Genomic DNA, 57,215 nt, shown 5'->3' with positions numbered 1-57,215 from the left:
CGGGGCGCGGTCGCTCTCGGCGCGGGACTCGTCGCGTCGACGGCCGGTGCCGCCCCGGCGTTCGCGGCACCGCTCACCGTGGATCGCATCAAGGTGCTCGCGGGGACGCAGGGCCCGTCGCAGTACGGAGTCGGGGTGACCGATCTCGGCATCCCCGCGCGAACACCGGACGGGCGGATGCTGTTCGTCTTCGGCGACACCTGGGCCGACCATGTCGGCGGCGCGAACTGGCGCTCGCCGGTGGCGCTCTACTCATCGACGACCGACCTCGTCTCGGGCGTCACGTTCAACGGCTGCGGCGGTGCCGGCGCGAACACGCAGGGCACCGCGCCGCAGCTCTGGTACTACCCGCACGACGCGTACTTCACGACCGTCATTCCGTCCGACGTCATCACGATCGGATCGCGGATGTACCTGCACGCGATCGTCAACGGCCCGCACTTCGGAGCCGTGCGGTGGACCGAGCTCTGGAAGTCCGACGACAACGGCGCGACCTGGCAGCACACCGGACTGCAGTTCCCCGCCGACATGGCCGGCGGCAAGTTCCAGTGCATCACGTGGGGCCTCGGCAGCGACGGATACGTGTACATCTACGGCACGGGCTTCCAGCGCGACAAGGGCATCGTGCTCTACCGGGTGCCGTCGAACAACATGACGACGTTCTCGGCCTACCAGCCGTGGGGTTTCGCGAACGGCTCCTGGGGATGGGGCAAGCCGGTCACCGAGGTCCTGCCCGGGACATTCGGCGAGATGTGCCTGCGTCCGCTCGGCGGCAAGTGGATCCTCACCTGGTTCAACGCCGGCGCCTACCGGATCGACGCGATGGTGCTGAACACGCCGACCGACAACCTCTACACGGCGCCGAAGACGACGCTGCTGCACGGCACCGAGTGGGGGACGGAGGATGCTTCTCACGTCGCCCAGCTCTACGGGGGATACATCATCCCTGGGTCGACGCTCTCGGACCTCCATCTCAGCGTGAGTCAGTGGCATACCGGGAACAACAGCGTCTATCACTCCGAGCAGTTCCGAGTGCGAGGGCTGGTCTGATCCGGGGAGCGGCCGTCGGAGGACTCCTATTCAGCAGAATGAAAAGTGAGATTCCTACGGTGGGAGCAGGGAAACTCCCTGCTCCGCGCCTGGCGCGCGGTGTCCTGCCACGAAGGAACCACTCCTCATGACGAACACCTCCGCCCCCTCTCCGGTCGCGTCGCTGGGACTTCTCGTCCTCCGCGTCGTCGTCGGCGCGATCTTCGCCGCGCATGGCGCACAGAAGATCTTCGAGTTCACGCTCCCGGGCACGATCGAGAGCTTCACCGCGATGGGTGTGCCGCTGCCGGCCATCGCCGCGCCCCTCGTCGCCTTCGTCGAGTTCGGCGGCGGCATTCTCCTGGCTCTGGGCTTCTTCACCCGCGTGGTCGGCATCATGCTGGCCATCGACATGGTCGTCGCCCTCGTGCTCGTCCACCTGTCCGCCGGCCTCTGGGTCGGCAACGGCGGCTATGAGTTCGTCGCCGTGCTCGGCGTCGCCGCTCTCGCTCTCGCGCTCATCGGAGCCGGCCGCTTCTCGCTCGACAGGGCGCTGCTCCGGGGCCGCGTTCCCGCCTGGTTGAGCTGAGGCGAGGTCAGGGTGCGTCGAGCGAGGACAGCTCTCGACGCACCCATGCCTCGACGCTTCGCGCGACCGCCGCGGGCATGAGCGTGTCGGTGTCGATGATCTCAGCCCGCCACCGCGGATCGCCGACTTCCACATCGGCCCAGCGCGACCACTGCATCGACGGGTCGCCGTCAGTGCGGATGACCTCGGGCGCATGCTGCGGGTCCAGCGTGTGCGCGCGGAACCACTCACCGAACCGGTTGTGATGAAAGATCGCGTCCGGATGCTCGCCGCGGCGCAGCAAACGCTCGCTGCGCACCTCCGGAGAACAGTGCAGGAGACACACCGCAATGCCGTCCAGCTGGTCAGCGGATGGCGCGGCGAGCAACTCGCCCATCGGGACCTGGCCGCAGAGCAGCAGGTGCGCGCCGTCCTCCTGCCCCGCGAGAGCCTGACGAACCCAGTGTTCGATCGCCCCATGCCGCCATGCGGTGTCCGCACCCTCCGGCACGCCGATCGAATCGAACTCGACGCACCGCAGATCCGTCCCCCAGCCGACCTCTTGAAGGTGCGTCAGGACCGTGGACTTGCCCGCTCCGCTCGCACCCGTAAGGGAGAACAGCATCCCCGGCGCCCTCAGTCCTGCGGGGCGCGCGGCGGCGTGGCGCCGATGTCGGGAACCGGAGCGGTTCCTAGGTGCACCTCCAGGTCATCGGCGGTCGGCGTCTTCGGGCGGCGCGCGGTGGGACGGTCGAGGTAGAACAGCGCGGTCGAGGCGATGTCGTCGCGCAACGGCAGGTAGCGCCAGCCGCTGCGCCAGCCGAGGGCCTGGATGTCGACCTTCGGCATGCCGGTCCGGAAGTGGATCGGATCGAGCAGGTGCCAGCGGTACATGCCGAAACGCTGCTGGCTCACGTAGAGCCCGTCGGGCCGGATGACCTGCGGCATCCCGAGATACGGAGTGGAGAACTCGGTGTAGCCCTGGCCGGGGATATCGAAGTTCCAGGCGCCGCCGAAGTAGTCCTCGGTGCCGGTGCCGCAGATGGTCGGATACTCGGTGTCGTCGTCGAGGTAGAACTTGATCTCGCCCTCGCCCCACCAGCCGTTGGAGTTCACGCCCCAGGCGATGTAGGTGCCGACGTACTGCCCCTGCCCCTCGATGCCTTCCAGGATGACGTGCGGGGTGAGGCCCTCGAGCGGATTCGAGCGGCGCCACTGGGCGTGGAAGTAGGCGTCGTTCGAGTGGTCGCCGCCGGTCTCGTAGGTCACCTGGTAGTAGATGCGGACATCGACGTCCGAGGTGTTCTCGATGGTCAGGCGGGCGCCGTCGCGGAACGGCATGGGCCAGTACGAGTTGAAGCCGCCGTGCGGGTTCGCGGCGATCGCCTGCGAGTTCACCTGCGCGAAGACGCCCCAGCCGTTGCAGAAGAAGTCCCCGTAGGGCACTTCGACTGCCGGTTCCTCGGCCCCGTCCCAGTAGGCACGCAGCAGGAGGGTGCGCCAATTGTCGGTGTGCGTGGTGATCCAGATGTGCGTGATCTTGCCGGCGCCCTCGATGTTCGCGAGGTCGAACGTCTCGCCGGCCTTCACGTCGACGCTGGGCGAGATCTTCCAGCCGGGACCGAGATCGCGGGCGTTGGAGGCTCCGGTGCCTTCGGTCGCGCGCCCGCCGCCACCGACGGCCCCGTCGAAGTTCTCGGGCGAGATCGATCGTGTCTGCACCGATCGGAGCGCGGCGATGGAAGCCAGATCAGAGGAAGCGAAAGTCATGGGCGCCAATGTAATCGATTTCAGGCAGGAACGCCAGAGAACTGGGGCGTGCGCGGTACATTGCTTGAATGTCCACGATCTACGACGTCGCAGAACTCGCCGGGGTGTCTCCCGCGACCGTCTCGCGGGTCTTCAACGGCACGAGCGTGTCAGAGGAGAAGGTCGCGGCGGTCCGGGATGCCGCGAAGCGGCTGAACTTCACCCCGAACCGCACGGCTCGAACGCTGCGACGGCAGAGCTCCGAGGTGATCGGCCTGATCATCCCCGACATCGAGAACCCGTACTTCACTGAGATGGCCCGTGGCGTCGAGGATGTCGCCTCCGAGGCCGGCTATTCCGTGGTGCTCTGCAACTCCGACGCCCAGGTGGAGAAGGAGGCGACCTACCTGCAGATCGCGATCGCCGAGCACATGTCGGGCATCATCATCGCCACCGCCGACGAGCACACCCAGCTCGACAGCATCCTCGCGACCGGGCGGCCCGTCGTCGCCGTCGACCGCAGTACGACCTACGACATCGACGGCGTCGTGATGGCGAACCGCGCCGCCGGCACCTCGGCCACGCAGGATCTGATTCGCGCCGGCTACAGGCGCATCGCCTACATCGGCGGCCCCGAGCACATCGACACAGCCGCCGAACGCGCCGCCGGCTGGCGCTCGGCTCTCGCGGCAGCACTCCCTGACCTCGACCCCGCCGAGCTGGAGCGTTTCGCGACGTTCCGTGTCGACGGCGGCCGCGCCGCGATGGAGGAGCTGCTTGCGCTTCCTCACCCGCCGGACGCCGTCGTCGCGGGCAACAACCTCATCGGGGTCGGCGCGATCCAGGTGCTCACCGAGCACGGTCTCACCCCGCCGCAGGTCGGTGTCGCCGTCATCGGCTCGCTGCCCTTCACCACGCTGTCGCCCACCGCGGTGACGGTCGTGCGACTGCCGGCGCGGCACATGGGCGTGACGGCCGCCAAGATGCTGCTCGAGCGCATCGGCGGTGATGCGCAGCCGGCACGCACCGTCGTGCTCCGCAACGAGGTGCAGTCGGCCTCGGCGATCCGGGCCTGAGCCTCCCGAAGGAGAAAGACCGTCATCTCCTTGCGGCATGAAATCGATTTCGCGTACAGTGGCGACAGGTTTCAGATTCCGGGGCCCTGGTTTCAAGGAGGACGCCATGCGATGCACCCTCGGTGTCGACGTGGGCACGTCGAGCACGAAGGGCGTGCTCGTCACCGCTGACGGCACGATCCTCGCCTCCGCGACACGCACGCATGACGTGAGCCGCCCGCGCACCGGCTGGGTGGAGATGGACGGCCGGGTCTGGTGGGACGAGTTCGTCGGGATCGCGCGCGAGCTGCTGTCTGCAGTGAAGGATGCGGAGATCCTCGCCGTCGGCGTGAGCGGCATGGGCCCCTGCGTGCTCCTCGCCGATGACGACGACGAGCCCGTGCGACCGGCGATCCTCTACGGAGTCGACACCCGCGCCGCCGCGCAGATCGAGCGGATGACGGCAGAGCTCGGCGGCTCGGAGATCACCCGCATCGGCGGCAGCGTGCTCACCTCGCAGGCCGGCGGGCCGAAGATCGCGTGGGTCGCCGACGAGGAGCCGGATGCCTGGGCCGGCGCACGTCGTCTGTTCATGCCCGCTTCCTGGCTCGCCCGCAGGCTCACCGGCGCCTATGTGCTCGACCACCAATCCGCCAGTCAGGTCTCGCCGCTCTACGACATCGAGAACGAGCGCTGGTATGAGCCCTGGTGGAAGCAGTATGCAGGCACGATCGAAGAGCCGGCTCTGGCCTGGGCGGGAGATATCGCCGGCGAGGTCACGGACGCGGCATCCGCCATCACCGGCATCGCCGCGGGCACCCCCGTCATCACCGGGACGATCGACGCATGGACCGAGGCCGTCAGCGTCGGTGCGCACGAGGCCGGCGATCTCATGCTGATGTACGGCACGACGATGTTCATGGTGTTCACCAGCGCCGTCGCGACGGGCGAGGAGACGCTGCGCACGCCGTCGATGTGGACGACCGCCGGCGCCTTCGCGGGCACGCGCAATCTCGCGGGAGGCCTCTCGACCTCGGGCGCACTCACCGCCTGGCTCAAGGACCTGACGGGCACTGACTACCCGCAGCTCCTCGCCGAGGCGGTCGATTCGGGCCCGGGGGCCAACGGCATCCTGCTGCTGCCGTACTTCGCGGGAGAGCGCACCCCGATCCAGGACCCGGATGCGCGCGGTGTCATCGCCGGGCTCACACTCGAGCACACCCGTGGAGACCTGTACCGCGCCGCCCTCGAGGCCACGGCCCTGGGCGTACGGCACAACGTGGAGACGATGCGCGCCGCCGGTGCCGACATCCGCCGGATCGTCGCCGTCGGTGGGGGCACCCAGGGGCAGCTCTGGCTGCAGGTCGTCTCGGACGTGACCGGGCTCGTGCAGGAGGTACCGGAGACGACGATCGGGGCGAGCTACGGCGCCGCCTTCCTCGCAGCGACAGCCGTCGCGAACCCGGGCGAGGAACCGCTGATCACCGAGTGGAATCCGATCGCGCAGACCATCAGGCCGGATGCCGGACTCCGCGATCTCTACGACACACTCTTCGACCGGTACGTGCGCCTCTATGAGGGATCGAAGCCCGTCGTGCACGAACTCGCCGCCGCACAACGAGGAGAGGCCGTATGATCCGTCGTGCCCGCGGCATCCCGCACACGTCCCAGGCGACCGCATTCCCGCTCGGCGGCATCGGCACCGGCAACGTGTCGATCGGCGCCCGTGGCGAGCTGCGCGACTGGGAGTTCGAGAACCTGCCGGACAAGGGCCGGCGCAACCCGCACTCCTTCTTCGCCATCCACGCCGCCCCCGAGGGCGGCGCGCCGGTGACCCGGGTGCTCGAGGCGCGACTCACCGGCCGGCACGACGCGGATGCCGGGTACGCCTTCGACCAGCTCGCAGGTCTTCCGCGGCTCGACGCGGCGACGCTGCACGGCGAGTATCCCGTCGTCGATGTCGACTTCGCCGATGAGAAGCTGCCGGTCGAGGTGACGCTGCACGCCTTCACTCCATTCGTGCCGCTGGACGCCGACGCCTCCGGCATCCCCGCTGCCGTGCTGCGGTACCGGGTGACCAACCCCGGAGACGCACCGGTCGCCGTGACCGTCGTCGGCAGCGTCTCGCACACGGCCGGTCGCGGCACGCCGGGGCCCGGCGCGCCCTGGGGGATGCGGGCGACGCAGACCGTCCGCTGGCGCGACGACGCAGGCGTGCGCGGCCTCGACTTCGACATCGAGCTGCCCGAGGACGATCCCGGCTACGGCACGCTGAGCCTGACCACGACGGATGCCGCCACCACCGCAAAACCGCAGTGGGTGACGAGCTACTGGCCCGACGGCGCACGGCTGTTCTGGAACGACCTGACCGATGACGGACTGCTGCAGGCCGAACCGCGGCTCACGCTGGAGGATCGCCCGCGCGGGCTGTTCGCCGAGCTCGATGCGGACCCGGATGCCGCACCGCTCTCCGAAGAGGAGATGCTGGCGAAGCTGCCGCGCATCCGCACCGGCTCGCTCGGCATCGTGCACACGCTCGCCGCGGGCGAGAGTCGCGACTTCGAGTTCGTGCTGGCCTGGAGCTTCCCGAACCGGCGCCGCGGTTGGCACGGCCACATCGTCTTCGACGACCCGCACGGCGACGAGACCGTCAAGAATCACTACGCGACACTCTGGCCGGATGCCTGGTCGGCCGCCGCTCATCTGCACGCGAATCTGCCGGCGCTCGAGGGCAACACGGATGCCTTCGTCGAGGCGCTCTACGGTGGAAGCCTCGACCCGGTGCTCGCCGATGCGATCGGTGCGAACATCGCCGCGGCCCGCTCCACGACGTGTTTCGTCGTGGAAACGCCGAACCAGGAACTCGGCGAGGGGCCCGTCTTCGCCGCGTGGGAGGGATCCTTCGACCACGGCGGATCCTGCGAGGGCACGTGCACGCACGTCTGGTCCTACGCTCAGACACTCGCCTGGCTGTTCCCGTCGCTGGAGCGCAGCGCTCGCCGTGCGGAGTATCTGCTGGAGACCGACGAAGCCGGAGCCCAGAAGTTCCGCGGCAACCGCGTCTTCGGCGGTCCCAGCTGGTTCATGGGCCCAGCGGTCGACGGTCAGCTCGGCACGCTGCTGCGCCTGCACCGCGAATGGCGGTTCGCCGGCGACGACGACTTCCTGCGCGAGCTGTGGCCGGCGGCATCCCGCACCCTGGACTACGCGATCCGCGAATGGGATCGCGACGGCGACGGCCTGCTCGACGGTGAGATGCACAACACGTACGACATCGAGTTCCACGGGGCCGAACCGCTCGCCAACGGGATCTACCTCGCGGCCCTCCGCGCCGGCGCCCGCATGGCCGGTCATCTCGGCGAGACCGAGCGTGCGAACGCGTGGAACGCGAGGGCGGATCACGTCGCCGCGGCGATGGACGAGACCCTCTGGAACGGCGAGTACTACCGCCAGGTCATCGACGACCCGGACGCGCACCGCTATCAGTACGGGGACGGCGTGCTGTCGGATCAACTGCTGGGTCAGTTCCACGCCTTCGTGAACGGCCTCGGATACGTGCTGCCCAAGGCGCACGTCGACTCGGCGCTCGGTGCGATCGCCACCCACAACCACCGCGACGACCTGTCCGCCCACGAGAGCACGCAGCGGGTATACGCGCTGAACGACGAGGGCGGGTTGCTGCTGGCCTCCTGGCCGCGCGGAGGTCGCCCGGCGATCCCCTTCGTCTACTCGGACGAGGTGTGGACCGGCGTCGAGCACCAGGTCGCGGCTTCCCTCCTCTTCGCCGGCCGCGTGGACGACGCGCTCCGCATCGAGCGCTCGCTGCGGGCGCGCTACGACGGCACGCACCGCAGTCCCTGGAACGAGATCGAGTGCGGCAATCACTACGCCCGATCGCTGGCCTCCTGGGCGCTGCTGCTCGGTGCCAGCGGTGCGCAGTGGGACGCTCCGGCCGGCGTGCTCGCGTTCGACCCCGCCGATCGCACGCCTCAGAATCTCCTGTTCACCACGGGCACCGGCTGGGGGCGCGTCGAGATCGATGACGATGCCCTCGTCCTCCACGTCGACGGAGGCACCCTCACCGTCGACGACCTTCAGCTGCGCGGCGAGAGCATCGCGCGCGGCGTCCGACTCCTGGCCGGCGAGAAACTCGTCACCCGGCTCATCCAGACCACAACACCGGAGGCATCATGACCACATACACCCTGCCCACCCCGGCATCCCGCCCCGCGGCGGTGTCCAAGACGGCCTACCTCATCGCGTCCGGCGACCTCCGCGAGGCCGCGAACACCGGCGGCTGGCCGGTGCAGGTCGAGCTTGAGGCGGGCGTCACCGGCGTCTTCGAAGAACTCGGCTGGTCGGTCATCCGGGCCAACGGCGTCGACCCCGAGACGGGGCACGGCTTCATCTCGAGCCAGCGCATGGGCCTCGAGGTGTTCAAGAACATCCCGGCGGATGCTCCGCTCATCGTCGCCGAGGCCGTCTGGCAGTACTCCCATCATGTGCTCGCAGGTCTGCGCACGCACCGGGGGCCGATCCTCACGGTCGCGAACTTCGCCGGGGACTGGCCCGGGCTCGTCGGCCTCCTCGGACTGAACGCCGGCCTGACGAAGATGGGCAAGCCGTACGCCTCGATCTGGTCGGTCGACTTCACGGACGACTGGTTCAAGAACGGCATCCGCGAGTGGACCGAGACCGGTGCCATCACCCACGACGGCTCGCACGTGCGCGCGCTGCCGGAGTTGCCGGAGAGCCCCGAGAAGCAGCTCGGTGAGGCCCTCGCCGCCCAACTGGTCGAGGAGAAGGCCATCATCGGCGTCTTCGACGAAGGCTGCATGGGCATGTACAACGCCATCTTCGACGACGAGCTGCTGAACAAGACCGGCATCTACAAGGAGCGCCTCTCGCAGTCGGCCCTGTACGCCGAGATGCTCACGGTCACCGAGGAGGAGGCCGACGCCGCCTACGACTGGCTGATCGGGCGGGGCATGACCTTCAAGTACGGGGAGAATGCCGCCACCGAGCTCACCCGCGAGCAGGTGCAGTGGCAGCTGAAGATGTACATCGCTGCCCTCCGCATCGCCGACGACTTCGGGCTCGACGCCGTCGGCATCCAGTACCAGCAGGGCCTGAAGGACCTCGTGCCTGCGTCCGACCTCGCCGAAGGCATCCTCAACACCACCGAGCGTCCTCCGGTCACCTCGCGCGACGGATCGCGGGTGCTGCACGAGGGCCGGGCGTTCCCGCACTTCAACGAGGCCGACGAGGGCGTCGCGGTCGACGCGCTCGTCACCGACCGGGTGTGGCGCGCGATGGGTCTCGTGCCGGACAACACACTGCACGACGTGCGCTGGGGCGAGGACTTCGACGGGCAGTTCGTCTGGGTGTACGAGATCTCAGGGTCCGTGCCGGCCTCGCACCTCGGCGGATGGGACCAGGCGGAGGGGTGGCGTCAGGGCCACGTGTTCTTCCCGGCGGGAGGGGCCACCATCAACGGCGTGTCCAAGCCCGGCGAGATCGTGCTGTCACGGGTGTTCATCGCCGACGGCATCCTGCAGGCCGACATCTTCCGCGCATCGGTCGTCGAGCTGCCGGCCGAGGAGACGCAGCGCCGCAAGGACGCGACGAACCCGGAGTGGCCGATCGCGCACGTCGTGCTGCACGGCGTCTCGCGTGACCAGTTCATGGCACGGCACAAGGCGAACCACGCGCAGCTCGTCTACGCGCCCGACGCCGAGACCGCCGACAAGGCGCTCATCGCCAAGGCGGCGATGTTCGCCGGCATGGGCATCACGGTGAACCTCGTCGGCGACGTGACGATCTGACGAGCGACGGCCGGCTCCGGAACAGGCCTGAATCGCTACAGTTGGGGCATGTCCAAGGCGAAGCGCGTCACCATCACCGACATCGCGCGGCTCGCCGGGGTCTCGCCCGGTGCGGTGTCCTTCGCCTTGAACGGCCGCCCGGGGGTCAGTGAGCAGACGCGGCAGCGCATTCTAGAGATCGCGGAGCAGCATCAGTGGCTGCCGAGCTCGGCGGCCCGCGCGCTGGTCGGTTCCCGCGCCGGGGTCATCGGCTTCGCCGTGAACCGCTCGGCGGGGACGCTCGGCGCCGAGGCCTTCTTCACCGACCTCATCGCCGGCGTGCAGTCGGCCCTCGCCACGAATCGCATCGCGATGCAGATGGTGCTCGTCGCCTCACTCGAGGAGGAGGTGGCGACCTACCGTCGCTGGCGCAGCGCCAATCAGGTCGACGGTGTGATCGTGATCGACCCGCGCGATGACGACCCGCGTCTCACCGTGCTGCGCGATCTCGACCTTCCGGCCGTCGTCATCGGCAGTCATGCCTCGGACGACGCGCATCCGGCCACGATCTGGCTCGATGACAGTCAGGTCGCGCATGCCCTCTTCGACTACCTGGCGGCGCTCGGGCATCGTTCGATCGTCTACGTCGCGGGTCCCGCCGAGTTCCAGCACACGCGGATGCGCACCGAGGTGCTCGTCGGGCAGAAGGATCGCGGCGTGACCGGAGAGGTGATCGCCACTGACTTCTCGCCCAGCGAGGCGGCGAACGCCATGCGACGACTGCTCAGCCGCCGCGAGCGCCCGTCCGCGGTGGTCTTCGACAACGACGTCATGGCGATCGCGGGCCTCCGCGTCGCCCAGGAGATGCGGGTCTCCGTGCCGGGCGATCTCTCCATCGCGTCGTTCGACGATTCGGTCGTCGCGGGTCTCGTGCATCCGTCGATCACGTGCATCACGCGTGACACTTTCGGGCTGGGTGCGGATGCCGCGGACTTCCTGCTCGAGCAGATCGACTCGGTCGAGATCCTGCCCGATCGCGTCGGGCCGTTGCCCGGTCTCACGGTGCGCGAGAGCACGGCCGCGCCGCGCTGATCCGCCAAGAAGCACCGGTCAGACGACGGTGTTCTGAGAGGTGTACTCGTCCCCGCGGAGCGCCGGACGCACGAGTTCGGTGATGCCCCGCGCGGTGAGCACCTCGGGCCTGGCGGCATCCACCGACGTCACGAACGCGGCATCGACACCGGCCTCGCAGGCATCCACCCAGGCCTGGAAGATCGAGCCGCCGGGGCTCATCGCTCCCCGGCTGAGCGGAATCTCATCGTCGTCGACCTCGACGACGATGCCGAGCGAGCGTTCCGGAGCCGCCTGCCGCTGGCGCAGCTCGGGGATGAGTTCGGCGAAGCGGCGCCCGATGGGCTTCGCGACGCCATCCTGATCGACGAGCCCCAGGGTGTACTCGAGCTCGGGAAAATCGGCCAGCGAGCGGCTCACGTCGTGCGAGCACCACCAGGTGACGCCCCAGAGGTTCTCGGTCCGGGCGGCCGAGCGCACGGTCGCCTCGAGGAAGTCCGGAGTCTCCTCCGGCGTCAGGCAGTTCGACGGCGCGCCGACCTCCTGCAGCCAGATCGGGCGATCCGGATCGGTGGCGAAGCCGCGCGCCAGTTCGATCATGTACTCCGCATGGCGATCGGATGCCACGGACCGGCCCCCGTACTTCTGCGCGGTGCCGTTGAAGATCCACGAGTGCACGGTGCTCATCGCGCCCAGGCGAGTGGCGAGCGCCGGGGTGAAGCCGTGACCGTCCATGTACCAGGCGGCGTCGTACTCGCTGTGCACGTGCTGCTGCGCGGGGGCGGCCCTCTGCGCGGCATCCAGCAGGGTGGTGATCCAGTTCGCCGCCTCGGCCTCGGTGACCGGCCAGGGGGAAGGGTGGGTGGATGCGGAGAACTGATTCGTCTCGTTGCCCAGCGTGAAGCCCAGGAAGTTGCCGGCGCCGCCGAGCCGCTCGCCCAGCCGCTCGACGAGCGCGACCTGGCCGCTGAGCGCGTCCGGGTGCGTGAACATGTTCTTGTCGTGCCAGGTGAACAGCCACGACGGGATGAAGTCGAAGCTCGACAGGTGGCCCTGGATGACGTCGACGCTCGCGTCGAGTCCGAACTCGGCGGCGACGTCGACCACGGCGCGGACATCGTCGACGGCCTCGGCGCGGATCAGCGTGCGGTTGGGCTGAAGCACCGTCCACAGCGGGAAGATCCGCACGTGGTCGAGGCCGAGATCGGCGAGGGCGGCGAAGTCGCGTCGCACCTCGTCGAGGTCCAGCGACATCCACGCATGCATCCACTGGGAGCGCGGCGTGTAGTTGGCGCCGAAGCGCAGGGGGGCGATCGACTCGGTCATCGCGATCCTTTCCGGGGCGCCGCCGGAGGCTGGACAAGGTGGCGACCGTGTGGCATAGTTCAGATACTATATCGTTTTAGTAAAGGGATGCCACCCGGCTCGTGAGCGGCACCCTTGGGCCACTTCGAAGGAGAAACGTCCATGACGATCAGAAAGACGCTCGCCGTCGGCATCACCGTCTCGGCTGCACTCGCACTGTCCGCCTGCACCGGAGGCACGGGTGGAACGACCGGCGCCAGCGGGCCGGTCGACACATCCGGCGAACTGTCCGGCACCATCCAGTTCCAGACCTGGTCACTGAAGAACGAGAAGTTCACCCCGTACTTCGAGGACCTCATCGACGCCTTCGAGGCGGAGAACCCCGAGGTCACCGTGGAGTGGATCGACCAGCCCGGCGACGGCTACCAGGACAAGATCCTCAGCCAGGCGAACTCGAACACGCTCCCCGACGTCCTGAACCTGCCCCCGGACATCGCCTTCCCGCTCGTGAAGGCGGGCAAGCTCCTCGACCTCGCGGTCGCGGATCCCGCGCTCGAGGAGAAGTACAACGCCGGCGCCTGGGAGGCCTACAGCAAGTTCAGCGGCGTCGAGGGAAGCTACGGTCTGCCGTGGTATCTCGGCAGCGACCTCTCCTGGTGGAACATGGAACCGCTGCAGGCGTACGGCGTCACGGAGGAGAACCTCCCGGCCGACATCGACGGATGGCTCGATCTCAGCAAGCAGGTCGCCACGGAATCGGGCGGCAAGGTGCAGCTGGTGTCGTCGATGCCGGGGCTGGACACCTTCATCGCCGCCGGCCTGGACGTCATGGACGAGGGCGGCACGTTCGTCTTCAACACCGACGAGGCCGCCGAGATCGTGCAGAAGTACGCCGACGCGTACGCCGCGGGCGCCATGCCGCCGGAGGCGCTGACCGGAACCTACTCGGGCAACGCCGAGATGTTCCTGCAGGGCAAGGTCGCCTACTCCACCGGAGGCTCCGGCTTCGCCGGCGACCTGCGCACCAAGGCCCCGACTCTTCTCGAGCACACCATCGCGACGCCGCGTCCGGGTGTCCCGCCGCTGTTCGTCCAGGGCCTCAACGTCTCGGCCGATTCGAAGAACAAGGAGGCGGCACTGGCCTTCGCCGAGTTCGCCACCAACGAGGAGAACCAGGTCGCCTTCGTGCAGATCGCCACCGGCTTCGCCCCCGGCACGGCCGAAGGGACAGAAGAGGTCGCCGCCGCGGTCGCCGATTCGGTCGACCCGGCCCAGGCTCAGGCCATGGAGGTCATGTTCGCGGCTCTCGGCGACGCCAAGGCCACGCCCTTCCAGTGGACCGGCGCGATGACCGACTACCTCAACCAGCAGATGGCGCTCGCGATCCGCGGCGACATCAGTGCCCAGGAGGCGCTCGACAAGATCGTGGACCACGCGAACGAGAACCGCATCGACCAGTAGGCCGTTCGGCACTCGCTGATCGACCATCCCTCGAGAACACCAGCACCCGCAGGAGGCGGAGTATGAGATCGCACAGACGGTTCACACCATGGCTGCTCGTGGCTCCCGCCCTCATCTGGGTGCTGGTGTTCTCGTTGTGGCCATTCCTCAACACGGTGGTGCTGAGCTTCACCGACGCCAGGCCCCTGCGGCCCGTCGAGCCCGTCGGTTTCGCCCAGTACGAGCGGCTCCTGTCGGACGAGCAGTTCGGCTACGCCATGATCACGTGCCTCATCTACGTGGTCGTGTGCGTGCCGCTGCTCACCGTGCTGCCGCTGATGCTGGCGCTGCTGGTCGAGAAGAACGTGCCGGGCATCGCCCTGTTCCGGACGACGTACTACTTCCCCGTCATCGCCTCGGCCGTCGTGGTCGCCCTCATCTGGAGCTGGCTGTTCGACAGTCGCGGCGTGATCAACCAGGCGCTCGAATGGATGGGCGTCGTGGACCAGCCGATCGCGTTCCTCGTCGATCGCTGGTGGCTGCTCGGCTGCGCCATCCTGCTCACGGTGTGGAAGGGCATGGGCTACTACATGGTCGTCTACCTCGCGGCTCTCGGGAACGTCGGCAAGGACCTGCACGAGGCGGCGATGCTCGACGGCGCCAGCAGCTTCCGTCGCTTCCTCAGCGTCACCATCCCCAGCGTGCGCGGAGCGGTGCTGCTCGTCTCGGCTCTCATCGCCGTCTCGGCGATGCGCGTCTTCACCGAACTCGACATCCTCTCGAACGGCACCGGCGGGCCCGGCGGATACGACATGTCGATCGTGATGCTCATCCGCCAGGTGGGCTCGGGGCTGAACGGAAACCTGGGCTATGCCGCCGCGATCAGCGTCGCGCTGTTCCTGCTGACCCTGCTCCCGCTGGTCGGGATCGCGATCATGAACCGCGAGAAGAAGGCGAAGGTGCTGGCATGAGCACCGCGACCGAACCACGCACTCAGGACTCGGCTTCCGAACACCCGGGTACCGAGCCGCAGCGCCTGCGCAAGGAGCGCAGCTTCCGCCGCAACGGATCGGGCGACTTCAGCAAGCCGACGCTCGCCGGACTCATCCTCCGGTACGTGCTGATGATCGGGGTGCTGCTGCTCGTCATCGGCCCGTTCATCTGGCAGCTCTCGACCTCGTTCAAGGGTCCGGGCGAAGACCTCTACACGTTCCCGCCGAACCTGATCCCGGCTCAGCCGACCATCGAGAACTACGGCACGGTGACCGACATCGTCCCGGTGTACACCTACGCCTGGCACTCGCTGCTGGTGGCGGTCGGCTCCGTGATCACGAACGTGGTGCTCTCGGTGTTCGCCGGCTACGCGCTGGCCTGCATGAAGTTCCGCGGAAAGTTCATCGTGCTCGGCATCCTGCTGTCCACCATGCTGCTCCCCGGCGAGGTGACGATCACCAGCAACCTGCTGACGATCAACGCGCTGGGACTCGCGAACACGCTGTGGGGCGTGTTCCTGCCCGGCGCGATCGCGGCGATGAACGTGCTGCTGATCGCGACCGCCTGCCGGATGATCCCCAAGGACGTCCTCGATGCCGCCACGGTCGACGGCGCCACGACGTGGCAGCGCATCCGCCACATCGTGTGGCCGAACGTGCGCGGCATGGCCAGCGTCGTCGCGATCTTCACCTTCATCGGGGCCTGGGACGACTACCTGTGGCCGCTGATGGTGCTCACCGACCCGGCGAATTACACCCTCACCGTCGGCATGGCGTATCTGAACAGCAACTTCTCGCCGGACCCGCGCCTGATCGCGGCCGGCACGATGGTCGCGCTCATCCCGATCATCGTGCTGTTCTCGATCATGCAGCGCTTCTTCTTCAAGGGCGTGCAGGAGGGCGCCGTCAAGGGATGACCGCGGCGGCACTGGTCCCGGCCGATGGGCCCGCGGACCCGCCTTCGTCACGCCCCGGATCCGGGGTCCTCGGCGGTCAGGTGCTCGCCTACCGGTTCGACCCCTCCCTCGGGATCCAGCACGTCGACGTGCCCGGCCTCGACGGCATCGCGATCGACGACGACACCGTTGTGCACTGGGCGTTCTACGCAGACGGCGCCGACGCCGTGCACGCACCTCACGCCGCACTCGCCGTCACCGTGGACGTCGTCTTCGACGACGGGACGCGGATGTCGGATGAACCGCGTACCCGTGATCGATACGGGTTCGGGATGGATGCCGCGTCGCAGTTCGCCGCCGCCTGGTCGATGCCCGAGCAGTGGAACGCCGACACCGTCTCGCTCGCGCCGTGGGCGGGGCGTCGCGCACGGGTCGTCGTCGTGCTCGGCACCGACGACGTCGCGGTGCGCCGCTCGGCCGAGGCGAACGGCTTCGTCGAGGTCGTCGCCGAGCGTGCGCCGGCGGCGGCCGGCGAGAGTCCGGCCGATCGTGTGGACACCCGCCGCGGCAGCCACTCCGGTTCGCGGTTCTCCCGGGGCAACACCATCCCGGCGGTCGCCGTCCCGCACGGGTTCTGCTTCGTCACGCCCGCGACGGATGCCGCGGACTCCCGGTGGCCGTACCGCCCGTTCGTGCACGACGATCCGGCCGGTCGCCGGCTCGAAGCCGTGCAGTTCTCGCATCAGCCGAGCCCGTGGATCGGTGATCGCGGGGTGCTGCAGCTCATGCCCTTCACCGGTCAGGCGGCATCCGATCGAACGGCCCGCCGGCACTGGATCGTGCGGGGCACCGAGCGTGCGCGGCCGCACGAATACGCGGCGGATCTCGTCGATGGATCCCGTCTCGAGGTGACAGCGACGGACCACGGCGGTGCCTTCCGGATCAAGGCCGGGCCGGACGCGAATGTCGGGTTCATCATCGATCAGCTCACCGACGATGGAGCGCTGCGGTTCCACGACGGCGGGGCGGCTTTCGAGGGCTGGATCGCGGAAGGCCCTGCGGACTGGGGCAACGCCCCGCGCACGTACTTCGCGGGATATGCGCTCGGCGGTGTGGCCGGATCCGGATCGCTGCACGACGCGGGTCGCGGGAAGGTGGCCGGATACGTCGCCGGGACCGGCGTGCTCGAGGTGCGGGTGGCGCTGTCGTTCCTCTCCCTGGAGCAGGCCCGTCGGACGCTCCACCGAGAACTCGGCGCGGAGACGTCGTTCGACGATCTCCGCGACGCGCTGCGGATGCAGTGGGATGACCTGCTCGGGGCGGTGTCGCTGCCGCCGGCGTCGGCACCGGGGGGCGACGACGCGAGACATCGCGCCCTCGCCGACGCCGAGGACCGCGCCCGACTCGCGAGCGCCCTCTATCGCCTGCACCTCTACCCGAACAGGGCGTCGGAGGATGTCGACGACGGTGGCGCTCTGGTGCGCCAATTCGCCGATCCGATGGTCGCGGCCGGTCCGCACGGCGACGACGAGACCGGCGCCCCGGTCCGCGAGGGAGAGCTGTTCGTCAACAACGGCTATTGGGACACGTACCGCACATGCTGGCCGACACTCGCGATGCTCGACCCAGAGCACACCGGCCGGATGCTCGACGGTCTGCTGCAGCAATGGCGAACGGGCGGGTGGATGCCGCGTTGGAGCGCACCCGGCTACGTCGACTCGATGGTCGGCACGTCGAGCGACCAGATCTTCGCCGACGGCGAGCGCTGGGGCGCACGGTTCGACGCGGGTGAGGCCTTCGAGAGCGCCTGGCGCGACGCGTGCGAGCCGAGCGCGGACTCCCGCTGGGGACGCAAGGGCATCGCCCGAGGCCGCTTCCGCGGGTACATCGAACGGGAGATCCCCGAGGGGATGAGCTGGAGCCTGGAGAACGCCATCAGCGATGCCGCGATCGCCCGCCTCGCCACACGCCTCGCCGACGGCCTCGATTCGCTCCCGTCGCAAGATGTCCCGGTATTCGGCGCGGAAAGCGGGACGATTCGCGACGGGAGCGCCGCTCGACGGATGCGCGCGGCCCGGTATCGGGCGTATGCCCGGTACTTCGAGAACCGGGCGCGGTCGTACCGGATGCTGTTCGATCCCGAGCACGGCTTCTTCCGCGGCCGGGATGCCGACGGGGCATTCGGTCAGGGGGCGTTCGATCCACGCGTCTGGGGCGGCGACAACGTCGAGACGAATGGCTGGGGCATGTCGGTGAGCGCTGTGCACGACGGCCATGGCCTCGCGGCCCTCTATGGGGGTCCGGCCGGCCTGCGCGCGCACCTCGACCGGCTGTTCGCCGAGCCGGAGACCGGCGACGAGGCTTTCGGCGGCAGCTACGGCACCGTCATCCACGAGCAGCGCGAGGCTCGCGCCCTGCGCAGCGGCATGTGCGCGATCTCGAACCAGCCGGCTCATCACATCCCGTGGATGCACGTCTTCGGTGACCAGCCGTGGCGCGCGGGCGCCGAGGTGCACGGTCTCGCTCGTCGTCTCTTCGCCGGCGCGATGATCGGCCAGGGATTCCCCGGCGACGAGGACAACGGCGAGATGAGCGCCTGGTGGCTGTGGGCCGGGCTCGGACTGTATCCGCTCGAACTCGCCTCGGGGATGCTCCGCATCGGCTGCCCCCTGTTCGACGACATCGTGGTGCGGCGAGCGGGCGGGGTCGAGCTGCGGGTGCGTTCGCACCGCTCTGTCCCGGATGCTCGCTATCTCGTCGCCGCCCGCCTCGACGGCGAAATGCTCGACCGCGCTGAGCTCGAGATCGACGCCCTCGTCGACGGCGCCGTCCTCGATCTCGAATTCTCGGACTCCGCCGAGGAGGCCGCCGCGAGCCCGCTGTGGCAGCGCGCCGTGGCCCCACCCGATCCGTGGCGCGCCGACCTCACGACCGCCGCCGGCGCGCCGATCGGCGACGCCGCCCTGTTCGACGACGCCGCCGACTCACCCGTCTCGCTCGCGCCGGGCGACTCCGCCGGCTGGCGATTCGGCGAGCCGCGGCGGGTCACCGACGTCACCCTCACGGCCGCGGCGGAGACGCCCGAGCACGCCCTGACGTGGGAGGCCAGCGACGACGGCATCAGCTGGCGCGTCGTCACCACCACGCACCACGAGCCGCTGCTCGCCGACCGCACCACGCCGTTCACCTTCACCGCTCCGGTCAGCGCGCGGATGCTCCGAGTGCGGGCGACGGACGCGGTCGACCTGCGGCAGCTCGAGCTGTTCGACCTCGGGAACGCGGAACCGGCCTGAGCCACGAGACCACCACGATGCAACGAAGCAGAGAGGAATCACGAGAATGAAGCAGTCCCACCCCTATCCGTCCGTCTCCCATCCGCGGAGGATGCGCGCGGCGCTCGCCGCAGCCGCCCTCGGCATCGCCGCCGTCGGCATGTCGCTGACGGCGACCGCCGCCACGGCATCCGTCGAACCGACCCCGCCGGTCGACGACCCGAAGCGTGTCGTCTACGTCGAGGTGAACAGCAACGACATGTCGAACGTCGCCGACTACACGCTGGAGGGCACGTTGCGTCCGGCGTTCGACATCGCCGTGATCTTCGCCGCCAACATCAACTACGACACCGAGAAGGGAGCGGCCTACCTGCACCTGAACGAACGCGTCACCGAGACTCTGGAGAACGCCGACAGCCAGATCCGCCCGCTGCAGCAGCGTGGCACCAAGGTGCTGCTGTCGGTTCTCGGGAACCACCAGGGCGCCGGGATCGCCAACTTCACGTCGCGAGAAGACGCCGCCGCCTTCGCCGACGAGCTCGCCGCGGTGGTCGATCAGTACGGCCTGGACGGCATCGACTTCGACGACGAATGGTCGAAGTACGGCGAGAACGGCACGGCGCAGCCGAATGAGAGCTCGTTCGTCCACCTCGTCGACGAGCTTCGTCAGCGTCTCGGCGACGACAAGCTGATCACCCTGTACAACATCGGACCGGCGGCCGAGGCCACCGAGTTCGACGGCATCCGTGCCGGAGATCTGCTCGACTACGCGTGGAATCCCTGGTACGGCTCGTGGGACGTGCCGCAGATCCCGGGTATGGATGCCGGGCAGCTGGCCGCGGGAGCCGTCGACCTGACCCGCACACCGCAGGCGACGGCGGCGGCGTTCGCCGAGCGCACGGTCGAGGAGGGCTTCGGGGCGCTGGTGACCTACAACCTCACAGCCGGTGACCACTCCGGGTACATCTCGAGCCTCACCGAGCCGCTCACCGGTCACGCCACGGCCCACCGGGCTCCGTGGTACGACGTGGACGTCGAGGCGGCGGCGACCTGTGCCGGCGGTGACGTGAAGCTGAAGGTGCTCGTCGACAGCGCGGATCCCGAAACGCTCAGCGCGGAGGTCATCTCGTCGATCGGCACACGCTCGTCCACCGGAATCGTCGCGGGGGAGCCGCGCGCGATCGTGCAGCACGCCAAACACGGCGCTGTCGCCGACGGTTCGCTGACCGTGCGGATCATGGGAGCCGAGGGCGGAACGGCCGAACTCGCCCTGCCGTACCAGGTGCCCGCCTGCCGCTAGACGCGGCTGCGAGGCAGCGCCTCGAGGCGATCGTCCCGTCGGTGAGTGGTGGCACTCGACGGGACGATCGTCGTCGGCGCGCGGAGCCTCACGGACGTGACTCCACGGCCCTCGGCCGGTAGCGTCGACCCCGGCACCCTGTCCTAGAATCAATTACTAGATCGTTTTAGTCACCCGTCCAGCTCGGAGACCCAATCACCCATGCATGACGACACCTCGCTCACCATCGGACGCGTCAAGCGCGTGCTCGACGAGCGCATCCGCCCGGCCATCCACTCGGCATCGACGCCGCTGGCGGTCGAGATCCACGAGCTGCCCGGCGAGCCGATCAGCCCCGTCGACGGCCTCGCGCTCGACTACGCGCCGACGACAGTGCCCGCCCAGTGGGGGCCGGCCTGGGGGACGACGTGGTTCAAGCTCACCGGCCAGGTGCCGACGGAGTGGGCCGGTCGTCGGGTCGAGGCGGTCATCGACCTCGGCTTCGACATCAACATGCCGGGCTTCCAGTGCGAGGCGCTCGTGTACCGGCCTGACGGGTCGCCGGTGAAGAGCATCAACCCGCGCAATCAGTGGCTGCCGATCGCCGAGCGGGCGCATGGTGATGAGCCGGTCGAGCTGTACCTGGAGGCGGCCGCCAACCCGGTGCTGCTGGACTACCACCCCTTCCTGCCGACGCAGGAGGGCGACATCCTCACCTCGTCTCCCGAGCCGCTGTACCGCACGCGACGCATGGACCTCGCCGTCTTCGAGCAGGACGTCTTCGAGCTCTCCCTCGACCTCGATGTGCTCTTCGAGCTGCAGGCCGAGCTCCCGCCGACGTCCCCCCGCCGCATGCAGATCCTGCAGGCGATGGATGACGCGCTCGACGTGCTCGATCTGCAGCGCATCGCCGAGACGGCATCCGACGCCCGCGCCCGTCTCGAGAGCGTGCTCGCCGCACCCGCCGAGGCCAGCGCGCACCGCATCTCGGCGATCGGCCACGCGCACATCGACTCCGCCTGGCTGTGGCCGGTGCGTGAGACGATCCGCAAGGTCGCCCGCACCTCCTCGTCGATGACGACGCTGCTCGAGGAGCAGCCGGAGTTCCAGTACGGCATGTCCAGCGCGCAGCAGTACGCCTGGCTCAAGGAGCATCGCCCCGAGGTCTTCGAGCGGGTCAAGGCTGCGGTCGCCGACGGCCGTTTCCTGCCGCTCGGCGGCATGTGGGTCGAGTCAGACACGGTGATGCCGACGGGGGAGTCGCTGGTGCGCCAGTTCTCGTATGGCCAGCGCTTCTTCGAGCGCGAGTTCGGCATCCGCTCCAAGGGCGTGTGGCTCCCCGACAGCTTCGGCTACTCTCCGGCGCTGCCGCAGCTGATGCGCCGTGCCGGGTTCGAGTGGTTCTTCACGCAGAAGATCTCCTGGAACCAGCAGAACGTCTTCCCGCACCACACGTTCCTGTGGGAGGGCATCGACGGCTCGCAGGTGTTCACTCACTTCCCGTCGATGGACACGTACAACTCGCAGCTGAGCGGCATGGAGGTCGCCAAGGCGTCGCGCCAGTTCAAGGAGAACCGGCTCTCCTCCCGCTCGATCGCCCCGGTCGGCTGGGGCGACGGCGGCGGCGGCACGACGCGCGAGATGACCGGACGTGCTCGCCGTCTGAAGGATCTCGAGGGCAGTGCGCGGGTGGAGTGGGAGCACCCCGACACGTTCTTCGACGCGGCGAAGGCCGAGCTGCCGCATCCGGCGGTCTGGGTCGGAGAGCTGTACCTGGAACTGCACCGGGGCACCCTCACCAGCCAGCACGGCACCAAGTCCCGGCACCGCTGGGCCGAGCACGCGCTCGTCGAGGCGGAGCTGTGGGCGGCGACGGATGCCGTGCGCACCGGCGCCGCATACCCTGCGGCCGAACTCGATGAGCTGTGGGAGCGGGTGCTGCTGCACGAGTTCCACGACATCCTGCCCGGCACCTCGATCGCGTGGGTGCACCGCGAGGCGGTCACCGTGCTCGAGGACGTCATCACCAGGGCGCGCGTCATCTCGGATGCCGCTCGCCGCTCGCTCGCCGGAGAGGGCGAACTCGAACTCGTCTTCTCGCCGTCCTCCGTCAGCGGACCGCTGCCCCTGGGGGCTGCCGTCGCGGCACCGGTCACGGACCGGGTCGCCGTCGACGACAGCGGCGATGGCATCCTGCTGGAGAACGGCCTCGTGCGCGTGCGCATCTCGGACGAGGGGCTCATCGTCTCGGCCGTCGATCTCGCCACAGGCCGCGAGGCCGTGGCATCCGGTCGCGCAGCGAACCTGCTGCAATTGCACCAGGACTTCCCGAACATGTGGGATGCGTGGGACATCGACCGCTATTACCGCAACAGCGTGACCGACCTGCGCGATGTGACCTCGCTGTCGGCCCGGCTGACGGATGCCGGGGCCGAGGTCGTGGTGGTCCGGGAGTTCTCGCAGTCGACCATCACGCAGACGCTCACTCTCGCGCCGGATTCCCGCACCGTGAAGATCGTGAACGACATCGACTGGCGCGAGACCGAGAAGCTGTTGAAGCTCGCCTTCCCCCTCGACGTGCAGGCCGCGCACTCCGAGGCGGAGACGCAGTTCGGCTACCAGGCGCGGGCGACCCACACGAACACGAGCTGGGAGGCCGCGAAGTTCGAGACCTCCATGCACCGTTTCGTACTGGTGCGCGAAGCCGACTTCGGGGTCGCACTCGTGAACGACTCGATCTACGGCTACGACACCTCGCGCGAAGTGTCGGACGATGCGGTCACGACGACGGTCCGCCTGTCGCTGCTGCGCGCACCGCGCTTCCCCGACCCCGACACCGATCACGGCCGGCACGTCATCACGACGGGTATGGTCATCGGCGCCGGTCCCGCCGAGGCCACCCGCGCCGGCATCGAGCTGAACGCGCCCGCCGCAGTGGTGCGCGGTGCACGGGATGTGTCACCGCTCGTCTCGGTGCAGGGTGCCGGCATCGTCGTATCCGGCGTGAAGCTGGCCGACGACGGCTCTGGCGACGTCATCGTGCGCGTGTACGAGTCGCTCGGTCGTCGTGCCTCCGGCGCGCTGGCGGTGGACTTCGAGCACCGTGAGGTGCGCGAGGTCTCGCTGATCGAGGATGCCCTGGACGAGCCGCGCATCGGCGGCGAGCTGCAGCTGCGCCCCTTCGAGGTGCGCACGCTCCGCATCGTGCGCTGAGGGGGATGCGTTTCTGACCTCGCACCGTGTTCGCCCCGGTGCGAGGTCAGAAAAGCACGGGAAACGGCTCGCCGGGATGCCTTTTCGACCTCGCACCGTCCGGGAGGTGCGGTCCTTGTGACCGCCGTCGGTCTGGAGGACGATGACGAGATGGCGACGATCGAGGACCTGCGAGAGATCGCCCTCGCGCTCCCCGGCGTGGAGGAGCGGGTCAACGGCCACACCGGGGGACCCGCCTGGCGAGTCGCGAAAGGCGACATCGCGTGGATGCGCGGGCCGAGCGCTCGTGATCGCGCGCAACTCGCCGAGCGCGAGCGGTCGTGGCCGGAAGGCCCTGTGATCGGTGTGCGCGTCGCGAGCCTGGAGGAGAAGGAGGCACTGCTCGCAGCCGAGCCGGAGTTCTTCTTCACGATCCCGCACTTCGACGGCTATCCCGGCCTGCTCGTGCGCCTCGAAGACGTCGATCGGGAGCGGCTGGCCGAGATCATCGACGATGCGTGGCTGGTGCGGGCCCCGGCCAGGGCGGCGAAGGCGTGGCTCGCGGAGCGTGGGCTGGACTGAGCCCGCGCTCATGGCCGGCCAGTGCGTGGTCAAAATCGCATCGCAAAGCCTCCGCGGAGATGCGGAATCGACCTTGCACTCGGGAGGCGTCGCCGCGTGTGCTCAGTCGGTGACCAGGAACGGCCGCGCCGCGTCGAGGAACGCCCGCGGATCATCGGCCCACAGGCGGATGCGGGTCACCAGGTGATCTCCGCCCTTCGGCGCGAGCCCGGGCAGTCGCACCGCGAAAGGCCGCTCGAGCTCGATCTCGAGGTTCGTCTCGTTCTGCATCCGCTCGGCGTATTCAGCGCCGGTCTCGGTCTCGGTGATCCGAGGCTGCTTCGGCTCGTCGACACGATGGCCGATGGCGACCGAGGCGATCGCCTCCCATGGCACCGGCACGTCGACCTCCAGTCCGCTGCGCACCCGAATGCCGTCCGGACCGACCGAGTGCGGGCGCATCAGCATGGCGCAGAGGAGGCCGAGCATCCACGTGACGCCCCAGATCCCGAGGATCAGGATCGTGATCCGCACGACCGGCCACTGATGCACGATGAGGTCGAGGATCGGGATCTCGACGGCGGAGAGCCCGATGAAGATGAACAGGATCGTGAGCACCGGACGGTGGTAGCCGATTCCGGTGCCGCCGGCAGGGATCGCGGGGCGGCGTGCGATCGCGCGGCCGATGCTCGAGTACACCCGCAGCTCGGCGATGAGCGCGCGATGCAGCATGCTGAGGACGCGCGCTGTGCGCGAGGGCGCGGAGCTGCGGGTCTGGGTGGTCATGGCGCGGTCTTCTCGGACGCGGTGGCCGCTGCATCCGCGACGAGGGCCTGCAGGTGAGTGGCGATCGCGGTGACCCCCCGTTCCACGGTGTCGCGATCCGCCGGCGCGACGGCGGCGACCAGGGTGGCGTTGAGCTCGTCGTGTTCCTGCTGCATGCGCGTCATGGTCCGGGCGGCGTCCGCCGTCAGCTCCACGAGCACCGCGCGGCGATCCGTCGGGTGAGGGGTGCGGCGCACGTGTCCGGAGCCTTCGAGCGCGTCGACGAGGCCGGTGATGTTGCGAGGACTGACCTCGAGCAGTTGCGCCAGGGCCTGCTGGGTCGAGGGCCCCGCGTGCTGCAGCATCCAGAGCAGATGCACGCGGGCGGGAGTGAGTCCGGTGCCCTCGAACGCACGCGCCATGTCCTTCTGGAACAGGTCGGCGATCTGGAGCAGGCGATCCAGCAGCAACGGCGTCATGCCGTTACTTTACTACATTGTTACCTTACTTCACGATATTCAGGCAGGATCGAGCCGCAGCACGTCGGGCGACTCGCCGCCGGTCACGTCGTCGGCGATGCGGATGCTGCGGGCGAGGTCGTCCAGTGCCCCTGTCAGCGTGCCGAAGCGCTCGCGGTCGCTGCAGATCGCGGTGAGGGTCACCAGATGCGTGCCGGTGTCCCAGGTGTACGTCGTGAAGGGCGGTGACGCCGGGGCCTGCGGCACCGGCACGACCAGCTTCTCGCCGACCCCGAGGCTGCGGCTGCGGAACGACTCGGTGTCGTCGTAGTCCATCGGCATCGACGCACGTGCGATCCGCAGATCAGGGGTCAGGGCCTGAGCGGTCGCCATCGCCACGATGAGCTCCGGCTCGGCCTTCCACGTCCATACGAGCACTCGGCCGTCGGCCCGCTTCATGAGCAGCGGCGCCGCCTGGCTCATCGCCCACGCGCCGAACTTCGACCCCGGTCGCTCAGTCGCACCGAGCGCGCCGTTCACCTGGCTCAGCAGCATCCGGATCGCCGCCTTCCGATGCCGGCGGCCCTTCCAGCCCAGCGAATCGGTCACGGGGATCCACAGCGCGGGATCGGCGTCGGAGGTCAGTCGCATGCCACCACGGTACGCGGATAACGGACGCCGAGGCTGAGTGCGCCGGAATGGCGACGCTGCGCGAACAATCCCCTCGGGTAGAGTGGCCAGCGCCCCGACCAGGGCTTCCCTTGGCCGCCGTACCGTAAGGCAGCATGTCTGTGACCTCCCCCGACGATCCGATCGAGTCGATCGCCCCGTCGAGTGCCCCCACCGCCGGGCGTCCTCTGAAGATCCTGCTCGGCTGCGACACCTTCGCCCCCGACATCAACGGTGCGGCCCGCTTCGCGGAGCGGCTCGCCGCCGGTCTCGTCCAGCGCGGCCATGAGGTCCACGTCGCCGCACCCAACCAGGTGTACCGTCGTGCAAAGCCTGGTACCGAGGTCATCGAGGGCGAGCCGATGACCCTGCACCGGCTGCCATCCGTGCGCTGGCCTCCGCATGACTGGCTGCGTTTCGTGTGGCCGTGGCGCGCCAAGCACTACGCGCGCAAGGTCCTCGATCGGGTGCAGCCCGACGTCGTGCACATCCAGTCGCACATCATCATCGGCCGTGGTCTCGCCCGGATCGCCCAGGAGCGCGGCATCCCGGTGATCGCCACCAACCACGTCATGGCGGAGAACCTCCTCGACCACTCGATCTTCCCCGACGTCGTCGACCGCAACATCGTGAAGTTCGCCTGGGCCGACGGCCGGCGCACCTTCAGCAGTGCCCGCGCCGTGACCACGCCGACCCGCCGCGCCGCGGACTTCCTGGAGCGCACGATCGGCATCGAAGGCGTGATCCCGATCAGCTGCGGCATCGACCGCACGCAGTACACGCCGGTGCTCGGCGTGCGCGAGAAGAACCGGGTCGTCTTCGTCGGCCGGCTCACCGCCGAGAAGCAGATCGACGTCATCCTCAAGGCGATCGCATCGCTCGACCCGACCCTCGAGGTCACATTCGACATCGTCGGTGGCGGAGACCAGCGCAAGGCTCTCGAGCACCTGGCCGCGCAGCTCGGCCTCGCCGATCGCGTGGTCTTCCACGGGCGCATCGACGACGCGGAGCTGCGGGCGCTGCTCTCCCGTGCATCCGTGTTCGCCATCGCGTCGATCGCCGAGCTGCAGTCGATCGCGACGATGGAGGCGATGGCGTCGGCGCTCCCGATCGTCGCCGCCGACGCCGTCGCCCTCCCTCACCTCGTGCACGACGGCGAGAACGGGTACCTCTTCCGTCCGGGCGACGTCGCCGAGCTCACGGCCAGGCTGACCGACGTGATGACCGCCGAGCCCGCCGAGTACGAGCGGATGCAGCAGGCATCGCTCGACGGTGTCGTGATCCACGACATCAACCGCACCCTCGACACCTTCGAGGCGCTGTACCGCGACGAGCCGCTGCCCGCGTAGCCATGCACATCGTCTTCTTCGGCGATCAGCACCTGAACTCGCTCGGCGGTGCGCAGGTGTCGATGCGGCTGCAGCGGGAGTTCCTCGAGCGCGCCGGCCACACGGTGACCGTCGTCGCGCCGAAGATGCACGGGGCTCGGGCCGGCGACGGAGATCCCGCCCACGTCGACCTGCCGTCGATGCCGATCACGCTGGACCGCGAGTACTCGATGAGCTGGCCGGGGCGCCGCACCGACCGATTCCTCGACCGGGCGCTCCGCCGCCGATCGCCGGCCGATCTCGTGCACGTGCAGGCCGATTTCTGGGGCGCGTTCATCGGCCATCGCTACGCGCATCGGCACGGCATCCCGGTGGTGCACACCATGCACAACCGCGTCGACGTCGGCATCGCCGCGGTGACGCCGCTGCACGGTCCGGTGCTCTCGGTGCTGAACGCCTGGCGCCGCCGGGCCCTTCGCGGGATCGCAGATCCAGCCAAGGGAAGTGACGGATGGGCGTACCTGCGCGGTCTGGCAGCCGGCGCCGCTGCGGTGACGGCACCGTCGACCCACTTCGCGCACCGGCTCGAGCAGAACGGCGTCTTCGAACCGGTCGATGTCGTGTGGAACGGCATCGACGACGACGTTCGCGCGGCGACGCTCGCGGCCTCCCCTTCCGAACGTGCTCCCGGGCGTCCGCGCTTCGTCTGGCTCGGCCGGATGAGCCCGGAGAAGCGACTGCTCCCGTTCCTGGAGGCCTTCGTCGCCTCGGGGGCGGATGCCGACCTCGAGATCATCGGCGGGGGAGCGCAGCGCGCCGCAGCGGAGAAGATCGTCGCCGGACATCCGTCGGTACGGTTCTCGGGGCGTCTCACCTATCCGCAGACGCTGGCGCGTATCGCCGCAGCCGACGCCCTGGTGCAGACGTCGATCGGGTTCGAGACGCAGGGGATGACTCCGTTCGAGGCGGCCACACTGGGCACGCCGTCGGTGATCAGCGATCCCGACATCGCCGCGGAGCTCGGGGGCGGCCTGTGGGCGGTTCCGGAGGCCTCGGCGAGATCCGGGCCCGAGCGGGAGGCGCAGCGCTCGGCCGCGCTCGCCGAGACCCTGCGGCGTGCGGCATCCGACATCGCCGGGGGGACGGCGCCCAGCCCCCTGCCCGAGGTCGCGACCGCGTTCCTGCAGTCCTCGCGGACGGCGGCCATGATCGCGGTCTACGAGCGGGTGCTCTCCGCTCAGATGAATCGGTAGAGGAACGTCGCCATCCAGGCGACAACCGTGCCGATGACGCCGCTGCCGGCGATGCCGATGGCGATTCCGGCGAGCAGGTGCGGTGCGGGGCGACGCAGGGCCACGATGCCGAGGACCAGTGCGGCGCCGTATCCGATCAGCGTGATCAGACCGCTGGCGCTGGTGATGATCTCGATGGCGCCAAAGCCGGTGGTGGTGTAGAGGAGCGGTACGGCCACCGTTCCCAGCAGGCCGATCCCGAACGTGATCAGGGCGATGAGGAATGCCGCCCTGCCGAGCGGGTTGCCTGGTGCTGCGGGGTCTGGCGCACCGTAAGCGGGGTAGCCCGGATGGGGTTGGCCTGCATGCGCGTAGCCCGGGTGGATCTGGCCCGCTTGCGGCTGGCCCGGCTGCGGCTGGCCGACCTGGGCCTGACCCGGCTGGGGAGTGTGAGCCGGCGGATATGCGGGCTGCGGCGCCGCGGGCGGGTATCCGTGATCACCGGAGACGTACGGCGGAAGGGGAGGCTGCTGCGGCTCGCTCATGCGACGAGCGTAGCCCGACTGCGCGGAGCCGGCGTCAGTTCTTCGCGCCGGTCAGTGCGAGAGTTCCGCCCAGCCCGATCATCATCACGCCGCCCGTGCCCGACAGCGCGGAGATCCGGCGAGGCGATCGGGCGAACCAGGTGCGCGCGGTTCCGGCTGCGAGCGCCCAGATGCTGTCGCAGAGAAGTGCGAGCAGCTGGAAGGTCAGCCCGAGCAGCAGTAGTTGCATCCACGCAGGGCCCGCAGCGGGAACGACGAACTGAGGGAGAACGGCGACGAAGAAGGCGATCGTCTTCGGGTTCGTCACGCCGACGATGAATCCCTGCGTGATCAGCGTCAGCGCCGACGCCGGGCGGACGCCGAGCGCGTCGGCCCGGTGGTCATGGCGTTTCCTGATCGCCTGCACGCCGAGCCAGACGAGATAGAGCGCTCCGACGATCTTGATCGCCGTGAAGGCGACGACGGAGGAGGCCACGATCGCACCGACCCCGAAGGCCACGGCGAGGACCGCCGGTACTGTGCCGAGTGCGTTGCCGATGACGCTGAGCACTCCGGCGCGGCGACCGAGGGCGATCGAACGACCGATCACGAACAGAACGCTCGGACCGGGGATCACGATGATCACGACGGACGTGACGAGGAACGCCAGGAGGTTGTCGAGCGGGATCATGAGGTGACCATACACGCCGCCGGCGATCCGGGCCGGCTCAACGGTAGACGCGCCCGGATTCGGCTTGCTGGAGCGAGTCGCGGCCGGCGACGCGAGTCCAATCGGTGGGGGTCGGCCGGTAACCGTCGCGGCGTACCTCAAGGACGGTGGCGATGATCGCCCAGATGACGATGGCGGAGATGATGATGAGGAGTACCATGGCAGAAACACTACGATCGCAGCAGATCAGCCACGAGTGGCAGAAATGACTACGATCGTATGAAAACTGCCAATCCCGGGAGTGTGCATGAAGACGGTCGCCTGCGTGATCCAGGACGGGTTCGCCCCGTTCGAGTTCGGTGTCGCCTGTGAGGCCTTCGGGCTGGATCGCACGGATGACGGCGTACCCAACTTCGACTTCCGGATCGTCGCGCCGCGGGCCGGGGTGGTGCAGTCGAAGCTCGGATTCTCGGTCAACGTCGAGCACGACCTCTCCTTCGCCTACGAGGCCGATCTCGTGGTGTTCTGCCCGCTGCCTCGTGAGTACTGGTCGAAGATCGACCCGCTCCTGCTCGAGCTCGCCCGCGACGCGGTCGCACGGGACGCCTGGGTGATCAGCGTTTGCAGCGGCTCGTTCATCCTGGCTGCGGCCGGCGTGCTCGATGGCCGCCGTGCCACGACGCACTGGATGTACGCGCATGTCATGGCCGAGATGTACCCGCAGATCGACATCGACCCGGATGTGCTGTTCGTGCAGGACGACCGGATCATCACCAGTGCCGGCACCGCCGCCGGCATCGACGCCTGCCTGCATCTGCTCCGCCAGGAGATCGGCGCCGAGCTCACCAACCGCATCGCGCGCCGCATGGTTGTGCCGCCGCAGCGCGACGGCGGTCAGGCCCAATTCATCGATCGGCCGATCCCGGTGGCGCCGAGCGACTCATTCGCGGTCGTCGCCGACTGGGCGGTCGAGCACCTCAGAGACGATCTCACCGTCGACCTGCTCGCCGCCAAGGCGCTCATGTCGCCGCGCACCTTCGCACGGCGGTTCAAGGCGGAGTACGGCGCGACGCCGGCCGCATGGCTCGCGCGACAGCGCATCATCCATGCGCAGCGGATGCTCGAGCGCACAGGCCTCGGCCTCGACCAGATAGCCGAGGAGTGCGGTTTCGGTTCCGCCGCCGTGCTCCGGCAGAACTTCGCCCGCGTGCTCGGCACGACGCCCACCTCCTATCGCGCACGCTTCTCGTGCGCGGAGGAGGAGGAGGAGGCGCCGGCCGCCTGACGCCTTCGGGTGCAGGTCGCTAGCTGCAGCTCATCGATCCTGTGCGCAATGCGTGTCCGTCGGTCTCGCCGTCATCCGCCCACACGGCCGACCGCGACCCGGCGATGCACTGTGGCGCCAGGGCGAAGCCCTCGTTGTTGAGATTCGGCATGCCGATCGGCCGATCGTGGCGCGCGGTCACCGCGAAGGCACCGGAGGCGACCTTGAGCGCTGTGGCCTCGCCGTCGCAGGTGTCGTCGCACAGAGCCCACAGCGTCTTGGTGCTCGACTGGTACTCGAGCTCCATCACGGTGTCGAACCCCGAGCCGAACACGGCGAGACGGGTGTAGCTCGAACCGCCCTGATTCAGCGCGTAGGCGTACACGTCGCCCGATGCCTCGAGGCCGACGAAGAACAGCCCGGTTCCGTGATTCGCGTAGCTCGCCGGGTCGTAAGCGGCGCCGGTCCGCTGGTCGACGAAGCCGGCGGCGACGAGATCGGCATCCGGGATCCACGCGATCGACTCGAGGCCCTCGTTCGCGTCCACCGACGGCAGATCGCTCGTCAGGTTCCACTCGCGCGTCGCGGTGATGGCGCCTGAGCCGCTCGTCGCGTACTTCAGGATCGACGGACGGCTGGTGCTCTTGCTCGAGGCGTTGCGCTCGGATGCCACGAAGATGTCTGCGCCGACGACGGCGACGCCCTCGGCATCCACCGTTCCGGAGCCGTTCGGGTAGCGCAGGGTGCGCCCTCCCGACCAGCCCGAGGACGGCGCCCAGTTCGAGCCCTGCTGGGTCAGCCGGTGCAGCGTGCCGTTGCCGTTGCTGACCGCCCACAGCGCCGAACCGTCCGCGGAGAAGGCGAGACCGCTCATATCGGCGCCGAACGCGCCGGAGGAGTCGGCCGTCGAGACCAGGCTGCTGCCGGGCCACGCGCCCTCGGTCGGCTCGGTCGGGTTGCCGCCGCCCGGCGTGCCGGCGACGCCGTAGGCCTCGAGCTCGAAGAGTGAGTAGCCGTATGCGGTGCCGCGTTCGGTGGCGTTGATCCGCAGGTAGCGCCCGGTGCCGTTGAGGCCCGTGTGCTCGTCGGTCGCGCCGTCGCCCGCGGTCTCGGACGTGAGCGGCGTCCAGGTGGTGCCGTCGTTCGACATGTCGACGGTGTACCTCTTCGCGTACGCGGCCTCCCACGTGACGACGACCTTGCTCACCTTCGCGCCGGTGCCGAGGTCGACCCGGATCCACTGAGTGCCGGCGCCTTCCGCGCTGGCCCAGCGGGTGCTCGCATCCGCGTCGACGGCCTTGCCGGCCTCATGGCCCGGCGACTCGACGGAGGAGGCGACCACGGGCTTGCCTGTGGAGATCAGCGCGTCCGTCGGGTTCGGCGTGGGGGTCGGGGTGGGGGTCGTCGTGCCGGGGGTGCCGTACACCTGGACCTCGAAGAGCGAATAGCCGTAGGCGGCGGCGCGTGCGGTGCCGTGCACCCGCAGGTAGCGTCCGGCGGCGTTCAGGCCGGCGTGCTCGTCGATTCCGCCGTCGCCCGCCGCCTCGTGGGCGAGTGTCGTCCAGTTGACGCCGTCGGCCGATATCCGCAGGTCGTACTCCGAGGCGTGGGCGGCCTCCCAGTTCAGCACGACGCGTTCGACCCGCGAACCCGCGCCGAGATCGACCTGCACCCACTGGTCGTCGACCCCTTCGGCGCTCGCCCAGCGCGTGGCGGCATCGCCGTCGAAGGCGTGAGACGCCTCGAAGCCGGGTCCCTCCGTGGTCGACGAGGTCGAGGGCCGACCCTCGGAGATCAACCTGGTCGTGTCGGCCTGGGCGGCGATCGCCGCGATGCCCGTGAGGGGAATGACGATCGCGGCCGTGAGAAGGCCGAGCAGTGCTCTCCGTTGACGCATGATGCCTCGTTCTTTAAGAAAGGTTCGTTACGAACGATCATGCATCGGGTTGCCCGTGGGCGCAATGGGGGTCAGAGGTGCGGGTCCGACTCGCCGGGTCAGTGCGAGGTGGCCCAGTGGCCGGGGGAGGGAAGGATGACATCGTGTACGTCGACCCCTTCCGGAGCCACGGACGCCGTGCAGTACAGCAGCGACTGCGTGGGATAGCCGTGGGGGCGGTTGTCGCGGATGATCGCCCTGTCGTCCTGTGGATCGAGGCGCGCGGTGTCGGCAAGCAGTGCGACCCACGGATCCGCCCATTCGGCATCGTCCGCCGGCAGGCTCAGGTCGCGGAACGCCGGGAGCCAGGCGGCGATCCGCGGCGTCGCGAGATCGTCGAGATCGTCGTGCGCGATCATGTGCACACCCGCGGGCACCGGCGTCTCGCGGAGCTCCGCTCCGTCCCAGGAGAGCACTCGGGATGACTCGGGACCGATCTCGAGCAGGTTGAAACCGTGCATCGGCAGACGCGAGGCCGGCGATCGCCCGACGACGGATTCGAGGGCGAGCGAGCCGCGCGAGACCACCTGATCCTCCGGAAGGCCGAGGACGTCGGCGCGATTGAGCAGCACGGCCAGCCGGCGTTCCACGGGATTCGCGGCGAGCCATGCGCCACCGGCGCGTCGATCGCGAATGCCGATCACCCCCGGATACCGCTCCGGCCACCAGGAGCCGAGTGCATCCCACTCCCGCTCCGGGTCCTCGTCGCGCACCGCCAGCAACCGGGTCGCCCCGCCATCAGCGATGTCCATGACGACCGTGCACATGCTCGTCAGTCTAAGTCGCCCCGACGTCGTCGGGCTGGGGCAGAATCGAACCGTGAACATCGTCGTCGGAGTCACCGGTGGTATCGCCGCCTACAAGAGCGTGCACCTGGTGCGCCTGCTCACCAAAGCCGGGCATGAGGTGACGGTGATCCCCACGGAGGATGCGCTGCGTTTCGTCGGCCTGCCTACCTGGGAGGCGATCAGCCGGCATCCGGTCACCACGAGCGTGCACGACGACGTCGCCAAGGTCCGTCACGTCGCACTCGGGCAGGCGGCAGACCTGGTGATCGTCGCACCGGCCACGGCCAACACGATCGCGAAGATGACCGCCGGGCTGGCGGACGATCTACTCGGCACCACGCTGCTCGCCACCACGGCACCGGTCGTCATCGCCCCGGCGATGCATGCCGAGATGTGGCAGCATCCGGCGACGCAGGCGAACATCGCGACCCTGCGCGCGCGAGGCGTGCGTCTCGTCGGACCGGCCGACGGCGAGCTGGCCGGTGGCGACAGCGGGCCGGGACGGATGTCGGAGCCCGAGGAGATCTTCACCGCGGCGCTCGCGGCCCTCGCGCCCGGCGATCTCGACGGTCTCCGGGTCGCGGTCTCCGCCGGCGGTACGCGCGAGCCGATCGACCCGGTGCGCTATCTCGGCAATCGCTCCAGCGGCCGGCAGGGTGCCGCTCTCGCCATCGAGGCGGCGGAGCGGGGTGCCGAGGTGCTGCTGGTCGCCGCGAACGTGTCGCACGACGTGCTCGCGATCACGCAGCATCCGCGGGTCCGCATCATCGGCGTGGGCACGGCGGCCGAGCTGAGTGCCGCCATGCGCGAAGCGGCGGGGAAGTCGGATGCGGTGGTGATGGCGGCCGCGGTCGCGGACTACCGCCCGGTCGAGGTCGCCGATCGCAAGCTCACCAAGGAGTCGGGTCCGCTGACCTCGATAGCGCTGGCCGAGAACGAGGACATCGTCGCGGGGCTCGCCCGCGATCGTCGAGAGGGACAGGTGATCGTCGCTTTCGCCGCGGAGACGCCCGAGGCGGGCGGCGGGGTGGACGACGGCGAGCTGATGGAGCGCGCCCGGAGGAAGCAGCAGCGCAAGGGAGTCGACGTCCTGGTGGTGAACGAGGTCGGCTGGGACCGCGGTTTCGAGTCGGCGGACAATGCCGTGCGCATCCTCGGACCCGGTGGGGCCGTCGTCGGTTCTGCGGCCGGCTCGAAGAGGGACGTCGCCGGAGCGATCTGGGATGCCGTGGTAAAGTTGAGTCAATAGGACTCAACTTTAGGAGACTCTTCAGGAGGAGCGATGACCAATCCCGCGCAGGACGACCAGCGGTCCGCGCTCGAGCAGTTCGGGATCAACCTCACCGACCGCGCGCGCCAGGGCAAGCTCGACCCCGTGATCGGGCGCGACAGCGAGATCCGCCGCGTCAGCCAGGTGCTCACCCGGCGCACCAAGAACAACCCGGTGCTCATCGGGGAGCCGGGCGTCGGCAAGACCGCCGTGGTCGAGGGACTCGCACAGCGGATCGTCGCGGGCGACGTCGCCGAATCACTCAAGGACAAGGAGCTGATCACCCTCGACATCTCGGCTCTCGTGGCGGGCGCGATGTACCGCGGCCAGTTCGAGGAGCGCCTGAAGAGCGTCCTCAAGGAGATCACCGAGTCCGAGGGTCGGGTCATCACCTTCATCGATGAGCTGCACGTGCTGATGGGCGCCGGCGGCGGCGAGGGGTCGGTCGCGGCATCCAACATGCTCAAGCCCATGCTCGCCCGCGGCGAGCTGCGCATGATCGGGGCGACGACGCTCAACGAGTACCGCGAGTTCATCGAGAAGGATGCCGCGCTCGAGCGGCGCTTCCAGCAGGTGTACGTCGGCGAGCCGACCGTCGAGGACACGATCGCGATCCTGCGCGGACTCAAGGGCCGCTACGAGGCGCACCACGGCGTGACCATCGCCGACAGCGCGCTCGTCGCCGCGGCTGCTCTGTCGAACCGCTACCTGCCCGCACGTCAGCTGCCCGACAAGGCCATCGACCTGATCGACGAGTCCATGTCGCGGCTGAAGATGGAGATCGACTCCTCGCCCGTCGAGATCGACCAGCTCAAGCGCCAGGTCGACCGGATGAAGCTCGAAGAACTCGCACTCAAGAAGGAGAAGGATGCCGCGTCGAAGGAGCGGCTGAGCACGCTGCGCGAGCAGCTCGCCGAGATGGAACGCGAACTGGCAGGTCTCGAGGAGCGGTGGGCGCGGGAGCGCCAAGGGCTCAACCGGGTCGGCGACCTGAAGAAGCAGCTCGACGACGCGATCACGCAGCGCGACCTCGCGATGCGCGAGGCCGACTACACGCGCGCGTCGAAGCTCGAGTACGAGACGATCAAGCGACTGGAGCGCGACATCGCCGAAGCCGAGCAGGCCGAGGCTGCCGTGTCTGATGAGGGCCGCATGGTCAACGAGCAGGTCACCGATGAGGACATCGCCGCCGTGATCGCGGCATGGACCGGCATCCCGGTCGGCCGCCTGCTGCAGGGCGAGAGCGAGAAGCTGCTGCACCTCGAGACCGAACTCGGCAGGCGCCTGATCGGGCAGAAGGATGCGGTGAAGGCGGTGTCGGATGCCGTGCGCCGCTCCCGTGCCGGCATCAGCGACCCCGGCCGGCCGACCGGATCGTTCCTGTTCCTCGGCCCGACCGGCGTCGGAAAGACCGAGCTCGCCAAGGCGCTGGCCGAGTTCCTCTTCGACGACGAGCACGCCATGGTGCGCATCGACATGTCGGAGTACGGCGAGAAGCACTCGGTCTCACGTCTCGTCGGCGCCCCTCCCGGGTACATCGGCTACGAGCAGGGCGGTCAGCTGACCGAGGCCGTGCGACGTCGCCCGTACAGCGTGATCCTGCTCGACGAGGTCGAGAAGGCGCATCCGGAGGTCTTCGACGTGTTGCTGCAGGTGCTCGACGACGGGCGCCTCACCGACGGCCAGGGGCGCACGGTCGACTTCTCGAATGTCATCCTGATCCTCACCAGCAACATCGGCTCCCCGATCCTGATCGATCCCACGCTGTCCCTCGAGGCGAAGCGCGATGCCGTCATGACGCTGGTTCGGCAGTCGTTCCGTCCGGAGTTCCTGAACCGCCTCGATGACATCGTGATGTTCCAGGCGCTGTCGGAGGACGACCTCGCCCAGATCGTGGAGCTCTCCGTCGATCAGCTGCAGCGCCGGCTGCACGACCGGCGGCTCGAGCTGGCCGTCACGCCCGACGCCCGGTCGTGGCTGGCGGAGCGCGGCTACGATCCGATGTTCGGTGCGCGTCCGCTGCGCCGGCTCATCCAGTCCGAGGTGCAGAACAGGCTCGCGACGGCACTGTTGTCGGGAAGCGTGCATGACGGCGACACCGTGCGCGTGGACATGGCGGTCGACGGATCGGGGCTCGTTCTCACGGCTGCGCCCGCGCCGGTCGACGATGCGGCCGACGACGAAGTGATCGAGGCAGAGCTGCTCGACGAGTGAGACGACGAATGCCGCGGCCTGTTGGCCGTGGCATCCGCTCTCCGTGTGGTGAACGTCAGGCGCTGAGGATGACCGTCTCGTCGATCGGGCGGCGCACGCGCGGGGCGGTCTCGCCCTGCTGGATGCCCTCGGGAAGGGCCGCGGCGTCGCCGAGCTCGCCGATGGCGATGACCGTGGTCGCCGCGAAGCGCGGCGGGAGGTCGGCGAACTCGCGGACGACCTCGGGGTCGAAGCCGCTCATCTGGTGCACGAGCAGGCCGTCGTGGTGCGCCTGCACAGAGAGGTGGGCGACAGCCTGGCCGAGGTCGTAGACCGCGTGGCTGATCGCCGTGCCGTCTTCGGCCTCGGTCTCGGCGACGGCGACGATGAGCACAGCGGCGTGAGGGGCCCACAGCTGGTTGAACTCGACGAGCGAGTCGACGACCTGGGCGTGGAGTGCGGTGCCACGACGGGCGACGATGAAGCGCCACGGCTGCAGGTTGTACGCGGAGGGGCTCCAACGGGCGGCTTCGAGGGCGGCGGACAGCTTGGCCTCGTCGATGGCGGTGTCAGCGTCGAAGGCACGCGGGCTCCAGCGTCCGGCGAGGACGTCGAGCACGGTGTGCTCGGTGGGGGCGGTGCGATCGATGATGGGAGTGCTCACGGAGGTGCCTTTCGGATGGAGTGGATCGGACTCCATCGTCCGGGTACACCGGTGCCAACCGATTCATTCGCATGCATATTCCCGGATGTCCGAATCCATCCCGATGCGGGAGTTCCCTCAGGTGGGAAGGATGCGGTCCGCCGCCGCCTCGAGCGCGCGGCGGACCGCGCGGATGGAGGGAGCCGCGGCCGACACCCGCCGAGCGGAGGAGAAGATCTCGCGGCGCGGCGCCTCCGGCAATGTGACGAGATCGACCGAGGGGCTGTCGCCGCCCCAGACCAGTTCGGGCAGGAGTCCGACCGCGAGGCCGGCATGGATCAACCGAACGTGGGCGGTGAGGTCGGCGATCTCGTAGCGGACGTCGGGCTCGAACCCGGCGGTCCGGCAGAGCTGCTCGGCCCAGGCGCGCGACGCCGTGCCGGCCGGCTCCAGAACCCACGGCTCGTCGCGTGTCGACCACAGAGTCGCCACCGCATCCGCGCCCTCGCCGCTGCCTGGCCGGCGGGCGAGCGCGATCGCGTCGTGCGCGAGCACCACGCGATCGAGATCGGCGTGGATCGGCCGGGTGCGCCCCGGATACTGCTCGGCGAGGATGAGGTCGAAGTCGCGGCTGGAGACACCCACGAGGCCGGTCTCCGGATCGCACTCGGTCACCTCCACCCGCAGCGCCGGATGCTGCTCCTTCAGCGCTTGCAGGGCACTCGGCAGCAGCGAGTGCGCGGCCGACTGGAAGACGGCGACGCGCACGGTGCCGGTCACCTCGATGAGCGATTCGGCGACGGCGATCCGTGCGTGCTCGAGCTGGTCGAGGATGCCGATGGCCTCGGCCACGAGCACGTTCCCCTGCGGCGTGAACTGCACGCCCCGTCCCACTCGGCGCAGCAGCGGCACTCCCACCTCGCGCTCCAGCGCGCTCAGTTGCTGCGACACCGAGGCCTTGCTGTACGACAGCGCATCGGCGACGGCGGAGAGCGTTCCGCGGCGGGAGAGCTCCACGAGCATCCGCAGCCGGTTGACGTCCAGCATCCATGTCTCCAAGGTTCAGAAAAAGTGAACAGAATTCATGCAAATCGATTGATAGACGGAGCCTACCGAGCAGGATGAGAATGATCCAGCCGCACACGACCCGGGTGTGCGATCCCCGGAAGGTTCCCGCCAATGACTGTCGTTGCCACCCCGCGCACCGAAGACGTCGCCGCCCTCGTCCAGCGCTGGCTCGCCGAGAGCGAGACCCACCCGGTCGAGCCCGCCGCCCAGCGTCTCTCCGAGGTCCTCAAGGATCCGAACGGGCTCGCCTTCACCGTCGGATTCGTCGATGGCGTGATGCGTCCCGAGGACCTCTCGGTCGCCGGCCGCAAGCTGGCCGAGCTCGCGAAGATCACCCCTCAGTTGCTGCCCTGGTACCTGCAGGCCGCGATCCGCGTGGGCGGCGTGATGGCGCCGAAGCTCCCCGGCGTCGTCGTGCCGATCTCCCGCCGCGTGCTGCGCGCGATGGTCGGGCACCTCGTACTCGACGCCACACCCTCCAAACTCGGCCCCGCGATCGCGAAGCTGCGCAAGAGCGGCAATCGCCTCAACCTCAACCTGCTCGGCGAGGCCGTGCTCGGCGAGCGCGAGGCCGGTCACCGGCTGAAGGGCACCTACGACTTCCTGGCGCGCGACGACGTCGACTACGTCTCGATCAAGGTTTCCAGTGTCGTCAGCCAGCTCTCCATGTGGTCGTTCGACGAGGCCGTCGCCGACGTCGTCACGAAGCTCACGCCTCTCTACGAGCTCGCCGCCGCGGCAGAGGCCGCAGGCAAGGCGAAGTTCATCAACCTCGACATGGAGGAGTACCGCGACCTCGATCTCACGATCGCGGCCTTCACCACCATCCTCGACCAGCCGCAGTTCCGCGACCTCGAGGCCGGCATCGTGCTGCAGACCTATCTGCCCGACGCTCTCGCCGCGATGCAGCATCTGCAGGAATGGGCGACCGCCCGCCGCAGCCAGGGCGGCGCGCCGATCAAGGTGCGCGTCGTGAAGGGCGCGAACCTCGCGATGGAAGAGGTCGACGCCGCGATCCACGGCTGGCCGCTGGCGACATACTCCACCAAGCAGGACTCCGACACGAACTACAAGCGCGTGCTCGACTGGGCGATGACGCCGGAGCGGCTGGATGCCGTGCGCATCGGCGTCGCCGGCCACAACCTGTTCGACATCGCCTACACCTGGCTGCTCGCCCAGGCGCGCGGTGTCACCGGCGGGGTCGAGTACGAGATGCTGCTCGGCATGGCCACAGGTCAGGCCGAGGCCGTGCGCAAGGACGTCGGCCGCCTGCTGCTGTACACGCCCGTCGTGAACCCGGCCGAGTTCGACGTCGCGATCGCGTACCTGGTGCGCCGCCTCGAGGAGAACGCGAGCCAGGAGAACTTCATGTCGGCGGTGTTCGAGCTCGCCACAGACAGCACGCTGCTGCGTCGTGAACGCGAGCGCTTCGAGCGTTCGCTCACAGCCCTCGAGGCCGACCGCTCGGTGCCGAGACCGAACCGCATCCAGGACCGCACCGCCGAGGCACAGGTCCAGAGCGTCACCACCGAGGGCTTCGAGAACCAGCCCGACACCGACCCGGCGATCGCCGCGAACCGCGCCTGGGGCCGCGACATCCTCCGTCGCTCCGTGAGCACAGCGTTCGGCGAGGATGCCATCGCCGACGCGCGCATCGACACCGACGCGCAACTCGACGAGGTGTTCGCCGCCGCCGAGGCCGCAGCGATCAGGTGGGCGGCCCTGCCGGCCCGCGACCGTGCGGCGGTGCTGCACCGTGCGGGCGACGAGCTCGAGGCCCGCCGTGGCGAACTGCTGGAGATCATGGCCCACGAGGCCGGCAAGACGATCGCCGAGGGCGACCCCGAGGTGAGCGAGGCGATCGACTTCGCGCATTATTACGCCGAGCGGGCTCTCGACCTCGAGAACATCGCCGGCGCCGAGTTTGTGCCGTCGAAGGTGACCGTGGTCACCCCGCCGTGGAACTTCCCGGTGGCGATCCCCGCGGGCGGCGTGCTCGCCGGTCTCGCATCGGGTTCGGCGGTCATCATCAAGCCGGCCAAGCTCACCCAGCGCTGCGGCGCCGTGATGGTCGAGGCGCTGTGGGCGGCCGGCGTGCCGCGCGATCTGCTCGCGCTCGTCGATCTCGCCTCGCGCGACCTCGGCACCCGCCTGGTGTCGAGCCCGGTCGTCGATCGGGTCATCCTCACGGGCGCCTACGAGACCGCGCAGCTGTTCCGCTCCTTCCGGCACGACCTGCCGCTGCTCGCCGAGACCAGCGGCAAGAACGCCATCATCGTCACGCCGTCGGCAGACCTCGACCTCGCCGCCGCCGACGTGGCGCGCAGCGCCTTCGGGCACGCCGGCCAGAAGTGCTCCGCAGCGTCCCTCGCGATCCTCGTCGGCTCCGTCGCCGATTCCCAGCGCTTCGAGCGTCAACTGGTGGATGCGGTGACCTCGATGCGCGTCGGACTCCCGGCGGATCCGACGACCCAGATGGGGCCCATCATCGAGCCGGCATCCGGCAAGCTGCTGGCGGCGCTCACCACGCTGGACAAGGGCGAGCGCTGGCTGGTGAAGCCCGAGAAGCTCGACGCCGAGGGGAAGCAGTGGACCCCGGGTGTGAAGACCGGTGTCGCCGCGGGCTCGACCACGCACCTCACCGAGTTCTTCGGTCCGGTGCTCGGAATCATGCGCGCGAAGAACCTCGACGAGGCCATCCGCCTGCAGAACGCCGTCGACTACGGTCTCACCGCCGGCATCCATTCGCTCGACTCCGACGAGGTCGCCACCTGGCTCGACCGCGTCGAGGCCGGCAACCTCTACGTGAACCGCGGCATCACGGGCGCCATCGTGCAGCGTCAGCCTTTCGGCGGCTGGAAGCGCTCGGCCGTGGGCGCGGGTGCGAAGGCGGGCGGACCCAACTACCTCTTCGGACTCGGCGACTGGACTCCGGCCGAGCTGCCGTCGACGGCGGCCGGTGCGGCGATCGCCCCGGCGGTGGATTCGTTGCTGCAGGCGGCTGCCGGTGATCTGGATGCTGTGGAGAATGACTGGCTGCTGCGGGCCGTCGCATCCGACGAGCGCGCCTGGGTCGACGAGTTCGGAGCCGTGACCGACAGGTCCGAACTGGGCGTGGAGCGCAACGTCTTCCGGTACCGTCCGGTCGACGTCGACGTGCGCATCTCCGAGCATGCCCCGCTCGTCGAAGCGGTGCGCGTGCTGGCCGCGGCGCTCCGCAGCGGCAGCTCGTTCACGGTGTCGGCGCCTGCGCTGCCGTCGTCGATCGAGAAGACGCTGCGTGCCCACGGTGTGACGGTGAAGCATGAGAAGGATGCCGCGTGGGTCAAGCGATATGCGAAGGCCGAGCGCAGCTGGCACCGGGTGCGTCTCGTCGGCGGCGACGCCGGTGCACTGCACACCGCACTCGGCGGCTCCCCGGATGTCGCGGTGTGGTCGCACGCCGTCACCGGCGCCGGCCGGGTCGAGATGCTGCCGTTCCTGCACGAGCAGGCCGTCTCGATCACCAACCACCGCTTCGGCAACCCGACGACGCTCGCCGATGGCGTGATCTGAGACTCGGCCTCACTTAGCCGAGACCCCCGCAACGCACCGAGACCCCCTGCTGCGGCAGGGGGTCTCGGCGGTAGGGCGGGGTCTCGGCAGAGAGGCGGACGCGGGTCAGCCGCGCAGCGCCTCCATGAGCTTGACCCGCGCTCCCATGCGCAGCAGCGAGTTCTCGTAGATCTTCGCGCCGATCGCGATCGCGGCCACGCAGCTCGCGATCAGGATGATCAGTGACAGGATCGGCTCCCACCACTGCGCCTCGCCGACGAAGAGCCGCATCGGCATCCCGACCGGAGCCGAGAACGGCACGTACGACATGATCGTCAGCACCACCGGGTCGTTGTTGAAGAAGATCACGAGGAAGTACGGCGCCATCACGAGCATCGTGATCGGGGTGGTCGTCGCGCCGATGTCCTCCTGGCGGGAGACCATCGATGCGGCGGCCGCGAACAGCGACGCGAGCAGGACGAAGCCGAACAGGAAGAACACGGCGAACCAGATGATCGGCGACCCGAGAGTTGCCAGCACTTCCGTCTGCCCGGTGACGATGAGACCGACGGTCGCGATCGCCGCGAGTGCGAGGATCTGCGCCATCGCCAGCACGGTGTTGCCGATCACCTTTCCGGCGAGCAGGGTGCGGGACGGGATCGCCGAGAGCAGCAGTTCGACCACCCTCGTCTGCTTCTCCTCGACGACGCTCTGCGCGATCGTGCCGCCGAAGGTCGATGCCGCCATCAGGAACACGATCCCGAAGCCCAGCGCGATGATGTAGCGCAGCGCGGGGTTCGTCGTCGCCGGGTCGAGGATCTCCACCTCAGGGGTCTGCGCGAGCCCCATGACGATCGAGTCCGGAGCGTTCTCGAGCGCGATCACGGTGTATCCGAGCGGACCGTCGCCGGGGAGGACGGCTGCCTCCACCTTGTCGGAGCGCAGCAGCTCCTCGGCCTCGCCACGGTCGGCCACCTCGGTGATCGCGACGTTCGGCAGGGCTTCGACGACGGACGCCGTGGCCGAGGTCACCGCGACCTTCGTCGCCTCCGGGTTCTTGCTGGCGAAGCCGCCGATCAGAATGCCGGCCAGTGCGATCAGCAGCAGGATGCCGGTGGAGATCATGAACGCCTTGCTGCGCAACTTCGAGCCGATCTCGCGCTCGGCGACGAGCCAGATGGCGTTGGTGTCGCGGACGGAAGCAGGAGCGTTCACTGGATGACCTCCTTGAAGATCTGGGCGAGGGAGGGATGCCGCGGGGCGAAGCTGGCGACGTCGCCGCGTTCGACCGCCGAGCGCAGCACGCGCTGGGCCGTCTCGGGGCCGTCGGCGTCGAACAGCGCGTAGCTGCCCTCGAAGTCGACGACGGTCACACCGGGCTCGGTGCGCAACCACCCGGCATCGCCGGCGGAGATGAGCTCGTAGCGGTCGTTCGCATGCTCGGCGCGCAGCGCCTCACGGGAGCCGGAGGCGCGGATCGTGCCCCCGGCGAGGATGATCAGGTCATCGCAGAGCCGTTCGACCACGTCGAGCTGGTGCGAGGAGAACAGAATGGCGGCGCCCTCCGCCGCACGGGCCTGCAGCACGCCGGCGACCACATCGACGGCGAGTGGATCCAGGCCGGAGAACGGCTCGTCGAGGATGAGCACCTTCGGATCGTGCACGAGAGCGGCGGCGATCTGCGCGCGCTGCTGGTTGCCGAGCGAGAGAGACTCGACCATGTCGTTCAGACGCTCGCCGAGTCCGAGCTCGGTGAGCAGCTCGCTTGCGCGGGCTGTGGCATCCGCCTTGCTGAAGCCGTGCAAGCGGGCGAGGTACACGATCTGCTCGAGCACCTTCATCTTCGGGTAGAGGCCGCGCTCCTCGGGCATGTAGCCGAAGCGTCGACGGTCGTCGGCGGTGACCGGAGCGCCGGCCAGCTCGACGCGTCCGTCATCCGCGGCGAGCACGCCGAGGATGATGCGCATCGTCGTGGTCTTGCCGGCGCCGTTGCCGCCGACGAAGCCGGTGAGGCGTCCGGGGGCGACATCGAAGGAGACGTCGTCGAGCACCAGCCGCGAGCCGTAGCTCTTGGTGATGCCGTTCAGTTGGAGGTGGGTCATGCCGTTCACGCTACGGACCCCGGCGGCGCGCGGCATCCCCCGCACGGTTGATCCTGCCCGATCCCCCGATCGGCGGAGAGGAGGCTCAGCGCCGACCGGCGTGCAGGACCGTGCGCACGATGACTCCGGCGATCAGGGCCCAGAAGGCGGCGCTGACCCCCAGGATCGCGATCCCGGATGCCGCGACGAGGAATGTCACCACGGCAGGGATGCGCTCGCCGGGATCGTCGATGGCCTGCTGCACGGAGGAACCGAACGCCCCGAACAGTGCGAGCCCGGCGACGGCCGGGATCACGGCCATGGGCGCGAGGAGCGCGAGAGTCGCGAATGCGGCGGAGCATCCGCCGAGCACGAGGTACGACGCGCCGGTCGAGACGCCCGCGACCCAGCGGCGTTTCGGATCGGGGTCGGCGTCGGGCGCTGCGGCGAGGGCGGCGCTGATCGCGGCGAGGTTGATCGCGTGCCCGCCGGCCGGCGCGCCGAGCGCGGTGCCGAGACCGGTGACGAGCATCGCCGGTCGCCACGGCACCTCGTAGCCGTAGCTGCGCATGATCGCGATCCCCGGAACATTCTGAGAGGCCATCGTGACGATGAACAGCGGCAGCGCCAGCCCGACGAGTGCGCCGACGGTGAAGGTGGGAGCGGTGAGCTCGAGGTGCGGCAGCAGCAGTGCGGCATCGAAGGGCGCGCCTTCGCTGACGAGCGAGACCGCCACGACCGCGGCCGCGGCGACGAACGCGAGCGGCACGGCCCAGCGCGGTGCGAGGCGCGCGAAGACGAGCCAGGTGAGCACCACCGGCACCACCCCCCAGGGGTTCGCGACGATTCCTTTGATCGGCGCAAGGCATAGCGGCAGCAGCACGCCGGCGAGCATCGCCTGCGCGATCGACGGCGGGATGCGGGCGATGAGGGCACCGAGCGCCGGCCACAGCGCGGTGAGCAGGATGAGCGCCGAGGTGACCAGGAATGCTCCCACCGCAGCCGGCCATCCGCCATCGACCACGCCGGTGGCGGCGAGCAGTGCGGCACCGGGGGTCGACCAGGCGACGGTGATCGGCATCCGATACCGCCATGCGAGCACGATGCAGGCGATCGCCATCGTCAGGCTCACGGCGAGCAGTCCGCTGGCGGCCTGACCGGCTGTCGCTCCGACCGCGCCGAGCCCGGTGAGCACGACGGCGAACGAGCTCGTGAAGCCGACGAGCGCAGTGACGACGCCCGCCAGGATGGGGCGGGAGAGAGGAGCGGGAGTGTCGGTCATGGATGCCTCGGATCGGAACGGATGCTCCGAGGCTATCGGCCGTCCGGCGCGCTCCGCGGAGCGGGCCTAGGCCATTCCGCGCCGGTGGGCGATCACGACGGCCTGCACCCGATCGCGGGCCCCGAGCTTCTGCAGGACGCGGGACACGTGGGTCTTCACGGTCGCCTCGCCGATGAACAGGGCGGCTGCGATCTCGGCGTTGCTGCGGGCGTCGGCGAGAAGCGCCAGCACTTCGGCCTCCCGCTCGGTGAGTGGCTCTGTGAGAGGTTCGTGCACAATGCTGCGCGCGGTGGCGGGGCTTGCGGCGGGAGCGGCGGCCTCGACCCGAGCCGTCGTGAATCGCGCCAGCACTCGACGCGTCACCTCGGGCGCGAGCATCCCGTCGCCCGCCGCCAGAGCGCGCACGGCCGAGATGAGGTCTTCGGCTCCGGCGTTCTTCAGCAGGAATCCGCTCGCTCCGGCATCCAGCGCCTGGTACAGGTAGTCGTCGCGGTCGAAGGTGGTGACGATGGCGATCGCGGCGGACACCGAGGGGTCGGCGACGATGAGCCGGGTGGCTTCGATGCCGTCCATGTCGGGCATCTGCACGTCCATCGTGATGACGTCGGGGTGGAGAGCCGATGCCTGAGCGATGGCTTCGGCGCCGGTCGACGCCTCTCCGACGACGGTGATGTCGGGCTGGCTGTCGAGGATCGTGCGGAAGCCCGCTCGCAGCATGGCGTGGTCGTCGACGAGGAGCACGCGGATGGGGGAGTCTGGCATGCGGATGGTCCTCACGCGGTTGTAACGGTTGCGGCGGGGGGCGCCGGCAGCGGGACGGTCGCCCGCACCCGGAAGCCGCCGAGCGGGCGGGGGGCGAGGTCGATCGTGCCACCGGACGCGATCGCGCGTTCACGCATGCCGAGCTGGCCGAGACCCGGGCGGAGCGTCGTCACCGTTCGCCCGGTGTTGACGATCTCGACCTCGACGCTGTCGTCCGCGTAGCGCACGCGGACGTCGGCGGTGGCCCCGGCACCGGCATGGCGGCGGGCGTTCGTCAGCGACTCCTGGGCGATGCGGTACAGGTTCACCGCGACGAGCGAGGGCACGGGCGCCGGCTCGCCGATCACCGCGTACTCGGTCGGAAGTCCGGCCTCGGATGACGCCTCTGCGAGAGCGCCGATGTCGTCGAGGGTGAGGGTGGAGGCGCCATCCGTCGTCTCCCCGCCGGGTGTGCGCAGTGTCTCGAGAAGCTGCCGGAGCTCATGGATCGCATCGCGGGCCGACCCCTCGATGCCGGTGAGGATGCGACGCGACTGCTCGGGATCCTGATCGAGCACGACGCGCGCGGCGCCCGCCTGGACTCCCATCACCGAGACGTGGTGGGCCACGACGTCGTGGAGTTCGCGGGCGATCCGCACCCGGTCGAGCGCCACCGCCTGCGCAGCGGTGATCTCGCGCTGGTGCTCGAGTTCGACGGTGCGCTGCTCCAGCGCGGCGCGCTCGGAGGCGGCGAGCCAGGAGCGCTCGCCGAAGTAGTAGGCGCCGCCGAAGTAGAGGATGTTCAGCATGATCTGGATCAGCATGAACGCCACATAGGGGGAGAACGCGCCGGCGGCGACGTCCGCCTTGTTCGCCTCGTCGATCGCGTCACGGTACATCGTGACGATCAGCCAGGCGAACATGGCCAGGATCAGGGACACCCGCACGATGAAGGCGCGGCGTCGGCTGTTCATCCACGCGCCGACCGTGTAGAGCGAGACGAACATCGCGATGTTGCCGACGTAGATCTCCGGCACCTTGAACGTGATCGCGGCGAAGTAAGCCAGCGCGATGATGATCGCGACGACTCCCGGCCAGCGACGACGCACGGCCAGCGGAGCGGTGACCACGAACGCGTAGACGAGCGCCGTCCACGGCTCGGCCTGTTCATCGCCGTACATCTCGGCGACGGTCGACAACGCCGCGCTCAGGATCGCGCCGATGAACATCACGACGGCGAGAACGAGGTCGCTCCGCAGCTCGCGCGGGGACGGCGTACGGGTGAACGGCATCCTCCCACCGTATGCGGGGCGGATGCCGGCGGCATCCCCCGCGCGACGGATTCGCGGATCACTTGCTATTGACAAGTTTGCTTGCTTTTTGCAAGTATCGAGAAGTCCACACCGGACACCATCGAGAGAGGAGTCATCGTGACCAAGGTCTTCGTCAACCTGCCCACCAGTGATCTCGAGCGGAGCAAGGCGTTCTACACCGCGCTCGGCTGCGACATCAGTCCGCAGTTCACCGACGAGAACGCCGCGTGCATCGTCTGGAGTGAGGACATCTACTTCATGGTGCTCAAGCGCGAGTTCTTCGCCACGTTCACCGACAAGCCGATCGCCGACCCGAACGAGAGCGTTCAGGTCTCGGTCGCCTTCAGCAAGGACTCCCGCGACGAGGTCGACGACGTCCTCGCCAAGGGCCTCGCCGCGGGCGGCGCCGAGCCGAAGCCGGCGCAGGACTACGGCTTCATGTACTCGCGCGACCTGGACGACCCGGACGGCAACTCGCTCGGCTTCCTCTACATGACCCCGGAGGCCGTCGAGAACGGGCCGGAGCACATGGCGGAGCAGAGCGCCGCATCCTGACATGGCCGCGCGCAGCTACGGTCAGTACTGCGGTGTGACGACGGCCGTCGAGCTTATCGGGGAGAGGTGGGCGCTGCTCATCGTCCGCGATCTGCTCGTCGGTCCCCGTCGGTACACCGATCTCAAACAGGGCCTGCCGCGCATCCCCACCAACATCCTGTCCACGCGTCTGAAGGAGCTGCAGGAGGGCGGGGTCGTGCGCCGGGTGCCGCTGCTGAACTGCGGCCTGGTCTATGAGCTCACCCCGTATGGGAGGGCGTTCGAGCCGATCATGCTCGCCCTCGGTCGGTGGGGCTTCCAGACGATGGGAGACCCATCGCCGGATGACGTGGTCACACCGGACTCGCTGACGATGGCTCTGCGCACGGCGTTCCAGGCGGATGCGGCGACGGATGCCGAGTACGAACTGCACGTCGGTGATGTCGCCCTGCGCGCCTCGGTGCGCGAGGGTGTGTTGCGCGTGTACCAGCTCGCGCCAACGGCGCCGCCGATCGGGGGTGCGCTGCCCGCGGGTGAGCCGGATGCCGTGATCGTCGCCGGTCCCGGCATCCGTCACCTGATCGCCGGCGACGTGACGCCGGATGAAGCGATCGCCCAGGACCTTCTCGCCGTAGTGCGGGGCGAGGTCTCCTGGCTGGAGTCGTTCGCGGCTTCCTTCCACATCGCACCGCTGATCGCGCAGAGGAGCGTGGCATGAGCACTGCAGAATCCGGACGAATCATCATCGACCTGTTCACGACCCTTGACGGTGTCGCCCAGGGTCCGGGCGGCACCGACGAGGACACCTCGGGCGGCTTCGACTTCAGCGGCTGGCAGGCCGGTTACCCGAGTTCGGGCGTCGGCGGCCAGGTGATGGAAGGGATGACCCATCTCGACGCGCTGCTGCTGGGGCGTCGTACGTACGACATCTTCGCCGCGTACTGGCCGCACCACACGGATGGGGAGTCCGGCGCCATCGGCACGCTCTTCAATCGCGTGCCCAAGTACGTCGCATCGAAGGATGCCGACGTCGCGCTCGACTGGAACGCATCCTCGCGCGTCGGGGCCGACTTGGCATCAGAGATCGCCGACATGCGCGCGCGTCATCGAGAGGTGCACGTGATCGGCAGTCTCGACTTCGTGCACACGCTGCTGGCCGAGGGTCTGTTCGACGAGCTGAAGCTGTGGGTCTATCCGATCCTGCTCGGTGCGGGCAAGAAGGTCTTCGACGACCGAGCGCTGCCCTCGGTCCTCACGCTGCTTGAGCCGCCCGTCGCCGATGACGGCGGAGTGACGCTGCTGCGGTACGGCCGGACCGACCGGGTGCCGGAGCTGGGGACGTTCGAGTAGTCCTTTCGTCCGGGCGAGGACGAGCCCGTGTGAAAGATTCTTTCTCAAGTGAGTGGACTTTCCCCTACATTTGGATTCAGCACAGTGCCGCGCGATCGGCGAGTGACTCATTTCAGATCGGCGCTCGGCACTGTTGACGCGCGTCGTCGGACTCTCGAAAGGGGAGAGCCTTGACACAACGACGCACGGTTCGACGAGGAGCGCTTCGCGCGCTGCTCGCGGGGATGGCGGTCCTGACCATGGTGTTCACGGGCGCGGTCACGGCCGTCGCGGAGGATGCCGCGGCAACGGCGACCATCACCGGCCATGTCAGCCGTGAGGGCGACGGAGCGCCGGTCGCCGGTGCAGCTGTTTACTTGAGCCCCACGGCTGGCGGATTCTCATACAACGGCACCACCGATGCGAGCGGCGACTACAGCGTCAGCGGACTCGCGCCGGGTGAGTACACCGTCCATTTCGAGGCGATCGGCACCGGGCTCATCACTGAGTACTGGAACGGTGTCTACGACTGGACGAGCGCACAGCGCATCGTTGTCGGCGATGGCGAAACGATCACTGGGATCGACGCCTCGATGCAGTTGGGCGGGTCGATCACGGGCCAGGTGACCCGTGAGAGCGATGGCTCTCCGGTGTCCGGTGTGACCGTCCAGGTGTCATCCAACTCACCGGCCGCTCCGAAGTACGCGTGGACGGGCATGGATGGGACCTACCGGATCTTCGGGATTCTGCCCGGCGACTACACGGTGAGGTTTACCCCACCGGCCGACAGCGGGCTCGGGAGCGAAGCGTGGAACGGGGTGCTCGACGGCGGTGCAGCCACGCCCGTGACGGTTGTGGCCGGAGACGCGATCGATGCAATCGATGCTTCTCTGGTTGCGATGGCGACGATCAGTGGACACGTGACGCGTGAATCTGACGGCAGCCCGGTACCGGGATTCGTCGACGTGCTGCCGGTCGGTTCCGTCGGTGGTCCGAGCGCGGCAATCGGTGCTGACGGGAGCTACAGCATCGGTGTCAGTCCCGGCACCTACATCGTGCGCTTTCGCCCACTCGACGAGCGGCTGTTCTCAGAGTTCTGGGAGAATGCTCGACTCCAGGAAGACGCGACATCCATCACCGTCGCACCTGGCGATCAGCGCACGGAGATCGATGGGCAGCTGAGCTCCGGAACTGCGATCACCGGGACGGTTCGTGCAGACGGGGGCGCCGTCGCGAATGTGAACGTGGCGGCATACGACGGCGATCAGGTGGCAGGCAACGCCTATACGAATGCAGATGGTGAGTATTCGCTCACGCTTCCTGCCGGCGACTACACGGTGGTCGCTCGGGCGCCGTTGTACAACCCGATCCATGCCACTCAGTACTACGAGTCCGCTCCGACCCGGGCCGAGGCGACGCCGGTGCAGCTGGGTGCGGACGCTGACCGTTCGGGAGTCGATTTCGAGTTGGTTCTCGGAAACGACATCCGTGGCGCGGTAGCTACGGCTGATGGAGGCGTTCCTCAAGGCGAGGGCGCCACGGTCATCGCCTACCGCGCGGGTTCCGACGGGTGGCAGGAGATCGAACGCGTTCCCTCTTGGGGCAGTTTCTCGTTCAGCCCGAATCAGGCGATCGACGGCGGAACCCTGCCTGCAGGCACGTACACGATCGGAGTGGAGCTGCCCGGCTTCTGCACCCAGTACTACGGCGGTGCCGCGACGCTCGAGGATGCTGAGACGTTCGATCTCACCGAGGGAGAGACCTTCACAGCTGCTGACGTGGTTCTGACGGTCGACTGCCCGGCGCCGAAGCCGACTCTCACACTCTCCGCGAACTCGGTCAAAGCCGGAGGTGATGTCACGGTGACCGGCGAGCACTTCGCACCCGGCGAGAAGGTCGTGTTCGAACTCCATTCGGAACCGGTCGCTCTTGGCGAGCTGGTGGCCGGTGATGACGGAACCCTGAGCGGAACTCTCCGCATCCCGTCGACGGCTCCTGCTGGAGCGCATCACATCGTCGCCCTCGGCGAGGAATCCGCCATCGAGGTGAGGGTCGCCATCGAGGTGACCGCAGCCCCCGGTGGCGGCGGCACCGGTGGTGGCGGCACCGGGGGCGGCTCGGGCCTGGCGAACACCGGAGCGACCGTTCCGATCACCGCCGTGCTGACCGGACTCTTCCTGGCCGCCTTCGGCGCCCTCCTCCTCCGTCGCCGGCGCTCCGCACTCTGAGGTTTCGTCTGGGGTCAACCCTGCAAATACGCGGGGGTGCCGTCGCTTTCGGCACCGGGACCTGGGGTGAGCGAAAGGAACTGCCGAGTGTTCGATCTCTTCCGCATCAAGTTCAGCCAAGATGGTGGCTACGCGCGGGGCCGCCAAAGCGTGTCTTGGATTGCCCCGAAGCTTCAATTTGTCACAGGCTATGCAGATTACTGTGCGGAGTTCGCGGGCGCGTCGTTTGACGGAGGGCTCTACAGGGTACACAACGCCGAATCCGCCTCCAAAGCGGGGGATCTCCTTCGCGGCGCGTTTCCGGACTTCGCCAAGCGCATTGTCCCTTTCGGCTACGACTGGTTAGGGAGACAGTTTGCGTTCGACTTCGGTCGAATGCGTGAAGCGGAACCGCAGATCCTTCTGCTTGAGCCCGGCACCGGCCAAGCGCTGGAGATCCCGACGACCTTCATGGAGTTCTGCGAGGTTGAACTGACTACCGAAACAAACGCTGCTCTAGCTGTTGAGTTCTTTGACGAATGGTCGATGCGAACTTCGCGGACGCATGCCCTGACGCGAGAGCAATGCGTGGGATACGTCGTGCCTCTATATCTTGGCGGCAGCGACACTGTAGAGAACCTGTCGATTACCCAACTCGACGTCTACTGGGAACTATGTGGGCAGATGCTTCGATCCACTCGCGCCCTTCAGGTGGGGGCATCGATCGCCTCCGTCGAATTCACGACTCCGCCGATCGAGAGTCCACTCGCGAGAGAAATTCCATGACCAGCACGAGAAAATCCCGTGGCGGGATCAGCGCCACCGAGTTGATGGCGCAGCTCGAGAAGGACGAAGCTTATCAGCGTAAGCGGGCCGCCTTCGATTCTGAGTTGCAGGAGCGAGGTCGAACGCTCAGGGTGGCCGAACAGCCAATCATCGCCGATCTACTTCGCGTGGGGGTCCACGTGGAATCCGTCTGGGACCTGGTGAATACGGCAGAGCCGTACCCGGCGGCCCTGCCCGTTCTCATTGAGCACTTCGAGCGCGGCGGCTACCCGGACCGGGTGATGGAGAGCGTCGGCCGTGCGCTGGCAGTCAAGCCGGCCGTGGCTTTCTGGGAACGCCTCAAGTCGCGCTACTTGGCTCCGAGAAGTAAAGGAGAGCAAGAAGGAGCAGCGGTGGCATTAGCTGCTTGCGCCACTGCGGCTCAGCTCGACGACCTGATCGCCTTCTTGTCGATTCACGACCGCGGTGATTCTCGGGTCTACTTCATTCATCCGGTTCTTACGGTGGGTGGTTCCCGCGGACGGCAGGTCATTGAAGTGCTACGCGCAGATCCGGTCTTTGGGAAGGAAGCCGCAGCGCTGCTCCGGCGAAAATCTCGCGTATCTCCCAGGGAGTTGCAGTGAGCGGGTATACCTGCCCAGTTTGTGGTTACTCACAACTCACGGAGCCACCTCGGAGTAAAAGTGGAGGCTCCTACGAGATCTGTTGGTCTTGCGGCTTCGAGTTCGGCGTCACCGACGACGACCTTGGTCATACCTACGAGTCGTGGCGCCTGCTTTGGATCGGGCGAGGCATGCCGTGGGACAGCCACGCACTACATCCTCGACCTCGTGATTGGGAACCAAGCCGACAGCTTGCGGACCTACTCGGAGGCGGCGTTGAATCTTAGCTCGCGGCGTTGGACGGTTGCAGTGACGCGTGAAATTCGATCACTAGGTGTACTTCCGCGGGCACCTGAGAGGCAACGATGACGCCCGCTTCGGACCATGATGCACCGGGCCTGATCGAGCATTTCGAACGCACTCTGGGACCGATTCACTCCGGTTGGTCGGTTGATGCTGATGGTGCGGAGATGCCTTTCCAACTCGTTCGATTCGCGGGTGGGTCGGATACTGACTCCGTGGGGTATGCGACGCTCGGTCTGAGCAGGCAGGCGCTGTCGTCGCCCGATCCGGGGCGCTCTATCCGCCAAGAGCTGCTGGTCTTGGCCCCAGAGGCGCTAAAGCCGGACCATGTGGTGTCTCTGCTGATCCAGGTTGGCTCGATGGTTATCGGGACGCGGCGTGCGCTACGGCGTGGCAACGTGATTGGTCCGGCAGGACCGTTGGTTCCCGGGTCGGACTTGACGGCACTGTACGTGACGATGCCGGTGTACTTCCCCGATGAGTTCGCCACGTTCGCCGGGGATGAGGGCGACGTCCTTATTGCTTGGTTGGTCCCAATCACCACGGGCGAAGCGGACTTCATCTCGCGGCACGGTTTTGATGCATTCGAAGACGAACTAGTCGACCAGGATCCCGATCTGGTTGACTTCCGACGTTCGGAAATGAAGCTATAGATCTACCTTCAGCAGGCGTTGTGAGGCTGCTCGATGAGTGCTCTAGATGGGAATGTTCAGCGTGTATGAAGACGGCCGAGTGGTATCAAAGGCACCATGATCAAAGTTCGAGCTCTTTCGGTACCCTTCCCCCAGGCGCGAACGTGGTCGCAGTCCTCCCTGGAGCAAGGGTCGTCGTTGGCTGAATTCGTCAGCCAACGACTCACGACACCTGTGACGGCCTTTGTCATGGCATCCGCGGGTAGCACCGTGCCCGAGCTTGATGACGACTCGAGGTTCATTGACCAACACGATGCTGACCTCCTCCTAGGTGAGTACTTTCAGTCTCTGGCGTCGATGCGACCTGGCATTCTTGTGGTCGAGGATGACACAGCTCGCGAGGGCGACCCGTGGCTCGAAGATGCTGTTCTCGTGGAGGACCGAGTGCTTCGCTGGGAGGAACTGCAAACGGATCCCTCCCGGCTAACGCAGCTGATCAGAAGCGGCGCATCCGGATATCCGCTGAACGCGTTCGTGTGCGACGAACGGGGGCGAACGGTCCTCCAACGTGCGGGAGGCTCCCTCAGTACCGTTGATGCTTTATCGCTGGCCCAATCAGTGCAAGTCGTCATCAACTCGGTCTACGACGCCGAAAGCTACCTGCTCATCGACTTCAACGCTTCAACCTGACAGCGATAGACGAGGCAGCGATAGAGACACGACGCCGTCTAAGAACACTTCCTCACCCCGCCCAGTGTCGAAGAAGGATCCGATCTTTGGGAAGGAAGCGACCGCGTTGACTCGATCCCGAGGAGACAGATGAGGCAGCGCCCCAAGGTAGGAGACGTGTTTCTGATCCCTGCCGGTGAAGGAAGCGTTGGTATCGGACAAGTCGCGGCGACGTATGGCAAGGACGCCTACTTTCTGGCTGTATTCGACGGGATCGTTGCAGAAGAGGACGCTGTGTCCCGACTCCGTGACGCGCTAGCGGGGGAGGTGCTCTTCTTTGGTCTCTCGCTTGACGCGAAATTCTACGTTGGCCACTGGCAGATCGTCTCCAATCTTCCCGTTCGCGCGGATCTCCCCTTTCCTGCCTATAAGGAGACGGTGATGTCCCCCGATCGCATTGATGCCGTCGACTATTCGGGTCTCCGTCGTCGCCCCGCAAGCAAAGACGAGGTAGGTGGGCTTTCGTACAGGACGATTGTTGCCCCCGTCCGATTCGAGCGCGCGCTACGTGCCAGCATCGGCCTCGATCCATGGTTGCCTGCCTACGAGGAACTTAAACCGCACAAGTTCCTCAGCCGCGATCTGTTTGGCTGAACCATGTCGTACCAAATCGTTGACGGCGCGGGCGGGCGCGACTTGGTGCTGTCCGGAGCTTGGAGCGCAGAGGCAGAAGAGATCGTCACTGGTGGCGTCGCCGATGGATTGGTCATCAACTACGCACGTGGATACTCGGACAGAGATATCGTGATCCCCGGTCACCTTCCAATCAAGCGCCTCAACATCATCTTGAGGAGCGCGAAGAACATGGAGCCCATCTACGCGATAGGCCATTCTCTCGAGTCGCTCAGCGTTCAGGTCGATCCTCAAGTCCAGATTGACCTTTCGCGGCTGCCGCGGCTGCGTCATCTTGCGACTGGCTGGAAGCAGGTTTCCGACTCTGTCCATGAAGCCAAGAACCTGCGTAGCATCTCGCTGCTTACCTACTCTGCTCCGGATCTGACTCCTCTCATCGCGCTGAGCTCTCTGACCAAGATCTCCCTGAAACACTTTCCGAGTATCAGGAGTTTGCACGGGATCGAGGAGTTTCGGCACCTCGAATCCCTCGGCATCTTCACCGGTCGATATCTTGACGACATCTCCGCGCTGGCGCGTCTGCAGGATCAGAACCTGATTGATCTGAGTCTCAGTTCTTGTAGGCGAATCAGCGCACTGGACGCCGTGGGAGATTGCGCCGGGTTGCGATACCTGGATATGAGCGACGGAGGCACGATCGATTCGGTAGCTCCACTTGCACGATTGAGGAGTCTGGTCCGCCTGTATCTGCACGGCTCGACTCGAATCGCGGACGGCGATCTGGCTCCGATCGCCGGTTTCACGAACCTCCACGACTTCCGAATGATGAACCGGAGCACCTATCGGCCATCGGTAGGAGAGATACAAGCATCGTTGCCGTCATGAACTCCGCACGCGGATGGGGATTCCTCCCCATCTGCGGATCCGGCGCCGTCCGGTAGCGTCATCAATGAGGACGCGCGGGGGGTGCGGGAATGAGTGCAGACAAGGTCATCATCGACTACGACCTCTTGACGGGGGTTCGTGAGGCCATCAAGACGGCTATCGCCGAGCTGGAGGATGCTCCTGAGCGCAGCGCCGACATCGCGGGAGCGATCGATCAGCCGCTGGACAGGGCAGAGCTGAGCGGCCTGGCCGCGGACTTCTGCGGTTCGTGGGAGCCGAAGCGCGAGGATCTGATCGCGACGCTCGAGGACATCTCGGCGCACATCGGCGATGTCGTCGACTCGTACTTCGGACTGGACAGGTGGTTCTGATCGTGGCAGCGAACGTCGAAGCCGGTACCGCAGGCGAGGCCATGGGCACTGGCGAGCAGATCCGCTCGATGAAGGGCGAGCCCGAGACCGTATCGTCGAGCGGCCGCAAGATGGCCGACCACGGCAACGTGATGAGCCAGCTCGCCACCCAGCTGCGCACGATCAAGGACTCCGAGATGTCGGATTGGCGCATCACTGGCAAAGCTGCCGAGAAGCTGCGCTCGTCGATCGGCGACGCCGCCGAGCGGATCGCTGTCGCCGGCGCCATCTACGGTCCCATCGGGATCGCGCT

50 protein-coding genes (2 of these 50 running past the window's edge) are annotated in these 57,215 nt (G+C 68.1%); 32 read left to right on the top strand and 18 right to left on the bottom strand.

All coding sequences use genetic code 11. The features are described from left to right. Both CUR96_RS11245 and CUR96_RS11240 read left to right on the top strand, forming a co-directional pair. Positions 1–1,050, top strand: the 3' portion of a protein-coding gene (locus CUR96_RS11245) for a DUF4185 domain-containing protein (RefSeq protein WP_102193407.1). It extends 27 nt beyond the left edge of the window; 1,050 of the gene's 1,077 nt are visible here — the last part of the coding sequence; the start codon falls outside the window, past its left edge; it ends in the stop codon at positions 1,048–1,050. A gap of 127 nt (positions 1,051–1,177) precedes the next feature. Further along, complete coding sequence (locus tag CUR96_RS11240; protein WP_102193406.1) at positions 1,178–1,618, top strand: DoxX family protein; 441 nt, start codon at positions 1,178–1,180, stop codon at positions 1,616–1,618. 7 nt (positions 1,619–1,625) lie between these two features. Here CUR96_RS11240 and CUR96_RS11235 read toward each other — a convergent pair whose 3' ends face one another. Together CUR96_RS11235 and CUR96_RS11230 are read right to left on the bottom strand one after the other, a co-directional pair. After that, positions 1,626–2,222 carry an AAA family ATPase gene (locus tag CUR96_RS11235; RefSeq protein WP_102193405.1) on the bottom strand — a complete coding sequence of 199 codons (597 nt, stop codon included), beginning with the start codon at positions 2,220–2,222 and terminating at the stop codon, positions 1,626–1,628. Positions 2,223–2,233: 11 nt separating this feature from the next. Further along, complete coding sequence (locus tag CUR96_RS11230; RefSeq protein WP_102193404.1) at positions 2,234–3,367, bottom strand: glycoside hydrolase family 172 protein; 1,134 nt, start codon at positions 3,365–3,367, stop codon at positions 2,234–2,236. Between the two features lie 68 nt (positions 3,368–3,435). On the opposite strand from CUR96_RS11230, the gene CUR96_RS11225 reads away from it, so the two are divergent. The 5 genes from CUR96_RS11225 (at position 3,436) to CUR96_RS11205 (ending at position 11,297) form a co-directional block, all read left to right on the top strand. Continuing rightward, positions 3,436–4,422 carry a LacI family DNA-binding transcriptional regulator gene (locus CUR96_RS11225; RefSeq protein ID WP_102193403.1) on the top strand — a complete coding sequence of 329 codons (987 nt, stop codon included), beginning with the start codon at positions 3,436–3,438 and terminating at the stop codon, positions 4,420–4,422. Between the two features lie 106 nt (positions 4,423–4,528). Beyond that, positions 4,529–6,037, top strand: a complete 1,509-nt coding sequence (locus tag CUR96_RS11220; protein ID WP_102193402.1) for an FGGY-family carbohydrate kinase — start codon at positions 4,529–4,531, stop codon at positions 6,035–6,037. Continuing rightward, the gene (locus CUR96_RS11215) at positions 6,034–8,595 is read left to right on the top strand and encodes a GH116 family glycosyl-hydrolase (protein ID WP_102193401.1); all 2,562 of its coding nucleotides are present in this window, start codon (positions 6,034–6,036) and stop codon (positions 8,593–8,595) included. The genes CUR96_RS11220 and CUR96_RS11215 overlap by 4 nt, the downstream gene beginning before the upstream one ends. Beyond that, positions 8,592–10,226, top strand: a complete 1,635-nt coding sequence (locus CUR96_RS11210) for a fucose isomerase (RefSeq protein WP_102193400.1) — start codon at positions 8,592–8,594, stop codon at positions 10,224–10,226. Before CUR96_RS11215 ends, CUR96_RS11210 begins: the two co-directional genes overlap by 4 nt. Positions 10,227–10,274: 48 nt before the next feature. Continuing rightward, a complete protein-coding gene (locus CUR96_RS11205) occupies positions 10,275–11,297 on the top strand; it encodes a LacI family DNA-binding transcriptional regulator (RefSeq protein WP_102193399.1) in 1,023 nt (340 codons plus the stop codon). Between the two features lie 18 nt (positions 11,298–11,315). Here CUR96_RS11205 and CUR96_RS11200 read toward each other — a convergent pair whose 3' ends face one another. Next, positions 11,316–12,602, bottom strand: a complete 1,287-nt coding sequence (locus tag CUR96_RS11200) for a glycoside hydrolase 5 family protein (protein ID WP_102193398.1) — start codon at positions 12,600–12,602, stop codon at positions 11,316–11,318. Positions 12,603–12,743: 141 nt separating this feature from the next. Between CUR96_RS11200 and CUR96_RS11195 the strand changes: the two genes are divergently transcribed. The 7 genes from CUR96_RS11195 (at position 12,744) to CUR96_RS11165 (ending at position 24,234) form a co-directional block, all read left to right on the top strand. After that, positions 12,744–14,042, top strand: coding sequence for an ABC transporter substrate-binding protein (locus CUR96_RS11195; RefSeq protein WP_102193397.1), 1,299 nt, complete (start codon positions 12,744–12,746; stop codon positions 14,040–14,042). A gap of 62 nt (positions 14,043–14,104) precedes the next feature. Continuing rightward, positions 14,105–14,992, top strand: coding sequence for a carbohydrate ABC transporter permease (locus CUR96_RS11190; protein WP_102193396.1), 888 nt, complete (start codon positions 14,105–14,107; stop codon positions 14,990–14,992). Continuing rightward, positions 14,989–15,930, top strand: a complete 942-nt coding sequence (locus CUR96_RS11185) for a carbohydrate ABC transporter permease (RefSeq protein ID WP_102193395.1) — start codon at positions 14,989–14,991, stop codon at positions 15,928–15,930. Before CUR96_RS11190 ends, CUR96_RS11185 begins: the two co-directional genes overlap by 4 nt. After that, positions 15,927–19,202, top strand: coding sequence for a glycoside hydrolase domain-containing protein (locus CUR96_RS11180; protein ID WP_102193394.1), 3,276 nt, complete (start codon positions 15,927–15,929; stop codon positions 19,200–19,202). Before CUR96_RS11185 ends, CUR96_RS11180 begins: the two co-directional genes overlap by 4 nt. Positions 19,203–19,248: 46 nt before the next feature. Continuing rightward, entirely contained in the window at positions 19,249–20,481 is a 1,233-nt protein-coding gene (locus CUR96_RS11175; RefSeq protein ID WP_219721980.1) for an endo-beta-N-acetylglucosaminidase H, read from the top strand. A 201-nt stretch (positions 20,482–20,682) separates the two neighbouring features. Continuing rightward, positions 20,683–23,673 (top strand): alpha-mannosidase, encoded by a 2,991-nt coding sequence (locus CUR96_RS11170; protein WP_102193392.1) that lies wholly within the window; start codon positions 20,683–20,685, stop codon positions 23,671–23,673. Positions 23,674–23,790: 117 nt separating this feature from the next. Further along, positions 23,791–24,234 (top strand): MmcQ/YjbR family DNA-binding protein, encoded by a 444-nt coding sequence (locus CUR96_RS11165; protein WP_245861209.1) that lies wholly within the window; start codon positions 23,791–23,793, stop codon positions 24,232–24,234. Between the two features lie 102 nt (positions 24,235–24,336). Here the strand turns inward: CUR96_RS11165 and CUR96_RS11160 are convergent, their stop codons facing one another. The 3 genes from CUR96_RS11160 to CUR96_RS11150 are packed head-to-tail and all read right to left on the bottom strand — an operon-like array spanning position 24,337 to position 26,087. Continuing rightward, positions 24,337–24,999, bottom strand: a complete 663-nt coding sequence (locus tag CUR96_RS11160; RefSeq protein WP_102193391.1) for a hypothetical protein — start codon at positions 24,997–24,999, stop codon at positions 24,337–24,339. After that, positions 24,996–25,457, bottom strand: a complete 462-nt coding sequence (locus CUR96_RS11155; protein WP_102193390.1) for a MarR family winged helix-turn-helix transcriptional regulator — start codon at positions 25,455–25,457, stop codon at positions 24,996–24,998. Before CUR96_RS11155 ends, CUR96_RS11160 begins: the two co-directional genes overlap by 4 nt. A 39-nt stretch (positions 25,458–25,496) precedes the next feature. Then, positions 25,497–26,087 carry a hypothetical protein gene (locus CUR96_RS11150; protein ID WP_102193389.1) on the bottom strand — a complete coding sequence of 197 codons (591 nt, stop codon included), beginning with the start codon at positions 26,085–26,087 and terminating at the stop codon, positions 25,497–25,499. A gap of 134 nt (positions 26,088–26,221) precedes the next feature. Between CUR96_RS11150 and CUR96_RS11145 the strand changes: the two genes are divergently transcribed. Both CUR96_RS11145 and CUR96_RS11140 read left to right on the top strand, forming a co-directional pair. Continuing rightward, positions 26,222–27,454 carry a glycosyltransferase gene (locus CUR96_RS11145; protein ID WP_102193388.1) on the top strand — a complete coding sequence of 411 codons (1,233 nt, stop codon included), beginning with the start codon at positions 26,222–26,224 and terminating at the stop codon, positions 27,452–27,454. 2 nt (positions 27,455–27,456) lie between these two features. Further along, positions 27,457–28,686, top strand: coding sequence for a glycosyltransferase family 4 protein (locus CUR96_RS11140; RefSeq protein WP_102193387.1), 1,230 nt, complete (start codon positions 27,457–27,459; stop codon positions 28,684–28,686). On the opposite strand, the gene CUR96_RS11135 is transcribed toward CUR96_RS11140, so the two are convergent. The 3 genes from CUR96_RS11135 to CUR96_RS18615 are packed head-to-tail and all read right to left on the bottom strand — an operon-like array spanning position 28,671 to position 30,079. Then, complete coding sequence (locus CUR96_RS11135; protein WP_102193386.1) at positions 28,671–29,210, bottom strand: hypothetical protein; 540 nt, start codon at positions 29,208–29,210, stop codon at positions 28,671–28,673. The two genes, CUR96_RS11140 and CUR96_RS11135, sit on opposite strands and share 16 nt — an antisense overlap. Positions 29,211–29,244: 34 nt before the next feature. Further along, on the bottom strand, positions 29,245–29,880 hold the full coding sequence (locus tag CUR96_RS11130; RefSeq protein ID WP_102193385.1) for a LysE family translocator: 636 nt from the start codon (positions 29,878–29,880) through the stop codon (positions 29,245–29,247). A gap of 37 nt (positions 29,881–29,917) precedes the next feature. Further along, complete coding sequence (locus CUR96_RS18615) at positions 29,918–30,079, bottom strand: hypothetical protein (protein ID WP_180969010.1); 162 nt, start codon at positions 30,077–30,079, stop codon at positions 29,918–29,920. An 87-nt stretch (positions 30,080–30,166) separates the two neighbouring features. On the opposite strand from CUR96_RS18615, the gene CUR96_RS11125 reads away from it, so the two are divergent. Beyond that, complete coding sequence (locus tag CUR96_RS11125) at positions 30,167–31,144, top strand: GlxA family transcriptional regulator (protein ID WP_102193384.1); 978 nt, start codon at positions 30,167–30,169, stop codon at positions 31,142–31,144. A gap of 19 nt (positions 31,145–31,163) precedes the next feature. Here the strand turns inward: CUR96_RS11125 and CUR96_RS11120 are convergent, their stop codons facing one another. Next, positions 31,164–33,020, bottom strand: a complete 1,857-nt coding sequence (locus tag CUR96_RS11120; protein ID WP_102193383.1) for a discoidin domain-containing protein — start codon at positions 33,018–33,020, stop codon at positions 31,164–31,166. A 98-nt stretch (positions 33,021–33,118) separates the two neighbouring features. After that, positions 33,119–33,826, bottom strand: coding sequence for an NRDE family protein (locus CUR96_RS11115; protein WP_102193382.1), 708 nt, complete (start codon positions 33,824–33,826; stop codon positions 33,119–33,121). A 52-nt stretch (positions 33,827–33,878) separates the two neighbouring features. Between CUR96_RS11115 and coaBC the strand changes: the two genes are divergently transcribed. Next, a complete protein-coding gene (coaBC, locus tag CUR96_RS11110) occupies positions 33,879–35,096 on the top strand; it encodes a bifunctional phosphopantothenoylcysteine decarboxylase/phosphopantothenate--cysteine ligase CoaBC (protein WP_102193381.1) in 1,218 nt (405 codons plus the stop codon). Positions 35,097–35,129: 33 nt separating this feature from the next. Next, a complete protein-coding gene (locus CUR96_RS11105) occupies positions 35,130–37,331 on the top strand; it encodes an ATP-dependent Clp protease ATP-binding subunit (protein WP_102193380.1) in 2,202 nt (733 codons plus the stop codon). A 55-nt stretch (positions 37,332–37,386) separates the two neighbouring features. Here CUR96_RS11105 and CUR96_RS11100 read toward each other — a convergent pair whose 3' ends face one another. Both CUR96_RS11100 and CUR96_RS11095 read right to left on the bottom strand, forming a co-directional pair. Next, on the bottom strand, positions 37,387–37,974 hold the full coding sequence (locus CUR96_RS11100) for a nitroreductase family protein (RefSeq protein ID WP_102193969.1): 588 nt from the start codon (positions 37,972–37,974) through the stop codon (positions 37,387–37,389). Between the two features lie 117 nt (positions 37,975–38,091). After that, positions 38,092–39,000, bottom strand: a complete 909-nt coding sequence (locus tag CUR96_RS11095; RefSeq protein WP_102193379.1) for a LysR substrate-binding domain-containing protein — start codon at positions 38,998–39,000, stop codon at positions 38,092–38,094. Positions 39,001–39,132: 132 nt separating this feature from the next. Here CUR96_RS11095 and CUR96_RS11090 point away from each other — a divergent pair, with 132 nt between their 5' ends. Continuing rightward, positions 39,133–42,576: a bifunctional proline dehydrogenase/L-glutamate gamma-semialdehyde dehydrogenase gene (locus CUR96_RS11090; RefSeq protein WP_102193378.1), complete on the top strand. Its 3,444-nt coding sequence runs from the start codon at positions 39,133–39,135 to the stop codon at positions 42,574–42,576. A gap of 105 nt (positions 42,577–42,681) precedes the next feature. Here CUR96_RS11090 and CUR96_RS11085 read toward each other — a convergent pair whose 3' ends face one another. From CUR96_RS11085 to CUR96_RS11065, 5 genes are all read right to left on the bottom strand, one after another. Continuing rightward, positions 42,682–43,770: an ABC transporter permease gene (locus tag CUR96_RS11085; RefSeq protein ID WP_102193377.1), complete on the bottom strand. Its 1,089-nt coding sequence runs from the start codon at positions 43,768–43,770 to the stop codon at positions 42,682–42,684. Beyond that, positions 43,767–44,657: an ABC transporter ATP-binding protein gene (locus tag CUR96_RS11080; protein WP_102193968.1), complete on the bottom strand. Its 891-nt coding sequence runs from the start codon at positions 44,655–44,657 to the stop codon at positions 43,767–43,769. Before CUR96_RS11080 ends, CUR96_RS11085 begins: the two co-directional genes overlap by 4 nt. Before the next feature lie 85 nt (positions 44,658–44,742). After that, positions 44,743–45,918, bottom strand: coding sequence for a benzoate/H(+) symporter BenE family transporter (locus CUR96_RS11075; RefSeq protein ID WP_102193376.1), 1,176 nt, complete (start codon positions 45,916–45,918; stop codon positions 44,743–44,745). A 66-nt stretch (positions 45,919–45,984) separates the two neighbouring features. Further along, positions 45,985–46,680 (bottom strand): response regulator, encoded by a 696-nt coding sequence (locus CUR96_RS11070; protein ID WP_102193375.1) that lies wholly within the window; start codon positions 46,678–46,680, stop codon positions 45,985–45,987. 11 nt (positions 46,681–46,691) lie between these two features. Continuing rightward, complete coding sequence (locus CUR96_RS11065) at positions 46,692–47,951, bottom strand: sensor histidine kinase (RefSeq protein ID WP_102193374.1); 1,260 nt, start codon at positions 47,949–47,951, stop codon at positions 46,692–46,694. Between the two features lie 135 nt (positions 47,952–48,086). Here CUR96_RS11065 and CUR96_RS11060 point away from each other — a divergent pair, with 135 nt between their 5' ends. The 12 genes from CUR96_RS11060 to CUR96_RS11000 all read left to right on the top strand — a co-directional run. Then, complete coding sequence (locus CUR96_RS11060) at positions 48,087–48,527, top strand: VOC family protein (protein ID WP_102193967.1); 441 nt, start codon at positions 48,087–48,089, stop codon at positions 48,525–48,527. Position 48,528: 1 nt separating this feature from the next. After that, positions 48,529–49,224 (top strand): winged helix-turn-helix transcriptional regulator, encoded by a 696-nt coding sequence (locus tag CUR96_RS11055; protein ID WP_102193373.1) that lies wholly within the window; start codon positions 48,529–48,531, stop codon positions 49,222–49,224. After that, on the top strand, positions 49,221–49,856 hold the full coding sequence (locus CUR96_RS11050) for a dihydrofolate reductase family protein (RefSeq protein ID WP_102193372.1): 636 nt from the start codon (positions 49,221–49,223) through the stop codon (positions 49,854–49,856). The genes CUR96_RS11055 and CUR96_RS11050 overlap by 4 nt, the downstream gene beginning before the upstream one ends. A 170-nt stretch (positions 49,857–50,026) precedes the next feature. Further along, the gene (locus CUR96_RS11045) at positions 50,027–52,063 is read left to right on the top strand and encodes a carboxypeptidase-like regulatory domain-containing protein (protein ID WP_146008151.1); all 2,037 of its coding nucleotides are present in this window, start codon (positions 50,027–50,029) and stop codon (positions 52,061–52,063) included. An 87-nt stretch (positions 52,064–52,150) separates the two neighbouring features. Next, entirely contained in the window at positions 52,151–52,828 is a 678-nt protein-coding gene (locus tag CUR96_RS11040; RefSeq protein WP_102193370.1) for a T6SS immunity protein Tdi1 domain-containing protein, read from the top strand. Beyond that, entirely contained in the window at positions 52,825–53,451 is a 627-nt protein-coding gene (locus CUR96_RS11035) for a hypothetical protein (RefSeq protein ID WP_102193369.1), read from the top strand. Before CUR96_RS11040 ends, CUR96_RS11035 begins: the two co-directional genes overlap by 4 nt. Before the next feature lie 344 nt (positions 53,452–53,795). After that, positions 53,796–54,386, top strand: coding sequence for a suppressor of fused domain protein (locus CUR96_RS11025; protein ID WP_102193367.1), 591 nt, complete (start codon positions 53,796–53,798; stop codon positions 54,384–54,386). A gap of 177 nt (positions 54,387–54,563) precedes the next feature. Then, the gene (locus CUR96_RS11020) at positions 54,564–55,055 is read left to right on the top strand and encodes a hypothetical protein (RefSeq protein ID WP_146008150.1); all 492 of its coding nucleotides are present in this window, start codon (positions 54,564–54,566) and stop codon (positions 55,053–55,055) included. A 129-nt stretch (positions 55,056–55,184) separates the two neighbouring features. After that, positions 55,185–55,688, top strand: coding sequence for a hypothetical protein (locus CUR96_RS11015; RefSeq protein WP_102193365.1), 504 nt, complete (start codon positions 55,185–55,187; stop codon positions 55,686–55,688). A 3-nt stretch (positions 55,689–55,691) separates the two neighbouring features. Beyond that, on the top strand, positions 55,692–56,552 hold the full coding sequence (locus CUR96_RS11010) for a leucine-rich repeat domain-containing protein (protein WP_102193364.1): 861 nt from the start codon (positions 55,692–55,694) through the stop codon (positions 56,550–56,552). A gap of 89 nt (positions 56,553–56,641) precedes the next feature. Beyond that, entirely contained in the window at positions 56,642–56,923 is a 282-nt protein-coding gene (locus tag CUR96_RS11005) for a hypothetical protein (RefSeq protein ID WP_102193363.1), read from the top strand. A gap of 2 nt (positions 56,924–56,925) precedes the next feature. Continuing rightward, positions 56,926–57,215: the start of a C2 family cysteine protease gene (locus tag CUR96_RS11000; protein WP_146008149.1), read on the top strand. The gene runs 1,030 nt beyond the window's last position; only the first 290 of its 1,320 coding nucleotides appear in the window; it begins with the start codon at positions 56,926–56,928; the stop codon falls past the right edge of the window.

Source organism: Microbacterium aurantiacum (genome assembly GCF_002872075.1).
GTDB classification, from domain to species: Bacteria; Actinomycetota; Actinomycetes; order Actinomycetales; family Microbacteriaceae; genus Microbacterium; species Microbacterium aurantiacum_A.
This window is presented reverse-complemented; position numbering and strand designations above follow the sequence as displayed.

Excerpts from the sequence above, each read along its gene's own strand:
- CUR96_RS11035 (WP_102193369.1), top strand. The coding sequence starts at position 52,825 with ATGACCAGCACGAGAAAATCCCGTGGCGGGATCAGCGCCACCGAGTTG.
- CUR96_RS11180 (WP_102193394.1), top strand. The coding sequence starts at position 15,927 with ATGACCGCGGCGGCACTGGTCCCGGCCGATGGGCCCGCGGACCCGCCT.
- CUR96_RS11145 (WP_102193388.1), top strand. The coding sequence starts at position 26,222 with ATGTCTGTGACCTCCCCCGACGATCCGATCGAGTCGATCGCCCCGTCG.
- CUR96_RS11070 (WP_102193375.1), bottom strand. The coding sequence starts at position 46,680 with ATGCCAGACTCCCCCATCCGCGTGCTCCTCGTCGACGACCACGCCATG.
- CUR96_RS11200 (WP_102193398.1), bottom strand. The coding sequence starts at position 12,602 with ATGACCGAGTCGATCGCCCCCCTGCGCTTCGGCGCCAACTACACGCCG.
- CUR96_RS11005 (WP_102193363.1), top strand. The coding sequence starts at position 56,642 with ATGAGTGCAGACAAGGTCATCATCGACTACGACCTCTTGACGGGGGTT.
- CUR96_RS11190 (WP_102193396.1), top strand. The coding sequence starts at position 14,105 with ATGAGATCGCACAGACGGTTCACACCATGGCTGCTCGTGGCTCCCGCC.
- CUR96_RS11075 (WP_102193376.1), bottom strand. The coding sequence starts at position 45,918 with ATGACCGACACTCCCGCTCCTCTCTCCCGCCCCATCCTGGCGGGCGTC.
- CUR96_RS11015 (WP_102193365.1), top strand. The coding sequence starts at position 55,185 with ATGAGGCAGCGCCCCAAGGTAGGAGACGTGTTTCTGATCCCTGCCGGT.
- CUR96_RS11205 (WP_102193399.1), top strand. The coding sequence starts at position 10,275 with ATGTCCAAGGCGAAGCGCGTCACCATCACCGACATCGCGCGGCTCGCC.
- CUR96_RS11150 (WP_102193389.1), bottom strand. The coding sequence starts at position 26,087 with ATGCGACTGACCTCCGACGCCGATCCCGCGCTGTGGATCCCCGTGACC.
- CUR96_RS11210 (WP_102193400.1), top strand. The coding sequence starts at position 8,592 with ATGACCACATACACCCTGCCCACCCCGGCATCCCGCCCCGCGGCGGTG.
- CUR96_RS11010 (WP_102193364.1), top strand. The coding sequence starts at position 55,692 with ATGTCGTACCAAATCGTTGACGGCGCGGGCGGGCGCGACTTGGTGCTG.
- CUR96_RS11230 (WP_102193404.1), bottom strand. The coding sequence starts at position 3,367 with ATGACTTTCGCTTCCTCTGATCTGGCTTCCATCGCCGCGCTCCGATCG.
- CUR96_RS11080 (WP_102193968.1), bottom strand. The coding sequence starts at position 44,657 with ATGACCCACCTCCAACTGAACGGCATCACCAAGAGCTACGGCTCGCGG.
- CUR96_RS11120 (WP_102193383.1), bottom strand. The coding sequence starts at position 33,020 with ATGCGTCAACGGAGAGCACTGCTCGGCCTTCTCACGGCCGCGATCGTC.
- CUR96_RS11170 (WP_102193392.1), top strand. The coding sequence starts at position 20,683 with ATGCATGACGACACCTCGCTCACCATCGGACGCGTCAAGCGCGTGCTC.
- CUR96_RS11195 (WP_102193397.1), top strand. The coding sequence starts at position 12,744 with ATGACGATCAGAAAGACGCTCGCCGTCGGCATCACCGTCTCGGCTGCA.
- CUR96_RS11175 (WP_219721980.1), top strand. The coding sequence starts at position 19,249 with ATGAAGCAGTCCCACCCCTATCCGTCCGTCTCCCATCCGCGGAGGATG.
- CUR96_RS11055 (WP_102193373.1), top strand. The coding sequence starts at position 48,529 with ATGGCCGCGCGCAGCTACGGTCAGTACTGCGGTGTGACGACGGCCGTC.
- CUR96_RS11105 (WP_102193380.1), top strand. The coding sequence starts at position 35,130 with ATGACCAATCCCGCGCAGGACGACCAGCGGTCCGCGCTCGAGCAGTTC.
- CUR96_RS18615 (WP_180969010.1), bottom strand. The coding sequence starts at position 30,079 with ATGGTACTCCTCATCATCATCTCCGCCATCGTCATCTGGGCGATCATC.
- CUR96_RS11235 (WP_102193405.1), bottom strand. The coding sequence starts at position 2,222 with ATGCTGTTCTCCCTTACGGGTGCGAGCGGAGCGGGCAAGTCCACGGTC.
- CUR96_RS11130 (WP_102193385.1), bottom strand. The coding sequence starts at position 29,880 with ATGATCCCGCTCGACAACCTCCTGGCGTTCCTCGTCACGTCCGTCGTG.
- CUR96_RS11095 (WP_102193379.1), bottom strand. The coding sequence starts at position 39,000 with ATGCTGGACGTCAACCGGCTGCGGATGCTCGTGGAGCTCTCCCGCCGC.
- CUR96_RS11140 (WP_102193387.1), top strand. The coding sequence starts at position 27,457 with ATGCACATCGTCTTCTTCGGCGATCAGCACCTGAACTCGCTCGGCGGT.
- CUR96_RS11185 (WP_102193395.1), top strand. The coding sequence starts at position 14,989 with ATGAGCACCGCGACCGAACCACGCACTCAGGACTCGGCTTCCGAACAC.
- CUR96_RS11160 (WP_102193391.1), bottom strand. The coding sequence starts at position 24,999 with ATGACCACCCAGACCCGCAGCTCCGCGCCCTCGCGCACAGCGCGCGTC.
- CUR96_RS11215 (WP_102193401.1), top strand. The coding sequence starts at position 6,034 with ATGATCCGTCGTGCCCGCGGCATCCCGCACACGTCCCAGGCGACCGCA.
- CUR96_RS11220 (WP_102193402.1), top strand. The coding sequence starts at position 4,529 with ATGCGATGCACCCTCGGTGTCGACGTGGGCACGTCGAGCACGAAGGGC.
- CUR96_RS11025 (WP_102193367.1), top strand. The coding sequence starts at position 53,796 with ATGACGCCCGCTTCGGACCATGATGCACCGGGCCTGATCGAGCATTTC.
- CUR96_RS11135 (WP_102193386.1), bottom strand. The coding sequence starts at position 29,210 with ATGAGCGAGCCGCAGCAGCCTCCCCTTCCGCCGTACGTCTCCGGTGAT.
- CUR96_RS11225 (WP_102193403.1), top strand. The coding sequence starts at position 3,436 with ATGTCCACGATCTACGACGTCGCAGAACTCGCCGGGGTGTCTCCCGCG.
- CUR96_RS11115 (WP_102193382.1), bottom strand. The coding sequence starts at position 33,826 with ATGTGCACGGTCGTCATGGACATCGCTGATGGCGGGGCGACCCGGTTG.
- CUR96_RS11240 (WP_102193406.1), top strand. The coding sequence starts at position 1,178 with ATGACGAACACCTCCGCCCCCTCTCCGGTCGCGTCGCTGGGACTTCTC.
- CUR96_RS11125 (WP_102193384.1), top strand. The coding sequence starts at position 30,167 with ATGAAGACGGTCGCCTGCGTGATCCAGGACGGGTTCGCCCCGTTCGAG.
- CUR96_RS11090 (WP_102193378.1), top strand. The coding sequence starts at position 39,133 with ATGACTGTCGTTGCCACCCCGCGCACCGAAGACGTCGCCGCCCTCGTC.
- CUR96_RS11155 (WP_102193390.1), bottom strand. The coding sequence starts at position 25,457 with ATGACGCCGTTGCTGCTGGATCGCCTGCTCCAGATCGCCGACCTGTTC.
- CUR96_RS11065 (WP_102193374.1), bottom strand. The coding sequence starts at position 47,951 with ATGCCGTTCACCCGTACGCCGTCCCCGCGCGAGCTGCGGAGCGACCTC.
- CUR96_RS11050 (WP_102193372.1), top strand. The coding sequence starts at position 49,221 with ATGAGCACTGCAGAATCCGGACGAATCATCATCGACCTGTTCACGACC.